Here is a 57329-nt window from a genome sequence, read left to right as displayed (position 1 = left end):
GGTGCAGTGCTGTAGGGCTTGCTCACGAAGATTACGCAACATTAGCTGAATTCCCTCCCAATGCTGTTTATAGGTTTAGCCGATTCGACGCCTTGGATCGTAGCCCAGCCTACTGGAGTTTCCTGATTCGATTGGCGTATCTGGCTAAAACCAGGACTAAGGATGTCCACAGCGGTTACCGCAACTTTGGCACAAGCCAGTGCCCACGCTTAGGCAGATTAACCTGTTAATAGCACTCTGGGTGAGGTATTTATCCTCACCCTATCAATTAACATAATTTTCACATTTCTCGGTAAAAAATTCGATAATGTATCTTGATACCCTGCTACAACATGCTACATGTAGCAGCCGTAGCAGTCTCCAAAGATCAGTACATAGATTTTTGGGCTAATAGCTACGGGTATGTCACAGCGCAGAACTGATATCCCAGAAGGTGCTGGATAGGTTCAAAAATGTAGAAGGAATATTATAGCGTGGGTGCCCACGCTGTAATTAAAGATTATGGTTTCTGAGGGGGAGGTGCTACCGGACGGGTCTGTGACGGGGGTTGGTAGCCATGTTTCTCTGGTTCTGGAAGGCTTGACTGCTGCTGCATAGTTATCGGTGAGTTAAAAAAACCTGCACTACCGTGATTTTGTGGTTGATAACCATTGATGGCGAGGTGTTCACCAGAAATTCTAGGTTGGTAGCCTTCCATCATCGGTTGATAGCCATCGGTGTTTAGCAGCTCATTATTTGTCTTTTTACTATCAGTCAATTTATGTCACCTTTTGCTGAGTTTAACTTAAATAGAGTAAAACTCTATCGTGAGAATATCTGTGGTCAGAACTAATACTCCTAAGGTCCGTTCTTTACGTCGTGCGAATCCCCCATCCTCATTAACGTGCCAACTTTCACTCAGAAAAATTTGCTCTGGCTCCGGACTACTTGAGGCGAATGAATTCCCTGAGTACAGCCCCCCAATTCTTTTTCCATCTTTAAGGGTGATAATCACCCAGCAGGCAGGTGCATTTCTAAAAAAATAATCCCATGGCCTACCCACTGGATGCGGTAATCTTTTTCTAAAAAACTGTGACAGCCTTAATTTATGTAGCGTTACTGGCAATAGTAAAGGGGATATTAAAAAAACCAAAAGGTACAGTGAATAGTATAGAAAAGGAGAGTAATTAAACAAGTCATTTTTCTCTGAAAAATAGACTGGTAAAAACCAAATCGAGTAATTGATGCAGCTATAAGCTACAGCATCGATAATTATTTTAGATGAGTCTTTTTTAACAGATGGATGAAGCGTCTCATAAACTTTAATACTAATAAATCCGGGAACAACAAAAAGAATAAAAATAAATAACTTATTAAAATCCCAGATATCCATACTCACCCCTATCATTTTTTAAGCATTATACACTTGCTAGTTTAAAGATGATCAAATTTTCTCCTCGCCCATACCAAGATCTTATCATCAACCACAAAATCGACATTCTGAGCCGTAACAACTGGTCAGGTATGGGTAAAGCAGACCGCCTGAAGGACCGTGGGGTCTGCTGTGAGCGAGGTATAGTCATTTGTGCCCTGAGGATTACACTTTTAAGTAATTTATGGTACCGCCCAGCCTTGCACATACCGCCGCGTGCTTCCAATGATGTTGTAGGAGGCCGTTTGGAAAACCGAAAATATTCTACGCTAAAACTGCTTTTTAAGCAGACCTGACAGGCAGCTTTGAGCGAGGTATAGTCATTCGTACCCTGAGAATTACACTTTGAAGTGATTCAGGGTATGCGCTTACTGGTTACGAATATTGAGCGAGAATCATGTGATGATCGCCGCTTTTCTTTCGAGCCAGTAGGTGCTCCACGTTCGCTAACGAATACTCAGGGCATGCAGATAAACTGCTGGCTATATTTCTTTCGAAGAGCGTGGAATGCATACCAATCCCCGATAAAAAGGAGTTGGTGATGACTGTGACTAATCAATTTGCTGCGCACGTTGGTCTGGACTGGGCTGATAAAAAACACGATGTCTGTGTTCAGTTTAAAAACGGTGAACGCGTATTCGATGTGATTGAACATACAGCAGAAGCGCTTGATGCCTGGCTTACTGAGTTACACCAGAAAGTAAAAGGTAGAATCGCAATAGCTCTCGAACTGAAGAAGGGCCCCGTGGTATATGCTCTTCAAAAATACCCCTTTATCACCGTTTTCCCCGTCCACGCATTGTCCCTGGCTCGTTATCGGCAAGCCTTCTCGCCCAGCGGCGCTAAAGATGATCCGCAGGATGCCGAGCTGGCATTAGAGTTAATGCTGCGTTACCCCCAGAAGATAAAAGCTATTGAACCCGACAATGCGGATATTCGCTTACTTCAGCAACTGGTTGAGCAACGTCGTCAGTTGGTTGAAGATAAACGACGCTTTGTGAACCGGATAATCAACACGCTTAAACAGTATTATCCTCAGCCACTGGAGTGGTTCTCACATCGGGGTAGCTTACTGTTGTGTGAGCTGATTATCCGGTGGCCCAGTCTGCAACAACTGAAACGAGCCAGACGCGACACGATCCGCAACTTTCTGAATGCCAAAGGTGGTCGCGCTATGGCCCTTACCGAGCAACGTGTTGCGAGTATTGATAATGCGATCCCATTGACTACAGACCCGAGTGTTATAGAGGCTAATGCTTTGATGGCAGCAGCACTGGCGACACAAATTAAAGTCGTGAGTGAAATCATCAAAACCTATGACGAACGAATCGAAACGCTGTTTGACACATTGCCAGATGCGGGGCTGTTCAAATCACTTCCGGGCATGGGACCGTGCATGGGCCCACGGATGCTTGCTGCACTTGGTGATAACCGTGACCGGTTTAACAGCGCTGAAGAAATTCAAAACTACGCAGGTATAGCACCGGTGACCGAACGAAGCGGCCAAAAATCCTGGGTTCACTGGCGATGGCAATGTGCCAAGTTCGTCAGGCAGACCTTTGTTGAATGGGCTGCCAAGACGGTTAATTCATCATACTGGGCCAAACTGTATTATCAGGGCCTCAGAGAAAAGGGCAAATCTCATCAGTCTGCGATCCGGGCACTGGCGTTCAAATGGATAAGGATCATTTACCGCTGCTGGAAGGCCAGAACCTGTTATGACGAAGCGAAATATTTGCTGGCTCTCGAAGCGAGACACTCGCCCTTACTGAAGCCATAAAAAGCTTGTCGAATGTCTCAGGGCGTGAAGCGGACATTCCAAATAGAATTCTGTGTGAGTTTGGCCAAAGCTGTTTAGCTATGCTGGACAGTTATTATCGCCGCTTATAGCTAGTCAGCAGGGGCTTATGTAAAATGCCCCTTTGTTTGACTGTAAAACGAATAATGCCTATCGGTTTCTCATGATGCTGATTGCAGCATCAAGGGATACGATCGACTCCACGATGATCCTTATTGTGGCGCGGTCAAACTCGTGGTCCCGCTGTGAATCATGCACGCCGCTGTTCAGATATCCCCATTCAATGCTCGCACCGCTGACGCCCAGCAACCTCTCTAAAGCTGCAACTGCATCCGGTGCACCGGGATATTGGGCTGCAATGCGATTAACGGCCGATTTTAATTTAGAGCATTTGTTATTCAGCTCCCATGGGGATCGCGGCCCGCTAAGTTTTATTTCAATGCGTCCGTCCCCACGCCTGCCCATCCAGGACCAGAGACTGTCAGTCAGGCTTTCAAGTGCAGGACGGGACTGGCGGAGCGCTTCACGTTTTTCATCCCCATCCAGCGCCTGCTGTGCCAACAGGACGTAGTTCTTCGTCGGCGGATGGCTGTCTACCCGCAGTTCGTGTTCCCCTGTGTGAGGCAGGAATTTGTAGCGCTTGATGGCACCAGCTCGTGCTGCCCCCAGCTCCTGTTGAATGCGGATTAAAAATTCTTCGGCATGTGAGGTCAGGATTATCTGCTTGTCATCCAGCAGTCCATCCTCAAAAAAAGTGCGCCAGATACCGTCCCGGTGTTCATCGTCAATCGCGTTAACCACATCATCAAAGATGACGACCGGGCAGCCCTGTATGATATTCTTGGCCAAGAGTATGGCGAGCCCCAGGCATTTGATGTGTCCTTCACTGAAAATAATCAGCGCATCGTAACGAGTGCCTGGTTGCCCCCTGAATTCGACTTCAATCTTGCCGTTTTCAGCAACCGGCAGGTGGAGGGCGTACAGCAGATCGCCGGGTGCATCGCTTCGGTTAAATGCGTTATACAGATTTCGGGCCTGTTCACCCAATCCCTGCAGCAATATGCCTGGCAGTGCAGCCATGTATTGCTGAAGTTCTGGCAGGAAGCCATCGTATGCCAACTTTATACGCTGATTTAACTGTACAATGGGTCCTTCAGCCTCAATGGCTGCAAGCAGTTCCCGGTTATTTTCATTGAACTGGCTTATGGTAGTCTGTGCTGCGGCCAGTTCAACGTAGGCAGCCCTTCGCCGCGTTCGGAGCCTTTCAATTTCATATCGAAACTGAGTCAGGCGGTCGCGTTCCTGAGTCAGCGCAGTGCGTTGATTCAGGATAGCGCTGGACTGGATATCGGCCTGCTCAATCACTGAGGCAATGCTCAGAAGCGCTCTCCATGCCTGACGATCTTCGGCAACCCAGCTCTCAAGCCAAGAGCCAACTGATGTTTGAGGCAAGGCAGGAAGCGAAGCAGCCTGGAGCGCTTCCGGACATGCAGTCATCGCGGCTGTGACGGTGCGTCGCATCTCTTCCCACAGTTGACGGACAGACTCGGTGAGCTCAGCTCTTAATGATTGCTCTCGTCTCTGTAATTCAGCCAACTGTGCCAAAGCTTCCAGCCCGGCGTTCGCGCGCGCAAACGGATCCTCCGTTACTGCATCGAGAGAGGTACCGCAGGCAGGGCAGGTGCTCGCATCAACGGCAAAGGCCTGTACAGCCTCGTAGAGTTTTGCAAAGGAAATCTCGGTTGCCCGTTTAGCAAGCTCTCCTGAAGCCTCTTGCCAGCTCTCCTGCAACCGATATTCCTCATCGATCAGAGATTCCAGTCGGGATTGTGTAATCCCATGCACTGGTGGCGGCACTGCATCAAGTTGAGCCTGAACGTATGGCTGACGTCCTTGCTGAAGAGGTGTGCCTTCCAGCCATTCAACGCATGCCTGATAGGTCGCACCGGGAGACATACGCTGGGCTAGCGCATTTTCCTGCAATTCAATATCAGATATTTTCTGCGGGTATTCCGCCATCGCCTGTTCTGACGAGGCGACCTGTTTTCTACGTTCAACCAGTTGTGCGGCCATTGGGCCGGAAAGCATCAGATCTTGATCGAGAGACGGATTAAATCCGCGTACAAACTCACTAAACAGATCGACACCAAACAACGTTGCGATGAGCTGTCGTTGGTCGCTTGGTGTTCTCGCAGCAATGCGGGCAAAGTCGTCCAGCCTGTTCTTCTCGATGAAACAAAATCGGTATTCTGATTCATCAGGCCGGACGGGCTGTGTAGCCTCACCTGCAATAAGCACTGGCGCATCGTGCCGACCAATACGTGCATTGTTGCAATACAGCTTTTGATCAACTCGCTTTAACTGTGCTTCGCTGATAGTACCCAGCATCGCTACTTCGAGAGCTTCAAAAAAGCTGCTTTTACCGGTGCCGTTGGCGCCGTATATCAGTGTGATATCGTGGGTTAGGTCAAAGACCTCCTGACGCATGAAACCACGAAATGGTCCCACCTCAAGCCGGTGTAAGCGACCAAGTCGGGTTGCTGTTTCAGAAGTATCAGCATTGCCTTCGTAATTAACGGGCATGTCTACCATTTCACTGACGGCTAAAGGGGCTAGGCGTACTGAACGTCCCCTGCGAGCCGCGCCAACCTCGGAGAGATATTGCAGATTAATGGATATCAGGTGCGCAAGCCGTCGGACGTCGTCGGGTACGTCTTGTTGAGTGAGGTATGCGAGAAATCGGTGATACTCCGAAACAATGCTTGCCATGTAATCTCCTTTACACAGTCAGACGCTGCAGCCGCGTCCCTGCTGTGATCATTGTCGTTTTGCTACCTAGCACATGGGGTTGTAAAGCTTTTCGTCATGTAATGCTGAAGTTTCTCAGCAACAGAGACAGATTCTGATTCGCCCACTAAAAATATCGGCAGTGTTTTCCAATTCCGTATGGCTCTGACCTGCTCCCCGTTGATTAGTACATCATGATGTTAGCCGTGCCCGCTTCTGGCACAGAACGGCCTATCAGCATTCTAAAAATATTCAGATATATATCATTCCCCTGAACATACCTCATTAAAGGCTGAACCTCACGGTCTTGTCTTTTTTGTTTTCATTTCAGAGGAGCGGTAATGAAACAATTTGACGTTTCACAGTCACTGCAGCAATCGCTTTCCGGCCTGCCGCAATGGGCATCAGAGCGTATTCTGCAGCAGATAAACCAGCTGATTCACTATGAGCCGGTGATAGGCATTATGGGCAAAACAGGGGCGGGAAAGTCTTCGTTGTGCAATGCCCTGTTTGACAGTGAGATTTCAACTGTCAGCGATGTGGCTGCCTGCACTCGCGAACCACTGATCTTTCGACTGCAGGTGGGGGAACGCGTGATGAGCATCGTGGATCTGCCTGGTATCGGGGAAAGTCAGACCCGTGATGCAGAGTATGCCGCATTGTACCGGCAACAGCTTCCCCGGCTGGACCTAGTGCTGTGGTTGATTAAGGCCGATGACCGGGCGCTGGCGGTGGATGAGCATTTTTACCGTAAGGTAATTGGTGAGGCATATCGGCATAAGGTGCTGTTTGTTATCAGCCAGTCAGATAAGGCCGAACCCACCAGCGGTGGTGAAAAGCTGTCTACAGAGCAGAAACAAAATATCAGTCGCAAAATCTGCCTGCTGCATGAGCTGTTCCAGCCGATAAACCCTGTCTGTGCAGTGTCAGTCCGTCTGCAGTGGGGACTACGGGTGATGGCAGAGCGTATGATTCGTTGTTTACCACGTAAGGCCAGCAGTCCGGTGGCGATACAGCTTAGTGCTCCACTTCGTACCGATGCCGTTAATAAAAAAGCCCGTGACGATTTTGGTGAAACGGTCGGCTCGGTACTGGATACAGTAAGTTCCATGCCCCTGATACCAGCCCCGGTTCGGACAATAATCCAGGCTGTACGCGATACCGTGGTATCGGCCGCCCGCGCCGTCTGGGATTTTTTCTTCTGAATTATTAGTAGTTTAACCAGTTATTTCCTGAGCCCTGTTGCGATTATGCGACAGGGCTTTTTTGTTTTCATTCTTCCATCATGAGGAGTCTGCTTATGACCCGTCTGGCTTCGCGCTTTGGCGCAGCAAATCTTATTCGTCGTGACCGTCCGCTAACCCGCGAAGAGCTTTTTCGTGTGGTGCCCAGCGTATTCAGCGAGGAGAAGCATGAGTCACGCAGCGCACGGTATACCTGGATACCAACCATTACCGTTCTTGAGAACCTGCAGCGCGAAGGCTTTCAGCCGTTCTTTGCCTGCCAGACCCGGGTGCGTGACCCAGGGCGTCGCGAGCATACAAAGCATATGTTACGCCTGCGCCGGGAGGGACAAATTACTGGCAAGCAAGTCCCGGAAATCATTCTGCTCAATTCTCATGACGGCACCAGCTCGTATCAGATGTTACCGGGATTATTCCGTGCGGTATGCCAGAACGGGCTCGTCTGCGGCGAGTCGTTTGGTGAGGTGCGGGTACCGCACAAAGGGGATGTGGTGAGTCAGGTGATTGAGGGGGCTTATGAAGTGCTGGGGATTTTTGACCGTGTGGAAGAGAAGCGGGATGCCATGCAGTCTCTGATGCTGTCGCCACCGGCACAACAGGCTCTGGCTCAGGCTGCACTGACGTACCGTTTCGGTGAGGACCACCAGCCGGTGACAGCACCTCAGGTGCTTTCCCCACGCCGCTGGCAGGATGAGAGTAATGACCTGTGGACCACCTACCAGCGTATTCAGGAGAACCTGATAAAAGGCGGGCTTAGCGGACGTAGTGTAAAAGGCGTGCGAACGCATACCCGTGCCGTGCGCGGCATTGACGGAGATGTGAAGCTTAACCGGGCACTGTGGGTGATGGCGGAAGCCATGCTCAGTGGTTTACGGCCTGCGTGAGTTCACATTTTACCTCTGGCATGGTTATTAAAATGTGAATAAATGACACACCCTGTCATTTCGGGTGCACAGAACTTGCCGGTTAAATCATCAGAAATCCGCGCAGGTCTGATAATCACGGGCTTCATGCGCTTCCCAAATTAATTCCCGTCGTGGACATATCCTGTCAACCCTCTCCTTTAGAATCTTATTTCTTTCAGTCAGTTAACCATGCGGAGGAGCCTCCATGCCACTGACAGAGCGCCGCTACGACAGGCTGGCGGTCAGGCTGTCGCTGATTATCAGCCGTCTTGTGGCGGGTGAAACGTTAGAGATGCAAAAACTGGCGACCGAGTTTGATGTGTCGGTCCGTACCCTGTACCGGGATTTTCGCGAACGACTGATGTACCTGGACCTCGAATGTCATCAGGGATGCTATCGCCTGCGGACCGGTGCAGGTCCGCAGGGTGAACTGGATGTGCTGACTTTTGCATACCGGGCCGGGCTGGCCGATATCTTTCCGGGGCTGGACCGGCGTCTGGCGGGCGCACTGCTGGCATCGGATGGAACCCCTTGCCTGGTGTGGCAGTCACCACAGCCGATAACGACCACCAGCCCGCTGGTATTTTATCGACTGGTCAGCGCCATCACCGGCAGCCAGCGTGTATTGCTGCTCGCGGACGGTGAACGTTGTGACGGACTGGCCCCGTACCGTCTGATATTTCTCGACGGCTGCTGGTACCTCACCGGTGAACTTAACGGGCATATAACCGTGCATCCTCTGGCGACCATCCATGCAGTGACAATCCTGAACACCACTTTTACCCCTCGAAAACGACTCAGCCTGTTAACCACTCAGGCAGGCTTTATCCGGGCACTTCCTCACTTCAGCTGTATCCGTGAAGTTTTGTCACAGGCTGCCGATAACGGGGGATCGGGATGAGCTTTGGTTTAATGACCTCTGTTAACAAGGAAAAACAATGACATGGCATTACGAGATAAATGGCGTACGTCACGACAATGTGACCGAAGACGACATCACCGGCCTGATTGTTCACGGTGAACTGACTGCCGCCACTCTGGTTTGGCGACAGGGAATGACGGAGTGGCAACCGGTCTCCGCCACCCCACTAGCTTCGGTGCTACTTCAGAGCGCCATACGCGAGCATACGCCCACAGCCCCTGACGCATCAGGGGCTTTATAAGGAGTCTTATAATGAAAAGAAAATCTTTCTCTGCAAATGTGAAATGGAGTTGGTTGGCATTGTCTGTGGCACTGATGGCCCCGACTGTAGTCCAGGCAACCGCCAAAACGGCGGTAGAAGCCAAGAACTGTCAGTCAGAAAACAATACCTGCCCATATCCTTTCGACCTGTACAAAACCGACCCAGCGTACAAAAAGTCGTTTGATGAGACCATGAATCAGAATGGTTTACCGGCGATGCTCGACGAGATGAATGGTCCAGCGGGTCCGATGGAACCAGTAAAAATTGACGGTAAAGTCTACCTGAAAGGTTTTATGTGTGAAGACGGTAACTGTGGTAACCACAATCTGACATTCTTGTACCAGCCTGACCTCCATAACTTCGTGGGCTTCTACAGCAACGGTAAAGATGGGCAATGGGTTAACACCCCAAGTGATGGTGAGCTGAAAGTATTACGTGCATTAGTCAATGGGACTGCGGAACCAACACACACGCCAACCGCCACTACCACGTCCAATGATGCACCACCAGCGAATACCATCTGGGAATTTACCGGGGGTAACGGTGACACTCTGTGGAACATGTGCGGCGGTAAACATAACAGTTGTGTGATTGTTGGTAATACCAAACACGTGGCCGCCGTGTTAAATCACAAATCTGCAAGTGGGTGTTCATTAGGTGATTTTTACATCATTGACAGGGATGACCGTTCCTGGCAACAGCGAGATACTGGAACCTGTAGTCCAAATGCCTGGGTGCGCAAAGGCTCCATTAAAGGTGGTCAATATCTGTCTGTTGACATCGGCGTCGGTGATGAAACTGTTATCCAGTACCCTATCGGTTACTGGTCAGACATGAAAGAGTTTTCCGGCCCGAACCGACCATCCTGGGAAAAAGCAAAACAAGCTGCTAAGCAGTAGTGTTATCGTTACGACACGAAACATACCCTATTTTTCCTTCCTCTCTTTCAGTCCCCTGTCGCTTTTGCGACAGGGGATTTTGCTTTTAAGGTACACCGAATGTCTGAACCTAAATGGTTACCACCGGGACCTTTCATCCGACAGCAGGCCGAAGCGATTACCCGCCGATATCACAACATCGCCATTGAAGACGACCAGGACAGTCACTTCCGTCTGGTGGTTCGCGACCCCGAAGGCCGGATGGTCTGGCGGGCGTGGAACTTTGAACCGGATGCCGGTACGGCCCTCAACCGGTATATCGGGCAGGATGGCATTTGCAGAGCATTATCCACCGACTGACTGCAGTCATTTTTCAGACCCTGATTACCCCACCTCATACGCCAGCCATCGCCGCTGGCGTTTTTTATTGACGGAGAAACCCTATGACAACACAGACACAGCACGAGTTTGTTCCCGCTAACGAACCGCAGTTCACCCTCAGTGCCACGCTGGTACCCGACGAACAGCGTATCAACTTCTGGCCACAGCACTTCAGCTCCATTCCGCAGTGGATAACGCTGGAGCCACGAATTTTTGTCTGGATGGACCGCTTCTGTGACAAGTACAGCGGCGGTATCTGGTCGTTTTACACACTCAGCAATGGCGGGGCGTTTATGGCACCCGATGCTGAGGATGACGATAAATGGCATCTGTTCAACAGCATGAATGGCAATGGTGCTGAAATGAGCGCGGAAGCCGCAGGCATTGCTGTCTGCCTGATCGAATACAGCCATCACGCCTGTCGCACCGAATGCGATGCCATGACGGAGCACTATTATCGCCTGCGGGACTATGCCCTCCAACATCCTGAAGCCCACGCCATTCTGCGTATCATCGACTGACCGGAGGAACAACAAATGAAACAGCTTTCCTTTTTACCCGGCGAGATAACGCCACAGGACCGGCGTCTCATCCAGCGTGCTCTCAGGGTTCTAGACAGGCATTTGCATGAGCCCGGGGTGGCCTTCACCTCCACACATGCTGTCCGTGAATGGCTGCGACTGCATATGGCCGCACTTGAGCGGGAAGAGTTCCGGGTGTTGTATCTGGACAACCAGAATCAGCTTATTGCCCATGAGACGCTCTTTAGCGGCACGATTAACCGCACCGAGGTGCATCCCCGGGAGGTGGTCAAGCGCGCCCTGTATTTCAACGCGGCGGCGGTAATACTGGCGCATAACCATCCTTCCGGCGAGACGACGCCCAGCCAGGCTGACAAAGCCCTCACGCAGCGGCTGATTCAGGTACTTCAGATGGTGGATATCCGTGTCCCCGACCATCTGATTGTCGGTGGCAGGCAAATCTATTCGTTCGCAGAACACGGTCTGCTGTGAGGTATTAAATGAAAATTATCAGTAAACGCCGGGCAATGACGATATACCGCCAGCATCCTGAGTCCCGAATCTTTCGCTACTGCACCGGCAAATACCAGTGGCATGGCAGCGTCTGCCATTACACCGGCAGGGAAATTCCGGATATTCCCGGTGTGCTGGCGGTATACGCCGAACGCCGCCAGGACCGCAACGGACCGTATGCCTGCCTGATGAGTATCACCCTGAACTGACAATAAAAGAGGTTATAAATGAGCAACACCACATGGGGCCTGCAGCGGGATATCACGCCGCGCCTGGGAGCACGTCTGGTGCAGGAGGGGAATCGGCTGCATTATCTGGCTGACCGGGCCAGTATCACCGGTAAGTTTAGTGACGACGAATGTCTTAAGCTGGATGTAGTATTTCCACATTTTATCAGCCAGATAGAGTCGATGCTGACCACTGGTGAAATGGATCCTCGTCATGCCCACTGCGTCATCCTTTACCACAACGGTTTTACCTGCGAAGCCGACACACTTGGTAGTTGCGGCTATGCATACATCGCTGTTTATCCCACTCAACGCTAACTAATTCACGAGAGCAAGCATGAAAACTCTACCTGCTACAATTTCGCGGGCGGCGAAGCCCTGTCTGTCGCCCGTAGCTGTCTGGCAAATGCTACTGACACGCCTGCTGGAACAGCACTATGGCCTGACACTGAACGACACGCCGTTCAGTGATAAAACAGTTATTAAGGAACATATTGATGCCGGAATTACCCTGGCCGATGCAGTCAACTTCTTGGTAGATAAGTACGAACTGGTTCGTATCGATCGCAGAGGGTTCTACTGTCGGGAACAATCACCCTATCTTCGAGCGGTAGATATCCTGCGAGCACGACAGGCAACTGGCTTGTTACGACGAAGCCAAAGTGACCTAGGAGGCTGAATTCTACGAGCAGCATTCCCAATCTTCATCACCAATCTTTCTTCTTTATTTACTCCTTGCATAATGCGTCCGCTACTTACAGTGGACGCAATACATCATACGGACAGAACATCATGTAAACAGATAGTAGTTTTTTTCGTGCTCAGCTGAGGCATTTTACTCAACCAGCATTAGACAATGCTTATCTGATCCAGATGATGCCCATAGTACTAATGAATTTTAGTCCTCTGATAAATCGAGGATTCCAAAACAAAGTAGTAGATTGCCTTGTCATACAGTAATCAAGTAACTAAGCTGACCGGTTCAATGGCGACGATACTGCTTGTTTTGTACAATTTGTTGCGTAATGGTCTCTGATCAGATAAATATACAACTGTTTTTATATACAGGTTTAATGGCATGTTACAATATACATCTGTAGAGATTTGTGCAGGGGCAGGAGGTCAAGCTCTAGGGTTACATAACGCTGGCTTCGCTCACCGCGCACTCGTCGAGATTGATCCAGCAGCCTGCGAAACTCTTCGCCTCAACAATAACCTCCATTCTTTAGGTTGGGGAGATATCATAGAGGGTTGCGTTAAGCATTTTGCTGAACACACTGCATATAATTTTTCTGATGTTGACTTGGTTGCAGGGGGAGTGCCCTGCCCACCATTCTCAAAAGCAGGGAAGCAACTTGGCAAAGATGATGAACGTGATTTGTTTCCGACAGCGCTCAAAATTGTGAACACTATTAAGCCAAAAGCAGTAATGATTGAAAATGTTTCAGGTTTGTTAGACCCAAAGTTTAAACAATATCGGCAAGAACTAGATCATGCTTTCTCTGCAATGGGTTATAAGACCTTTTGGAAACTTCATAATGCTTCTGATTACGGAGTTCCTCAGCTTCGCCCACGTGTTCTTTTAGTCGCATTGCGTGGTGAATATGCAGCTCATTTTCATTGGCCGAGTGAAACGTTGATACCGCCGACTGTGGGTGATGCCCTCTTTGACTTAATGTCAATGGGAGGTTGGGAAGGAGCTGAAGCCTGGAGAAAGGCAGCAGATAATATAGCTCCTACACTTGTTGGCGGTTCCCATAAGCATGGGGGGCCAGATCTTGGCCCGACAAGAGCCAAAAGATCCTGGCAAGCGCTTGGAGTCAATGGACATTCCATAGCGGATAATGGCCCTGAAAAGGGGTTTATCGGGTATGTTGGAAGAGACGGAAAGATTCGGGCTGGTTTTGAAAATATGCCTCGTTTGACTGTAAGAATGGCTGCACGAATCCAAGGTTTCCCCGACTGGTGGAAATTCTCTGGTAAAAAAACAGCTGCTTATCGTCAAGTCGGTAACGCTTTCCCCCCCCCTGTTGCCGAGGCAACAGGAAGGCAAATCCGTAAAGCACTCGAAGCTGTTGACATCATGAAAAAACAACAGTTGGCGTTACCACTCGAGTCAAATGATATTCAGAGCTTGCGTATTGCGTAGGCAACGATTTCGTCTAATGAAATCCCATTTGCATCGGCTAGCTGCTGAGCTTTTCTTAAAGCAGCTTCTGGCAGATGGAGCATTGTAGTAATCCCGAACTTTTCAGGGAATGCCCATGAGCATGTGTAACAATCATCAGTACACCCCTCACATGCTCTTCTCTTACCTACGTTGCAATTGTGGCAAAGAGCTTGCCAATTGGTTAACTCATTTCCACCACCACGTGACAAAGGTATTTTGTGATCCGCTTGTAGCCCCCTGACCCCACCTGCAACAGTTTTACCACATGTTGCACATGTATTGCTGTGGTTAGAAAATAAACCGGATCGTTGTGATTCTGTCAGGTATTCCCTTTCCATTGGTGGGGCAATCATACTTGATTTCAGCCGCCAAGCATGCCCCGAGAACTCCGCAATGTACGAGCTTTCGAGATCACAGCCTAGTTCATCTCGCAATTCTCTTGTTCGTCTATCGAAGTACTTTTGCCCTGTCAGTTCCAGTAGTTCTATTGATGAGACCCAAGGTTTAGGAAAATCAATATCATCCGAGCCCCATAATCTCTTCAGGATAGTCAACTTGACTTCACTCAATCGCTTTTTTTTAGGTAACGCTGACAAATAATTTTCGAATAATTCCATGCTATCTCTCGAAAGAAACCTTAATCTCGCAAGGGATTACACCACATATGGAAGTAGACAGGAAAGGGCTATCTTAAAATCAGCCATATAGAGCGACAATCAACAAAACGACATGTATTGGGATCAGTTTGGGAAACGGAAAATTTTGTATGTTTAGCTCGTTATTTAACCACTCCAGCCCATAAGGGATTGATTTAGTGCCAGTGGCTATCGGTTTTAAATTATCGTCTTAGCAGCATCGCGTTTAGGTTATCCGGTTAGGGAAAATCCACTCCAAATGCCATATAGCGGGAGAGTACACCCTATTGCGATAACACCACCCGTTCAAAAACGGGCATACCGTACAATAATTCTCGATCTCTAAACCGCCCCTAGGTAAGTCAGGCCTCACGTCGTGAAAGCATCGTTGCAGTAAGGTAGAATTACAGCCTAATCAGAAAGATGAAGGTGAGGAAGGATGAACATCTGCAAATGCTTCAAATGCGATACCTGCGGTACATTGATCGATTGCAGGATTGGCATGTCCAACAGAGAAGTACAACCATTTCAGTTTGCTTGCCCGGTATGTGAGGAATGTATTTCTTTCATTATTGGCCATCCGGATGGAACGTTAAAAGGGGCAGAGGACATTGTTGATTTTGATGGGCCATTTAAAGGGGAAAACCCATTTGTCGATTTGCATCTAGATTTCCCTGCCTACTTTGGCAAGTACGAAATGGGGAAAACGACATTCATACGGGTTGTCAGTGAACTTGGTGAAGACGCATATTATCATCTTGCTCAACGCCTTGAGGTATTGAATCGCCTTCTTCCGATGCAAAGAGACTTGCAGCGCATTATTACCCAGTACAAACGTGGCGACATCGATAAGTTAGATGGGATCTGCAACAAGATACCCGGGGTTACATTGCGTTCTCATAAAAAACAAGACGTATTGGCCGCGTTGTACTCAGCTACTTCAATCATGTCATCCCCTTTTACTATTCATGAGCAAAACGAAGAGCTTTCTAATGAACTACCTGGTCTTTATCAATGGCTTCACGCGCATCATCATGACAAAACTGTCGCTTATATTGATGAGATTCTGGCAAATAATTTCCTCCAAAATCTGCATCAAGACTGCCTTAGTCTTTACCCTAAAATCATCGAGTTAGATCTGCCATTTCGCGCGACGTTCTTTTATGACTACGTTAAAGAGGGGGAGTACAACCCGGTTGCTGCAAGGATTTCAACAGCAGATTTTGATACCTGTAACAACTTTTATAAAGACTTAGCAGAAGTGTTTTCTAGGCAGTTGATCTTATTGGCGGGGCTTAACAATCTTCTGCATCGCGGTGATCACAATGAATTTGAACCCTCTTTGAAAGTGACGAGAAGGAATGAGCCGCGCCGGGAGGCTGTTTCATTGAATGCTTTTGCCGATGCCGACCTGGGAACCAAACTCCAGTTTATTGATAAATGCTTCTACAAGATTGATGAAACGGCAATTGATAATCGACTAAGAAACGGGATAGCCCATTACAAATATGAGTACAAGGAGTCTACTCAGGTCATCACGTATTACCCTTTCAAAGAAGGGATGAACAGAGAGAAAGCACAAGAAATTACGTTCATTGAATTCATTCGTAAGTCACTGCTTTTGTTTAGAGAAGTTCACAACTTGAATCATCTGATCAAGACAACGCTTTACTACTGTGTGTTGGTATTGAAAAAGGATTTCTGATGTAGGATTGGTTAAATAACACCCTAAATATGCTAGATTTTCCGTTTCCAAACCGCCTCCTGTATAGGCCTGTTAAGATGCTATTCTTGCTGCCTAAGCAAGAATAGCAGCTTAATATTTCGTGCACATCACTAAAAATGTCCGACATCAATATCTGGAACATCGTTTCATCAAGATGAAAAAATCAACAAGACTGAACCAATCAGATATACGGATGTTCTATTGTTGATGTACGTTTACGAAAATTACTTACACATGCGGTTACACGAAAAAATTCATGATGCAGACAAAGAGGGGTGTTAATCGTAACTGATTGATTTAATGGTGCCGATAATAGGAGTCGAACCTACGACCTTCGCATTACGAATGCGCTGCTCTACCAACTGAGCTATATCGGCCCTGCAAGACGTGTTCACGAACGTGAATCACGGGACAAAAGGTTAAAACTAACCGGGCGATGCGTCAATAGTCAGGTTAATCAACCGCCTATTTTTGCACCGCCCGCTATCAATTACGCACGAATGGTATCATCGCCGAAGCCGATCCACTTGTAGGTGGTCAGTGCTTCAAGGCCCATTGGGCCGCGCGCGTGCAGTTTTTGCGTGCTCACTGCTACTTCCGCGCCCAGGCCGAACTGGCCGCCGTCGGTAAAGCGGGTGGAGGCGTTGACGTACACCGCTGAGGAGTCCACTTCGTTGATGAAACGGTTGGCGTTGCTCAGGGTGCGGGTCAGGATCGCATCGGAGTGCTGGGTACCGTGTTGGCGGATGTGTGCAATAGCGGTATCAATATCCGGCACCAGCACCACATTAAGATCCAGCGACAGATACTCGTTATCAAGCTCTTCAGCCTTTAACGGCAACAGCTTCGCCGGGCCTTTCAGCTCACGCATCACGGTGTCGTCGCCGTGCAGCGTAATGCCGCTATCGGCCATTTGCTGGCTCAGCGCTGGCAGGAACTTATCGGCAATGGACTGATTCACCAGCAGCGTTTCGACGCTATTACAGGCGCTCGGACGCTGGGCTTTCGCATTGACGATAACCTTCAACGCCGCGTCAATCTCTGCGGAGTCATCGATATAGATATGGCAAACGCCGATACCGCCGGTAATCACCGGAATCGTCGACTGCTCACGACACAGCTTATGCAGGCCAGCGCCGCCGCGAGGGATCAGCATATCGATATACTTATCCATACGCAGCATCTCGCTCACCAGCGCACGATCCGGGTTGTCGATGGCCTGAACGGCGGCTTCTGGCAGGCCGCACTCTTTCAGGGCGCGTTGAATCACGCCGACGGTGGCGGCGTTGGTGCGATAAGTCTCTTTCCCACCACGCAGAATGGCGGCGTTGCCGGTTTTCAGGCACAGCGCGGCGACGTCAACGGTGACGTTCGGACGAGCTTCGTAAATCACACCGATTACGCCCAGCGGGACGCGGCGACGTTCGATGCGCAGGCCGCTATCGAGCAGCCCACCGTCAATCACCTGCCCTACCGGATCGGCCAGCATGCATACCTGGCGGACGTCGTTCGCAATCGACGTCAGGCGGGCTGGCGTCAGCGCCAGACGATCGAGCATCGCTTCGCTCAGGCCGTTTTCGCGTGCCTGGGCTAAATCTTCAGCGTTAGCCACAAGAATCTCTTCGCTTTGAGATTCCAGATGATCGGCAATGGTTTCCAGAACCCGGTTTTTCTCGCGGCAGGATAACTGCGCCAGTTTATAGGAGGCCTGCCTGGCGGCAATGCCCATTTGTTCCAGCATGTTTAACTCCTTAGCGGGTGATCATGTCGTCGCGATGCACAGCAACCGGGCCGTACTCGTAGCCAAGAATGGCGTCAATTTCCTGCGAGTGGTGCCCGGCGATAAGGCGCAGCGCATCGCTGTTGTAACGGCTTACACCGTGGGCGATGTCGCGGCCTGCAAGGCTACGGATGCGGATCACTTCACCACGAGAGAAGTTGCCTGTCACGTTTTTAATGCCTTTTGGAAGTAATGAACTCCCGCGTTCCAGAATCGCCGAGGTGGCGCCTTCATCCACAATCAGTTCACCCGCTGGCGGTGCGCCAAAGATCCAGCGTTTGCGGTTTTCCAGCGGAGTATCCTGCGCATGGAAACGGGTGCCAACGGAGGCATTCGCCATCACGTCACCAATCACGCCCGGCAGGCTACCGGCAGCAATAATGGTGTCGATACCGGCGCGGCAGGCAACGTCAGCGGCCTGCAGCTTGGTGCCCATGCCGCCTGTGCCCAGACCAGACACGCTGTCACCGGCGACGGCACGCAGCTCGTCATCAATGCCATAGACATCTTTAATCAGCTCGGCGTCCGGGTTGCTGCGCGGGTCGGCGGTAAACAGCCCTTGCTGATCGGTGAGCAGCAGCAGCTTATCGGCACCGGCCAGAATCGCCGCCAGCGCGGAGAGGTTGTCGTTATCGCCAACCTTAATCTCTGCGGTCGCCACCGCATCGTTTTCGTTAATTACCGGAACAATGTTGTTATCAAGCAGCGCACGCATGGTGTCACGGGCGTTGAGGAAGCGCTCACGGTCTTCCATATCGGCGCGGGTCAGCAGCATCTGACCGACGTGGATACCATAGATGGAGAACAGCTGTTCCCAGAGCTGAATTAAGCGGCTCTGGCCAACGGCAGCCAACAGTTGCTTGGAAGCAATAGTCGCGGGCAGTTCAGGGTAACCCAGATGCTCACGCCCGGCGGCAATTGCTCCTGACGTTACGATGACAATTCGATGCCCAGCTGCGTGGAGCTGAGCGCACTGGCGAACCAGTTCGACAATATGCGCGCGATTCAGGCGGCGCGATCCGCCCGTTAAAACACTGGTGCCCAGTTTGACCACCAGCGTCTGACTATCACTCATGATTCTCTGCCGTTAAAAATAAGAAATATCAATACCAGACCAACGTTGTAGCAGGTGTCAGGCCGCTTGCCAACAGGCAGCGCAGAAAGCGAGGGGTTTTGTTGCGCGGGATCAGGCAGCCTAGTGGAGAATATTGACATTTTTATGACAGAAAAACTTAAACATACTTTTTTATATTTAATCTGACATTGTCATAAATTTTTAACACGGGAAGGATAAAAACGTTCCTGTTTTTTCACAGTGGTCTTTCACAGCAAATTTTAAAGCTAAAAAATCGGGATTGAGAAATGCAAAAAACAACTCTGGCATTAACGATGATGGGTATTATTGCTTCTTCTTCAGCTATGGCAGCAGAAGTTTATAACAAGGATAGTAATAAACTGGATGTTTACGGCAAAGTAAGAGCAATGCACTACATGAGCGATGATTCCAGCTCCGATGGCGATAAAACATACGTTCGTTTCGGCATTAAAGGCGAAACCAAAATTAACGACCAGCTGACCGGTTATGGTCGCTGGGAATCTGAGTTTGCCGGCAATAAAGAAGAAAGCAGCACCACCTCTTCACAGAAAACTCGTCTGGCATTTGCTGGTCTGAAATTAAAAGACTTCGGTTCTTTTGACTACGGTCGTAACCTGGGCGCGCTGTACGACGTTGAAGCCTGGACCGATATGTTCCCGGAATTCGGCGGTGACTCTACCGGCAAAACCGATAACTTTATGACCAAGCGCTCCAGCGGCCTGGCGACCTATCGCAACACCGACTTCTTTGGCATGGTCGATGGTCTTGATGTAACCCTGCAATATCAGGGTAAAAATGACCGCGCCTACGATACCGCTAACGGCGACGGCTTCGGTACCTCTGTTGCCTATGACTTCGGCGGCAGCGATTTCGCTATCAGCGCAGCGTACACCAACTCTGACCGTACCAACGTTCAGCAGCTAAAATCTCTGGCTAACGGCGGTAAAAACGCAGAGTCATGGGGCACTGGCCTGAAATACGATGCCAACAACATTTACCTGGCGATGGTTTATACCGAAACCCGCAATATGACCCCAATTAAAGGGAAGGCAGATATCGATCAGGGCTTCGCCAATAAAGCACAGAACTTCGAAGCGGTAGCACAATACCAGTTCGATTTCGGTCTGCGTCCATCCCTGGGCTACGTGCAGATGAAAGGTAAAGACCTGGGCAATGGTATCGGCGATCAGGACCTGATGAAATATGTTGACGTAGGCGCGACCTACTATTTCAACAAAAACATGTCCACCTTTGTTGATTATAAAATCAACCTGGTTGATGAAACTGCGGTCACTAAACGCCTGGCGATTATGACGGATAACGTCGTAGCCGTTGGTATGACCTACCAGTTCTAAGGTTGAAAATAATAACGCCAGACAACTGGCGTTATTTGCTTCTTAATATAAAAGGCCAGCAAAGTTTGCTGGCCTTTTATATTTGACGTTGCAGGATGGCGGCTTTGCTTTATCCGGCCTACAGAATGAACCGTAGGCCTGATAAGCGTAGCGCCATCAAGCATGCACTACGCGGTACGCTTCACCGCTTCATTGGCAAACCCATCGGCGGGTTCCAGTGCCAGATCCAGCGTCGCCAGCAGATCTTTTGCCCGCTCATGGAAGCCGCGCAGCGTTTGCTGCAGACGTTCAACGACCTCAGGGTCCTTGATCGCGACGGCCTGCCAGTGCCCCTCTTTATCGAACAAGCCGAACTGGTAGCTGTAGGTGAAGCGGCGTTCTTCTGCTTCCATCTCCATCCACCAGCCCCAGAACTCACGCTTCTCCGGCGCAGGTTTTACGTTTACACATACCGCCAGACAGTCGAAAAAAAAGCGGTTATCTTCGCACTGTTCTTCGCGGATATAGGGGCCAAGCGCAGTGAATTTCTTGATCAATCTACTCTTTGGGTGTCCACTCGGTAACGTCATTGCGATCTCCTTTAGTGATGCAACTGTTTTACCAAATCAATAGAATTTAGCAATATATTAACAAAATCTATTATTGATCCACCCGGCAATTTCTTTCAGAGCACGATCGAAATTACGGTACACCGGGTTAAACGGGATCGGCATCAGTTTGCCCTGCGCAGATGACGAAACAATTAACCGCGACTCCTCTTCCGGGCTGAACGGATCGTTATCCCAGTAGCCCGACAGCATCGGCGTTGGGCAGCGTCGGCCCAGCAGACCTTGAGTCTTCAACGAGTAGCGATTCAGTTCGACGCGCAGTGCTTCATCGGAGGCATCGTGCATACCCAGGCGCGAAGCCAGCACGTCGAGATACATCTCCGGCACACGCCCCTGATGCAGCGGGTCGTTGAGCAGGCCGTGTACCACCGGGCCAAGACAGGCAACGGCTTTCAGTCGCGGCGCTTCCAGATAGGCCAGACGCACGGCAATGTTCGCGCCGAAGCGGAAGCCAAACGCCGCCACGCGGGTATGGTCAACCCACGGAATATCCGGCAGCGCACGCAGCGCGTGCTGGTGCAGCATACTGGAGTCCTGAGTCAGCTTCCATTTAGAGGAGAAGCCAATCGACGGCATGTCCAGCGTCAGCATCGCAATGCCGAGCGGCGCGAAGTAGTGCTCATAAAGGCTGTAGTAATCGGTTTGCAGGCCATCCAGCCCGCCGCACATCAACACCGTTGGGAACGGGCCATTGCCTTTCGGCATATGCAGGAAGCCGGTGACCGGCGAACCGCCGGGAATGGCAAACTCGAGTTCACGAATTTCACCCGGCAGGCGCTGAGCCGCTTCTTCATAGGCACGGTTTGCCAGCGCCTGCGCCTGTTCGGCGAGATCGTCACCTTTCAGGTGCGGGTACGCGGCAATGCTATAAAGGTTTGAGGCGTGCAGCCAGTGGCGGCCGCTGAGGGCTTCGTCTTGCTCCTGGGTCGCTTTCTGCTGCCAGAGCATGGCCTGAGAAGACCATTCATAAATCCAGTTACCGCCGCGATAGCCCACCACGGTGTCATACAGTTCATCGTCGGTACGTTCGGCCTTGCTCATCACAATGCGCGCCTGCACATCGAGAATTTCCTGCGGGGTAACACCGCGCCAGATCCACATCAGGCGGTTAATCATGCGGTACCAGTGCGGTACGTTATTGCCGCTGAGCGCCGATTGCATATGGGAGGTACTACCATTGTTGAACCGGCGTACCAGCGTTGACGTTTCAGGGTGTTTAAAGCGCGGCTTGAATAGCGTTTCGCTGAGATTAGCTTCTGGCATCACAAAACCTCCATAGATACTTTCCTGGATGTATTGTAACGCGTAGGACGTTAAATAAAACAACGCCCGGCATAACCGGGCGTTGGAAGCGCATTAATTGACAGAATTAACGGCCTGAGATAGGCGGTACGAACACCACACCCATATCCCAAGGCTGTTCAATCCAGGTATCCTGCGGGATATCAATAACATAATCGTCAACCAGCGGACGACCAGCTGGTTTAGCGAAGATGGTGACGAAATGAGCTTTTGGGTACATTTCGCGAATCGCTACCGCGGTACCGCCGGTGTCTACCAGGTCGTCAATAACGATAAAGCCTTCGCCATCGCCTTCAGCGCGTTTCAGAACGGTCAGTTCGCGCTGGTTGTCGTGGTCATAGCTGGAGATGCATACGGTGTCGACGTGACGAATGCCCAGTTCACGTGCCAGCAGTGCGCCCGGTACCAGACCGCCGCGGCTAACGGCGATAATGCCTTTCCACTGTTCAGAAGGCATCAGGCGTGCGGCCAGTTTGCGTGCGTGAATCTGCAACATGTCCCAGGTGACGACGTATTTTTCGCTCATGTGAAGTTGTCCCAGCCTATGTTATACGGCTTAAAAAATGTTCAAGGGGGAAATGGGTTGCGCGAGATTATAGAGATCTGACGCACTAAAAACCAGTGTTAAGCGGAATCCGGCACGCTTTTTACGTGGTTTGTTCTACCGGAAGAGGCAGAAAGTGGTATTCTCAACCCCATCGCGCAAGCCAGTCTTGTGGTATGTGTATGTGCTAACCCTTTACCTGCAAGCGACTTTTGCAGAACGCCGTAAGGAGACTCACCGTGTCTGAACTGTCTCAATTATCCCCGCAGCCGCTGTGGGATATTTTTGCCAAAATCTGTTCTATTCCGCACCCTTCTCATCATGAAGAGCAGCTCGCCGCGCATATCGTTGGCTGGGCGAAAGAAAAAGGTCTTCACGCAGAGCGCGACCAGGTTGGCAACATTCTGATTCGCAAAGCCGCGACCCCGGGTATGGAAAACCGTAAACCGGTTGTACTGCAGGCCCACCTCGATATGGTGCCGCAGAAAAACAATGATACCGTTCATGACTTCGCCAAAGACCCTATTCAGCCGTACATCGACGGTGAGTGGGTAAAAGCACGTGGCACCACGCTGGGTGCCGATAACGGTATCGGTATGGCTTCCGCGCTGGCGGTACTGTCCGACGAGTCCGTTGAGCACGGTCCGCTGGAAGTACTGCTGACCATGACCGAAGAGACTGGCATGGACGGCGCGTTCGGTCTGCAACCAAACTGGCTGCAGGGCGACATTCTGATCAACACCGACTCTGAAGAAGAGGGTGAAATCTACATGGGTTGTGCCGGTGGTATCGACTTCACCAGCAACCTGCCGCTGACTCGCGAAGCGATTCCTGCGGGCTTCCAGGGCTTCAAGCTGACGCTGAAAGGCCTGAAAGGCGGCCACTCCGGCGGTGATATTCACCTCGGTCTCGGCAACGCCAACAAACTGCTGGCCCGTTTCCTGGTCGCTCATGCGAGCGAGCTGGATCTGCGTCTGGTCGACTTCACCGGCGGCACCCTGCGTAACGCGATTCCACGTGAAGCCTCTGCTGCGCTGGCAATCCCAGCGGATAAAGCTGATGCGCTGAAAGGCCTGGTTGATACCTACCTGCACATTCTGCAAAACGAACTGTCGGCGAAAGAGAAAAACCTGACGCTGGTTCTGGAAACCCAGACCGTTGACGGTAAAGCGCTGACCGCCGCTTCTCGCGATGCGTTCATTCAACTGCTGAACGCGACTCCGAACGGCGTGATTCGTAACTCCGACGTGGCGAAAGGCGTGGTTGAAACCTCTCTGAACGTGGGCGTGGTGTCCATGACTGAAGATACCGCTACCATTCACTGCCTGATTCGTTCCCTGCTCGACAGCGGTAAAGATTACGTGGTGAGCATGCTGGAATCTCTGGGCGCGCTGGCCGGTGCTAAAACCCAGCCGAAAGGCGGCTATCCAGGCTGGCAGCCGGACGCTAACTCTCCGGTGATGCACCTGGTGCGTGAAACCTATCAGCGTCTGTTCAACAAGGTTCCGAACATTCAGATCATCCACGCTGGTCTGGAATGTGGTCTGTTCAAGAAACCTTATCCAGACATGGATATGGTCTCCATTGGGCCAACCATCACCGGGCCACACTCTCCGGATGAGCAGGTTCATATCGAAAGCGTTGGCCAGTACTGGCAGCTGCTGACGGAACTGCTGAAAGCGATTCCGGCGAAGTAAGTTTTGAGCCGTTCCCGGCGGCGCTTCGCCTGGCCGGGCTACGAATAATGTAGCCCGGCCGAGTGCAACGACGCCGGGAATATCACCACCCTACCTGACCTTCTCCATCCGATAGTTCACAAACGTCTCACCGCGCGCTTCCACCGCTTGTTCTGCTACCACCACAAATCCCAGCCGTTCAAAACACGCTCTGGCCGTGATACTTGCTTCTACCGTTAACGTTCCCGTCGGGAGCCTGGCGAACAACGCTTTCAGCAATGCGCTGGCGATCCCCTGTCGTGAATACGATGGGTCAACAAACAGCAGGTCAATATAAAACTCAACGGCGGTAACAAAACCCACCGGCACGTCATCAACCGTCGCCACCTGAACCAGAGAGTCGGCCATTTTTTGCCGCCAGCGGGCTTCATCTACCTGCGCCCAGGCGTTTACCTGGGCGGGCGAGTAGTGCTGGCTGGCGGTTTCTCTTACCGCACGCTGAAAAATCTGGCACAGCGTGGAAAAATCACCGTCACGGTACTCACGAATAAGCATGGTTAAATCCCTAAAAGAAGCTGCCTTTCCAGCTGCGGGTCGAGCAGCGTAACGTGCAGGCCAACCAGGCGCACCCCGCGCCCGGCGCGGCGTTCCTGCCAGGACTGATAGGCCGTGGCGAGCAGATCGTCTTTGGTCAGCTTCGGCCAGACGTGCTCCTGGGTGGTTTGCTGGAAATCATTAAATTTGAGTTTTATTCCCTGCCGGGCAATACGCAGGTCCGGCCGAACTTTCGCCAGTCGCCGTTCCAGTTCGGGATAAAGACGTTCGACAATCGCTTCGCAGTCGGCCCATTCATGAATGTCCTCTTCCAGCGTTCGCTCCACGCCGATCGACTTTCTCTGGCGATCGTTATGGATCTCACGTTCGTCGATCCCATGACTACGTTCCCAGAGGATCCGCCCGAATTTACCAAAACGCTTGAGCAGCATGGCAAGGTCACTGTTTTGTACATCTTCGCAGGTACGCAACCCCATGCTTTCAAGCTTAGCGGCCGACACCTTACCCACCCCGGGGATTTTGCCGAGCGGCAGGGTTTTGAGAAAACTGGGAACCTCGTCCGGCGTCAACACAAACTGGCCGTTAGGCTTGTTGAGGTCAGAGGCGATTTTGGCGAGAAACTTCACCGGCGCCACCCCCGCCGATGCGGTCAGAGAGAGTTCGTTAAAGATAGTCTGGCGGATCTCCTGAGCCATCAGCGTAGCCGAGCCGTGGCAGTGGAGGCTCGCGCTAACGTCCAGATAGGCTTCATCCAGCGAGAGCGGTTCGATAAGCGAAGTATAGCGGGAGAATATCTCCCGGATATGATTGGACGCTTCACGATAGGCTTCAAAGCGCCCTGGAAGCAGCGTGAGATGTGGGCAGAGTTTTAGCGCCATCCCGGTCGGCATGGCGCTGCGCACACCAAATTTGCGCGCCGGATAGTTCGCCGTGCTTATCACTCCGCGCTGCACCCGACTGCCGCCGATGGCGATAGGGATATCGCGCAGCGCTGGGTTATCGCGCATTTCCACCGCCGCGAAGAAGCAGTCCATATCAATATGGATTATTTTGCGCATCGTTAGCCCTCACTTACCACTGGATAAGTATACAGCATAACATTGGCAAATGAGAAGAATACAAATCGCCCGGCAGCGCCGGGCGAAAAGAGGAACTACAGGATACGGTTTTGCTGGCGCTGCGCTTCCTTCGCCATGCGTTTTTTGCGCGCATCGCAGGGTTCAGGGCAGTTACACACTTTCTCCATCCCCAGCGAAGAAATTCCGCCGCAGCTGCCCTGCAGGCTTTTCCGCTTCACGATATAGCCCAGCGACATGCCAAAAATCACCAGCACAAAAATGCCGAAGGTCGCCAGAAAGACCGTTAACATCATCAGCCTCCAAAATCATCGAGCATGATGTTTTCATCCTCAACGCCAAGATCTTTAAGCATTTTGATAACCGCTGCGTTCATCATCGGCGGCCCGCACATATAGAACTCGCAGTCTTCCGGTGCCGGGTGGTCGCGCAGGTAGTTTTCATACAGGACGTTATGAATAAAGCCAGTATAGCCCGTCCAGTTGTCTTCCGGCAGCGCATCGGAAAGCGCGATATGGAAGGTGAAGTTCGGATTCTCCTGCGCCAGCTTTTCAAATTCTTCCTGGTAGAACATCTCTCGTAGCGAACGTGCGCCGTACCAGAAGCTGATTTTACGCTGGCTGTGCAGACGCTTAAGCTGGTCAAAGATGTGGGAACGCATCGGTGCCATCCCGGCGCCACCGCCGATAAACACCATTTCCGCTTCGGTCTCTTTAGCAAAGAATTCGCCAAACGGCCCGGAGATCGTCACCTTATCGCCCGCTTTGAGCGACCAGATATAGGAAGACATAATCCCCGGCGGTGCGTCAGGCGCGGACGGTGGCGGCGTGGCGATACGCACGTTGAGCATAATCATGCCCTTCTCGTCCGGGTAGTTCGCCATTGAGTAAGCGCGCAGAGTCGGCTCTTTGACGTCGGAGACGTAGCGGAACAGATTAAACTTATCCCAGTCGCCGCGGTATTCATCCGGCACGTCAAAGTCGGCGTAGGCCACTTTATGCGGCGGGCACTCAATCTGAATATAGCCCCCAGCGCGGAACGGCACGCTTTCTCCTGCCGGAATGGCAAGCTTCAGCTCTTTAATAAACGTGGCTTTGTTATCGTTAGAGATAACCTCGCATTCCCACTTCTTCACGCCGAACACTTCGTCCGGCAGTTCGATTTTCATATCCTGACGCACGGCAACCTGACAGGCCAGACGGCAGCCCTCTTTGGCTTCGCGCTTGGTGATATGCGAAAGCTCGGTCGGCAGAATATCGCCGCCGCCCTCTTTCACCTTCACCCGGCACTGGCCACAGGAACCACCGCCACCGCAGGCAGATGAGATAAAGATGCCGTTGCTGGAGAGCGTATTCAGCAGCTTGTCACCGGCCGGCGTTTTGATCTGTTTGTCCGCTTCATTATTGATTTCAATAACCACGTCACCGGCATTCACCAGTTTCGATTTGGCGAACAGAATCAGCACCGACAGCACCAGCACAATCAGCGTAAACATCACTACGCCAAGTAATATTTCCATGATTAACGGCCCTTATAGCTGCACACCGGAGAACGACATAAAACCTAATGCCATCAATCCGGTGGTGATAAAGGTGATCCCTAAGCCGCGCAGTCCCGCGGGCACGTTTGAATACTTCATTTTCTCGCGAATACCGGCCATGGCGACAATCGCTAACATCCAGCCAATACCAGAACCAAAGCCGTAAACGATGGACTCGCCGAAGTTATAGTCGCGCTGCACCATGAACGATACGCCACCGAAGATGGCACAGTTCACCGCGATAAGCGGCAGGAAGATACCGAGCGCGGTATACAACGACGGGAAGTATTTATCGAGGATCATCTCGAGGATCTGCACCAGCGCCGCAATCACCCCGATAAAGGTGATGAAGTTCAGGAAGCTGAGATCCACGCCGTCCACCAGCGCGCCGTCGCGCAGCACCAGGTTATAGACCAGGTTGTTAATTGGCACGGCAAGGCCGAGCACAACCGTCACCGCCACACCCAGGCCGAAGGCGGTGGAGACTTTCTTCGACACCGCGAGGAAAGTACACATCCCCAGGAAGAAGGCCAGCGCCATGTTTTCAACAAACACCGCGCGGACAAACAGACTAATGTAATGAGCCATAATCGGTTACTCCTTTTCCTGCTGTTCCGGCTTCCAACTACGCAGCGCCCAGATCAGCAAACCGATAATGAAAAACGCGCTCGGCGCGAGCAGGAACAGACCGTTAGGCTGGTACCAGCCGCCGTTCTGCACCGTTTCCAGCACCGTGATACCAAACAGCTTGCCGCTGCCGATAAGCTCACGCAGGAAGCCGACGATCAGCAGAATAGCGCCGTAGCCCAGACCGTTGCCGATACCGTCCATAAAGCTCGCCAATGGCGGAGACTTCATGGCGTAAGCTTCAGCACGCCCCATCACGATACAGTTCGTGATGATAAGGCCGACGAACACCGAGAGCTGTTTGGAGGTCTCGAACGCAAACGCGCGCAGTAGCTGATCGACGACGATAACCAGCGAGGCGATAATCGCCATCTGTACGATAATACGCACGCTATTCGGAATGTGATGGCGGATCATCGAGATAAACATGCTTGAGAACGCCGTGACCAACGTCACCGCGATGGTCATCACAAAGGCCGTCTCCAGCTTGGTGGTGACCGCCAGCGCCGAACAGACGCCAAGCACCTGCAGCGCAATTGGGTTATTGGCGATAAGCGGGCCAACGAGTACCCGCTTCATCTCTTTCATATCACCCTGCTCAGCCATGGTTCAGCCCTCCTTCACGCACCTGTTTCAGGAACGGGCCAAAGCCCATTTCACCCATCCAGAAATCAAAGCTGTGCTGCACCCCGTTAGCAGTAAGCGTTGCGCCGGACAGGCCGTCAACGGCATAGAGGTCACCCTGCGGTGCTGCGCCTTTCACCACGCGCAGCGCCGGTTTGCCGCTATCGTCCACCACCCGTTTACCCACAAACTGCGCACGCCAGTTCGGATTTTCAATTTCACCGCCGAGGCCTGGGGTTTCCCCCTGGTCGTAGTAGGTAATGCCGCGGATGGTACGCCCGTCAGTATCCAGCGCGACAAAGGCGTACATCATCGACCACAGGCCGTTGCCGTACACCGGCAGGACTATCTCCTGCAACTTCTGCTGCTCATCTTTAATCAGGTAGATTTCCACGACGTTGCTGCGACGGCGAATTCCCGCCGGGTCTTCGCCAGAGGCCAGCGCGACGCTTTGCGCGGGGTCTTTCAGCGCCTGGCTTTGGTTAAACTTCGCCGGGTCTTTGTCGAGAATTTCGCCGCTTTTTAAATCCACCAGACGCGGTACAACGCGGGCCGCGTAAATCTCAGCGACCTCATCGGCGGACATTTTGTCGTGCATCAGCCCGGCAACCGCCAGGATATTGCGCTGCTTATCCAGCGCGCGCTGCTCCTGCTGAAGAGGCTTAAGCCCAACGGCGGAGCCCGCCACCACGATGGAGCAGACCAGGCAAAGCACCAGCACCACCAGCAGCGTTTTGCCGATGCTATCGTTACTTTTGTTTTCAGCCACGCGACTTCCTCCGCTTAATATTGGCCTGCACCACCAGGTAATCAAACAGCGGCGCAAAGAGGTTGGCGAACAGGATCGCCAGCATCATCCCTTCCGGATAGGCTGGGTTAACCACGCGGATTAACACACACATCACGCCAATCAGCGCGCCGTAGCACCATTTGCCTTTATCGGTAAACGAGGCGGAAACCGGGTCGGTTGCCATAAACATCATGCCGAAGGCAAAACCGCCCAGCACCAGATGCCAGTACCACGGCATGGCGAACATTGGGTTGGTGTCGGAGCCAATCAGGTTAAACAGCGTGGCGCAGGCCATCATGCCGAGCATCACCCCGGCGACGATGCGCCAGGAGGCGACGCGACCAAAGATAATCAGTGCTCCGCCGAGCAGAATCATCAGCGTTGAGACTTCGCCAATAGAACCCGGGATATTGCCGATGAAGGCATCCATCCAGCTCACCGGCTGACCGGTAACGACGTTAACCAGCGACTCACCGCCGTGGCTCGCCCACTGGGAGAGCGGCGTGGCGCCGGAGAAACCGTCGGCCGCCGTCCAGACTAAATCACCGGAGATTTGCGCCGGATAGGCAAAGAACAGGAAGGCGCGGCCGGCCAGCGCCGGGTTAAGGAAGTTGCGCCCGGTACCGCCGAATATCTCTTTGGCGATGACGACACCAAACGAGATCCCCAGCGCCGCCTGCCACAGCGGCATGGTTGGCGGAACAATCAACGCGAACAGAATCGAGGTGACGAAGAAGCCTTCATTGACCTCGTGCTTACGCACGATGGCAAACAACACCTCCCAGAAGCCGCCCACCAGAAAGACGACGGCGTAGATAGGTACGAAGAACACCGCGCCGAGCATCATCATGCTGAGCCAGCCTGCGTCCGGGGCGAAGCTCACGCCCAGTGCCTGCGCCACGCTGTAGTGCCAGTTGCTGGCGATCACCTGCTGGAGTTGTTCCGCACCGTAGAGCTTGTGCAGCGCCGGAATGGTCTGCAGACCGACGTTGTACATCCCCCAGAACATCGCCGGGAATACCGCGAACCAGACGAGGATCATCATACGTTTCAGGTCGATAGCATCACGAACGTGCGCCGCGCCCTTCGTCACATGACCGGGCGTGTAGAGCAGCGTTGCCGTTGCTTCATACAGCGGGTAGTACTTTTCCAGCTTGCCGCCCTGCGTGAAGTGCGGCTCAACTTTTTCTAATAGCTGTTTTAAGCCCATCACTTAGCCTTCCTGCTCAATTTGCGTTAATACGCGGCGTAATACCGGCCCGTATTCGTATTTTCCTGGGCAAACGTAGGTGCACAGCGCCAGGTCTTCTTCATCAAGCTCCAGACAGCCGAGCGCCTGTGCGCTGTCGGTATCGCCCGCCAGCAGGTCACGCAGCAGGACGGTTGGCAGGATATCCAGCGGCATGACCCGCTCGTAGCTGCCGATCGGGACCATTGCGCGTTCGCCGCCGTGCGTATCGGTGGAGAGGTTGAACAGCTTTTTCTTGAGGAAGTGGCCCAGCGTGGTGCGGGTGATAGAGAACTTATCCCGCCCCGGCGCAACCCAGCCCAGCAGCTCTTTGTCACGCCCTTCTTTCAGTACGCTGACCTGCAGGTGGAAACGCCCCAGGAAGGCGTGCGGCCCAACGGCCTGCGTGCCGTTCAGCACGGAGCCGGAGAGAACGCGGTTTTCGCCGTCGTGGAGTTCCCCAGCCAGCATGGCGTCAAGATCCGCGCCGATACAGGTGCGCAGCAGACGCGGCTGTTTCACCTGCGGGCCGCCGAGCGCAATAATGCGTTCAGTCCAAAGCACACCGTCGAGGAACAGCTTGCCGTAAGCGATAACATCCTGGTAATTCAGGTGCCACACCTGCTTGCTCAGGCCCACTGGCTCAAGGAAGTGAATGTGAGTACCCACTAGCCCCGCTGGATGCGGGCCGGAGAACTGGTTAAAGGTCACTTGCCCCTGTGGATGCCCGCCCAGCTTGCCGCCGCTGCCCTGGCAGACGTGAACTTTGCCGTCGGTCAGGCGCGTCAGGACGGTCAGCCCGGCGTTAAAGGCATCGCGCTGGGCGAGAATAATCGGCTGCGGGTCGGCTGCCAGCGGATTGGTGTCCATGGCGGTAACAAAAATAGCCGCGGGCTCGGTGCCCGGCGCAGGCGTCTTGCTAAAAGGACGGGTGCGCATCGCGGTCCACAGGCCGGATTCAATCAGCTGTGCGGCAACCGCTTCACGCGGCAGCGTCGCCAGCTCATCGAGCGCGTAGGCGTTAAACGTCACGGCATCATCGCCGTCGATATCAATTACCACCGATTGCAGCACCCGACGCTCACCGCGATGGATGGCGCTGACGATACCGCTGGCCGGGGCGGTAAAACGCACGCCGGGGATCTTTTTATCTTCGAAAAGCAGTTGCCCTTTGGCGACTCTGTCGCCCTCCTGGACCGCCATCGACGGGCGAAGCCCAATATATTCTTCACCTTTCACCGCAACACGCGTGACCGTCACATCATCAATGCGTTGCCCGTCGGGCAGGCCAGCTATAGGCAGATCGAGGCCTTTGGTTATTTTAATCATACTGTTCGCAGGTATCCGTTAACGACGACGTCAGATCGAGGCTGAAGCCAGCGTTTTGGTTAACGAAACAAAAGAAAGGAGTAAAACCCGAAACCCAATGACCATCCGTGATTGGGCATATGTGAGATTGAAGCATCCTTTCTTACGCTGTTCTGAGAGTTAAATACATTCACCATTCAAATGAGATCCTAACCATTCAATTCCATCTCAAATGATTCAGTAACGAAAGTTTACCATTTTCTCTTTCACTGATGCAGCAGTTCCGCTTTTGAAGCCGCTAAATTGCGAGCCGATACGCAAAGTGAGCGCGATTCAGACAAAGATAGCTAGTGAATCATCGGCTTATCCTACACTCTTTGTAGCTGATGTCGTCAGGCAGAGAAACAGCACAACGCACCGGGTTCAGGCGGGATTGCATTACGAAATGGTAAACGCCCGCCGCCCCTCTTGCGAAAAAATGCGGTGGTGCTAAGGTGAGCGCACAAAAAACAGATTTGTCTGCTTTTTTCTCCTGATTGCCTTCCTGGCATGTTGTTATCTTTTATCAAGGAACAAGTAGTATGCGCAAAATCGCATTTTTTATTGCGATGCTTTTGATGCCGTGCGTTTCGTTTGCTGGGTTATTAAGCAGCAATACGCCAACGACGCCTGTCAGCAAAGAATATAAGCAGCAAATGATGGGCTCCCCGGTCTATATCCAGATTTTCAAAGAGGAGCGCACGCTCGATCTCTTCGTCAAGATGGGTGAAACCTACCAACTCCTCGATAGCTATAAGATCTGCAACTACTCAGGCGGCCTGGGGCCGAAGCAGCGTCAGGGCGATTTCAAAAGTCCGGAAGGCTTTTACTCGGTGCAGCGTAGCCAGCTGAAGCCGGATAGCCGTTTCTACAAAGCGATTAATATTGGTTTCCCGAACGCCTATGACCGCGCTCACGGTTATGAAGGGAAATATCTGATGATTCACGGTGCCTGTGTCTCAATTGGCTGCTACGCCATGACCGATTCCGGTATTGATGAGATCTTCCAGTTCGTGACCGCCGCGTTAGTCTTCGGTCAGTCGAGCGTTGAAGTCAGCATCTATCCGTTCCGCATGACAGATGCCAACATGCAGCGCCACAAATATTCGTACTTCATCGACTTCTGGCAGCAGCTTAAGCCGGGCTATGACTACTTCCAGCAGACGCATAAGCCGCCGATGGTGTCCGTGGTTGATGGGCGTTATGTCGTGAGCAAGCCGCTGAGCCACGAAGTGGTCCAGCCGCAGCTGGCGTCAAACTATACGCTCCCCGAGACAAAATAAGCGCCATTCACCTGGCATCACCTTGTGCCAGGTTTCATTCCCCGTCAGCGGTTGGGTTGCTATCACGGTAACCACATCGTTGGCGGTGGTCTCCTGCTGAAAATCGATTTCCACGTCCCTATCCAGAAGCTTCGCCACGCCAAACGGCGCACGGCGGGTGATCCAGTACAGGTTGGTTGAGCAGAACGCCATCACGTAGCGACCGTCCGACAGCAGCATATTAAACACACCTTTTTCGCGCAGCTCATCTGCCAGCGAAGCAATGTATTTAAAGACCGCCTGCATGTTGCCCGGCGTGCGCGGATAGCGCTCGGTGAGCTTATGCAGCAGCCAGCAGAAGGCTTTTTCGCTGTCGGTTTCACCGACCGGACGGAACTGCCCCGTCTCCAGCGATTTATAGCCGGTGAGCTGCCCGTTGTGGGCGTAGGTCCAGTTGCGTCCCCAGAGTTCGCGGGTAAACGGGTGGGTATTTTCCAGCGCCACCATTCCGCGATTCGCCTGGCGAATATGCGCAATGACGGAGCAGGACTTAATAGGATAGTCCTGCACCAGTTTGGCGATGGGAGATTGGTAGCTGGGCTGCGGATCTTTGAACGTGCGACAGCCTTTGCCTTCGTAGAAGGTAATTCCCCAGCCGTCTTTATGCGGCCCGGTGCCCCCACCGCGCTGGACTAGCCCGGTAAAACTAAAGCAAATATCGGTTGGCACATTGGCGCTCATCCCGAGCAGTTCGCACATATCACACCCCCACAGCTATCGGGGCCGGAGCCCCGAAAATCTTAAGCTTTAACCATCTCTTTTTCGATCAGCATGATCAGGATGTGAATCACTTTAATGTGAATTTCCTGAACACGGTCGGCGTAGCCAAAGTGCGGTACGCGGATTTCGATGTCCGCAGAGCCAGCCATTTTGCCGCCGTCTTTGCCGGTCAGCGTGATCACTTTCATCCCCTGCGCACGCGCCGCTTCAATAGCTTTAATCACGTTTGCAGAGTTGCCAGAAGTGGAGATCCCCAGCAGCACATCGCCCGCACGACCGACGGATTCAACGTAGCGAGAGAACACATATTCATAACCGAAATCATTACTCACGCAGGAAAGGTGGCTGACGTCGGAAATCGCAATCGCCGGGTAGCCCGGACGGTTTTCACGGTAGCGGCCGGTTAACTCTTCCGCGAAGTGCATCGCATCGCAATGAGAACCACCGTTACCGCAGGAGAGCACTTTGCCACCGGCTTTGAAGCTGTCTGCCAGCAGGACTGCTGCGCGCTGAATGGCGTGGATGTTGGCTTCATCTTTAAGGAAGTTTGCCAGCGTATCGGCCGCTTCATTCAGTTCGTTACGAATAAGATCCTGGTACATGAGGATAATCCTTCAGCATTAATAAAATTGTCATCGCTAGTGTACCGGATAGCGCCAGTGCAGAGAAGCAAGCACGAATCTATTCACCCGATGTTTGGATTTTTAGTGCGCTAAAAAGCAGCAACAATGTGAGCGAGGTTGTAATTATTTTGTAAACACATTGCTAAATAAAAACGCTTCAACTACAACCATAACATCACAAGTGGTCAGACCTCCTACAAGACAGGGGCATTTCTCTATGATGATTTTGAGTATTGTTTTAACCATTGCCGTACTCGGTGCACTCTTCTATCACCGTATTAGTTTGACGCTCGGCAGCGTGATTCTGCTGGCCTGGACCGCCGCTCTCGGCGCGATTGGCCTGTGGAACCTGTGGCTGCTGGTGCCACTGGCCATCATTCTGGTGCCGTTCAACTTTACGCCGATGCGTAAAGCGCTGATCTCAACGCCGGTGTTCCGCATGTTCAGCAAAGTGATGCCGCCGATGTCGCGCACTGAGAAAGAAGCGATTGATGCCGGTACCACCTGGTGGGAAGGAGACCTTTTCCGCGGCAACCCGGACTGGAAAAAGCTGCACAACTACCCGCGTCCACAGCTGACCGCCGAAGAGCAGGCGTTTATTGATGGCCCGGTTGAAGAAGCGTGCCGCATGGCTAACGACTTTGCTATCACCCACGAGATGGCTGACCTGCCGCCAGAGCTGTGGGCCTACCTGAAAGAGCACCGCTTCTTCGCGATGATCATTAAGAAAGAGTACGGCGGTCTGGAGTTCTCTGCTTATGCCCAGGCTCGCGTACTGCAAAAGCTCTCCGGCGTTTCCGGCATTCTGGCGATTACCGTCGGCGTACCGAACTCCTTAGGGCCGGGCGAACTGCTGCAGCACTACGGTACTGAAGAGCAGAAAGATCATTACCTGCCGCGCCTGGCGCGTGGTCAGGAGATCCCATGCTTCGCGCTGACCAGCCCAGAAGCTGGCTCCGATGCCGGTGCGATTCCGGATACCGGCGTCGTCTGCATGGGCGAATGGCAGGGCGAACAGGTTCTGGGTATGCGTTTAACCTGGAACAAGCGTTACATCACCCTCGCACCGATTGCGACCGTACTGGGCCTGGCCTTCAAGCTGTCTGACCCTGACAAACTGCTGGGCGGTGCGGAAGATTTAGGCATCACCTGTGCGCTGATCCCAACCAACACCCCGGGCGTTGAGATTGGTCGTCGTCACTTCCCGCTGAACGTTCCGTTCCAGAACGGCCCGACGCGCGGTCAGGATATCTTCGTGCCAATCGACTACATCATTGGCGGGCCGAAAATGGCCGGTCAGGGCTGGCGTATGCTGGTTGAATGTCTGTCCGTTGGTCGCGGCATTACCCTGCCATCTAACTCGACTGGCGGTGTGAAATCCGTGGCGCTGGCGACCGGTGCCTATGCGCACATTCGCCGTCAGTTCAAAGTGTCCATTGGTAAAATGGAAGGGATTGAAGAGCCATTGGCGCGTATTGCAGGCAACGCCTACGTGATGGACGCAGCGGCAACATTAATTACCTACGGCATTATGCTCGGCGAGAAACCGGCGGTACTGTCAGCTATCGTGAAGTACCACTGTACTCACCGCGGTCAGCAGTCCATCGTTGATGCCATGGATATCGCTGGCGGGAAAGGCATTATGCTTGGTGAAGGTAACTTCCTGGCACGTGCTTACCAGGGTGCGCCAATCGCTATCACCGTTGAAGGCGCGAACATTCTGACCCGTAGCATGATGATCTTCGGTCAGGGCGCTATTCGTTGCCATCCTTACGTACTGGAAGAGATGGCGGCGGCGCAGAACAAAGATGCCAACGCGTTCGATAAGCTGCTGTTTAAACACATCGGCCATGTCGGTAGCAACAAAGTGCGCAGCTTCTGGTTGGGTATCACCCGTGGCTTAACCAGCCCGACCCCAACCCGCGATGCTACCAAACGCTACTATCAGCATCTGAACCGTTTGAGCGCCAACCTGGCCCTGCTGTCGGATGTGTCGATGGCGGTACTGGGCGGTAGCCTGAAACGTCGTGAACGCATCTCCGCCCGTCTGGGTGATGTGCTGAGCCAGCTGTACCTCGCCTCTTCCGTCCTGAAGCGCTATGACGATGAAGGGCGTAATGAAGCAGATTTACCGCTGGTGCACTGGGGCGTTCAGGATGCGCTGCATCAGGCAGAACAGGCGATTGACGACCTGCTGAAGAACTTCCCAAACCGCTTTGTCGCAGGGGCAATGCGCGTGGTTATCTTCCCGACCGGCCGTCATTACAACGCGCCGTCCGATAAGCTGGACCACAGCGTCGCAAAAATTCTGCAGACGCCGAGCGCCACCCGTTCCCGTATCGGCCGCGGTCAGTATCTGACCCCGAGCGAACACAACCCGGTTGGCCTGCTGGAAGAAGCGCTGGTTGATGTTATGGCAGCCGACCCTATCCACCAGCGTATTTGCAAAGAAATTGGCAAGAACCTGCCGTTTACCCGCCTGGATGAACTGGCACGTAACGCGCTGGCTAAAGGTTTGATTGACCAGGAAGAAGCGGCCATTCTGACCAAAGCAGAAGTTAGCCGACTGCGTAGCATCAACGTTGACGACTTTGCTCCGGACGAGCTGGCGACGAAGCCGGTAAAGCTGCCGGACAACGTGCGCAAGGTTGAAGCCGCGTAACGTTCGCATCACTGAGCTTAAAGCCGGATACCTTCCACGTATCCGGCTTTTTTATTAGCGCTGTTTCCCCACCCCATCAAGCGCCTCGGTAACGGGGCTCAGCAAATAGCTCAGCAGCGTCCGCTTCCCGGTGGTGATTTCCGCCGTTACCTGCATTCCCGGTTCCAGCATGATCGTCTTGCCATCCACGGGCAGGGAATTTTTATCCAGATCGATAATCGCCTTATAAATTAACCCGAGATCTTTATCTTCCGTCGCATCTGCCGATATTCGATTAACACGCCCGGACACCCAGCCATAACGAGTAAAATCAAACGTATCTATTTTGACCGTCACCGACTGGCCGCGGTGCAGAAAACCGACATCGCTGTTGCTGACGGCCACCTCGGCGCGCAGCGTTTCATTGTCGGGCACGATACGCAGTAGCTCCTGCGGTGCATCCACCGCCGCACCGGCGTCGCGGAACATCAGCGCATCAACAACGCCAGCCACCGGCGCTCGCAGCGTATACTGAGCTATTTGCGCTTCGAGGTCCTGTTGCTGTTTTTCCAGTACTCGGTTTTCATGCTGCTTATCAGAAAGATCCTGCTCCGCCTGCTGCACTTTCGCCACCACGCTGGCGCGATATTCGGTTTCCGCCTGTTGATAGCTAACATCCATCTCAACCAGTTTGGCGGTAGCGCTCTCCAGATCGTAGCGTGCCTGGGTAAACTGCTTTTGCATCTCCAGCATGCTATCCCGGCTGGTAAGCTGTTTTTGATGCAGCGTAACCAGCGCGTTGTACTGCTCCCGATAGATAGGTAAAAGCCGTTCAGACTGAGATTTCTGCGTTTGGTAGCTTTTTTTCTGCGCTTTGAGCACTGCCATTCTGTCTCGCAGCACGGCCTTCTCCTGGCGATCGTTTTCAATCTCAACGGCAAGGCGAGCGGAAAGCTGCTGCGCTAACAGCATATCCTCTTGAAACAGTGTCTTCGGGAGCGTTGTTGCGGCGTTATGCTCCTGAAGGTGTTCACGCAGCAGCGTTAAGCGGGCAATGTGAAAGCGGTTAATCTTCTGGCGCAAAGTCACTTCACCCATTCGGGCATCCAGCGCGTGGCTATTTAAGCGAATGAGGACCTGCCCTTTCTCCACGTGCATACCATCATGCACAAGGACGCTTTCAATTTCGGCCAAAACGGCGCTGCTCACGGGGCGGGATAATTCGCTGACCACCACCTTTCCCCTGGTGACGGCGACAATATCGATATTGCTGCAGGCGGCCCATACAATGGCGACCACCAGCAGCGCCATAATGACCCACAAAATAATACGGCCAACGGGCGACGGCGGCGTCTCCTGAATTTCCAGAATCGCAGGCAGGAATTCACGATACTTTTGCGTATTCATACCGCAGCCTCCTGCAGCTCATGCAGCCGGGCATAGAGTCCTTTCGATGATAGCAAATGCTGATGGGTGCCCTGCTCGGCTATTTTCCCTTTTTCCATCACGATAATGCGGTCGGCCGGGCGTAAGGCGGAGAGACGGTGGGCAATAATAAAGACCGTTCTGCTGTGGCATATTTCCGCCATATTGCGTTGAATAATATGTTCAGATTCGTAATCAAGCGCGCTGGTTGCCTCATCAAAAATCAGGATCCGCGGATTGGACATCAGCGCCCTGGCAATGCCGAGGCGTTGTTTTTGCCCCCCGGACAAACGGCTACCGGCTTCGCCCACCGGGGTGTCGTAGCCTAGCGGGAATTCACTGATAAAATCATGCGCCCCAGCCAGCATCGCCGCCTTCATCACCTCTTCAAGCGGCGCTTCTGGCATGGCCAGCGCGATATTGTCGCGAATCGAGCCGCTAAAGAGCTGCGTTTCCTGGAGAACCACGCCAATCTGCCGACGAAGCCAGTGCGGATCGGCCTGAGCAATATCAATCCCATCAATAAAAAGCTGGCCCGCCCCCGGCGTGCATAGCCGTTGAATTAAGCGCGTCAACGTACTCTTTCCCGACCCCGAACGCCCGGCAATGCCAATAATTTCTCCGGGCCGAACGGATAACGTCACGCTATCAATCACCGGGGCATCGCCTGGCTGCCAGGCGAAAGAGACGTTGGCTAATTTCACCGCCCCTTTAATCTCCGCCAGAGAGGTACTATTTTCCTGATGCTCGGTGGGAACATTGAGGATATCTCCCAGCCTTTTGACGGAAATGGAGACCTGTTGAAAATCCTGCCACAGCTGCTGACCTGCCCCCACGATTAGATACAACACTCAGTTAGTAACGTCGGAATCTTCATTCTCAGAATGACCCTTTCTCCAGCCCGCTGCAAATTCAGACGGTGTCTGATAATTCAGCGGAGAATACTGATGATCTGTTCGTCGGAAAAACGCTTCTTCATGGGGATGTCCTCATGTGGCTTATGAAGACATTACTAACATCGGGGTGTACTAATCAACGGGGAGCAGGTCACATCCAGCCGTTTACGCAGAACCGGGGTGATAAAGGCGGAGAGGAGGATGTAAGGGATCAGCGAGGTAATAACGATAAGCGTTAACGGCAAGCTGTAAAACGCCATGACCGAAAAAAAACCAGCGTAAACAAAAGGTCCAGACATAGCGTCATGGCGCTACCGGTCAGAAATTCACGAACCGTTTTCAATTCGTGGACGCGGGCCACGATAACGCCGGTCTGGCGCTGTAAAAACCAGTTCAGAGGTAGCGCCAGTAGGTGGCGATAGAGTAGCGAGCTGAGCGTGGCGTCAATACGCTGCGAGGTATGGGCCAATTGGTAAGAACGCAGCCCATCAAGAATGACATCAAATAGCGAAACAAAGAGCATACCAAGCGCTAAGACATCCAGGGTGGTTAAACTTTGGTGGGTCAATACTTTATCGACCACCACCTGGAAAAACAGCGGGGTCACTAATGCAAGCAACTGAATAAAAAAAGAGGCCAGCAGAACTTCGCCTATCAGTTTTTTATAGCGCCAGAAAGCGTCCGCAAACCAACGTAAATTAAACTCTGAACTCAGTCGTTCCAGCGAAAAACGGCGGGCAAACAGAAATCCTGAATATCGGACGTTTGGCTCAGGGATAAATGATTCGGAGGAAGCGCCATCTCGTTGAATAAGCCACTCGTCTCCTCGCACAGCCAGTAGTATCACATGGCCGATATCGGGCAGTTCAACCAGGGCGGGTAAGACGATTTTCCCTTTTACCTGAAACCGTCGGAAATGGCGGCATTTTAGCCCCGTCTGGCGAACGGCCCGCACAAACTGGACGGAAATTTCATGAAGTTCATCGGTGGCAAACTGCTCCTGCAGGGCAGGAATATTAACCGCGATACCATAATAGCGAGCAATTGTTGCAAAACCACGCCATACATCCTGATGGGTAACAGCCATAACAATAATTCACATCCCAGTGAGAAAACTATTGCCCACACATGCGGGCAATTCCGATTATGCACACATTAGCGAACGCACCGTCGTGCGAGAGGTACTCAGCACCGGCGTTGCATCACCAACGCTATCTTCACTGCCCTCATCTCCCCCAGAGAAGGTCGCCATCAGTTCACGCATTTGCTGAATTGATACTGGCGCCTCAGCGGGTGCCGCTAACGGAAGCTGGATACCATCTTCAAGGTGGTTAAGAATATCCTCTGGCTGCCAATCGGTGCCGTCGGCAAAGGTGATATGTTCGACACGGAATCTTGATGAGGAGAAATAACTTTTGATCGTGACGCGATCGTCGCTTCCGGAAAATCCGATCAGCAAATCGTTTCCACTCCGCTGGATGATGACGCTGTCTGCTTGTATTGCTGCGCCAAAAAGCAAAGTATCGCTACTACCACCATTGCTGTTGCCTTCGGTAATAGTGTCTTGCCCGTCGCCGGCATTGAATAGATAGGTATCATTGCCGGTCCCTCCGATGAGGGTATCGTTACCGCAACCACCAGCCAGAACATCATTCCAGCTCCCCCCATCCAGCGTATCGTTACCCGCACCACCGTACAATTCATCATCCTCACTGCTGCCGGTCAGCGTATCATTACCCTCATCGCCGAATAGTCTGTCGCAGCCTTCCCGCCCCTGAAGAATATCGTTACCGCCCAGCCCGTGGATTTCGGTTCCTTCACTGAAAGCGACCAGAGTCTGCGTCTCGTCATTCCCCGCTGTCAGCATCGCCTTTATCGTGGCGACATCCCAGGTGGTGCCGTCCGCAAAGATGATATTTTCTACCTGACGATAGATAGTTGAGGCATAACCCGCGATCGTTACCCGATCATCACTTCCGACGAAACCGATCACCAAATCGTTCCCATCGCGTCTGATGAGGGCATTTTCAGCCAGCAGTCCTTCACCAAAACGCAGAGTATCGCTGAAGATATCACTTTCTATAATGGTGTCCTGCCCGTCTCCGGCATTGAACAGGTAGGTGTCACTGCCGGATACATCTTTCAGCGTATCGTTCCCCGCACCGCCTTGCAGCACATCATGCCCGGTACCACCATCCAGTACATCATTTCCCATTCCACCATACAGTTCGTCATTCCCACTGCTGCCGGTCAGCGTATCATTACCCTCATCGCCGAATAGCCTGTCGTGGCCTTCCCGCCCCTGAAGAATATCGTTACCGCCCAGCCCGTGGATTTCGGTTCCATCACTGAAAGCGACCAGCGTCTGTTCCTCGTCTGTACCTGCAAACAGCATTGCTTTTATCGTGGCAACATCCCAGATGGTGCCATCAGCAAAGATAATGTTCTCCACACGGTAATGGTCTGATGAGGCATAATTCTTGAGGGTTACCCGATCGCCTATCCCTACAAAACTAATGACTAGATCGCCTCCATTGCGTATAACAAGGGCATTTTCAGCCAGCAGTCCTTCACCAAAACGTAGAGTATCGCTGTCGGTATCATCCTCTTTAATGGTGTCCTGCCCATCTCCGACATTGAATAGATAAGTGTCACTTCCAGATCCGCCATCCAGCGTATCGTTACCCGCCCCCCCCATAAATAATCATTCGTTTTATTGCCTTTCAGAGCATCAACGCCGTCCCCTCCGAAAAATATTCTGTCCCCTGCCATTCCCAGACGTTCTCGCTCATCGGCAAAGGCAGGCATATATGCCAACTGGTCATAAAAGACATTACTGACCAACAAATAGCGTCGAAAATCTGTTTGTTTTAATGTATTCAGATGGGCTTCAAAAGCCTCAAAATTTAAGGTAAAACCGTTGGATTCAGTATTAATTTGCAAACCAATATGAGAAAAATCTTCACGGTAGACTGTCTGTGCCAGCAAACTAGCCTGAATATAATCTGCAAACTTAGCGTATTCTTTATTCAGGAGAGCGCCTGCATTTCGTAGAGGATCAACAGTACCATTCGTAATGTTCTGATAATTATCTCCCGTCGCCACCTCCAGTACCGCCAGGTAGCGTGCATCAATATAGTCACCGCGACTATCGGATGCGATATCATTCACATCTGCCCAGGTAAAGATAATATCCTGTAATAATGAATCAACATCAGGACTTAGAGGATCGGCACTAAATCGCTCGATTAAGGCACGTAATTCAGCATTTTCACTCATTGCAACATGTAGATCTGCCATGTTGCCAAAACCGCGAATATAAGGCAGTTGGCGAATATTACGAGGAATATCTACATCAGAGATATATCGGGTATTCCCCATATTAGCAGCGAACCAGACATCAGCAGATTGATTAATGGTACCATCCTGCATGATAACCGTGCCCGTTTGTTTATGTGCATTACCCTGTTGGTCAACGAGATTTGAGTTTTTGTACCCTGTATTAATGGCGGCTATCCCCGCCTCTTCAAGAGAAAGTAACTCACCTTCATCCACTGAAGCATTACCATTACGATCCTGCCAGACCTGGAGTTGCTGCCAGGCCTCGTCATCTTGATTAATTATACCGTCCTGATTACTGTCCAGTTCCTGTAACGCCGCGTAGCCATTTTTCGCCAGCGAACCATCATTTAGTCGCGTATTGCTACCAAACAATTCTTGACCAGTATCTATTTCGCCATTGTTATTGCGGTCCAGTACTAAAAGGCCATCATCAGCGCCTACCCACCCCGTGTTTTCCGCAAACTGATTGCCATCGTGATCGAAGAAAATACCATCTTGTAAACTACGGGTTTCGATACCATCGCCATCAAGGTCGAGAATGATAGGACTGGTGGTTTTTTCAGGGGTGGCCATATCTGGGCCTAATAAACCATCATCGATAATTCCCAATGGCATATTCATTGGTAACGGACTACATTCGCCATCATCTAATGAGGCGGGAGCCCAATAGCCCCATAAACCATCATCCTGAGGTAAGTTAAGCCCCGCGGCACAAAGGGATAAATCAACAGCAGAATTAGAGTTGTAGTCTAGAGGTTTATATAATTTACTATCATTCAACTCTTCCATAGCAGCTTTAATACTATTCCAAAAATCAGAAAGATCATCTCCCTCAATAATAGTCTCATAGTGATTAGTACGTTTTTCGTCATAATCATCATGGTTCTCATCATACACTTCACTACTAGTTATTAGATTACCATAGCCATCTTCATTATCGTGCTTCGGCCCACCTCTTGCGGCAAAACGCTCACCTTTTGAGTTCACGTACACAATATATTTATGGTAATAATTCAGTCCTATTTTTTTATAACCAACCTCAATTCTTTCAAAACTTTCCAGCATAACAGTTACACTCCATATTAATAAATTCAATACCCCCAATACACCCGGGAATAAACCATTGATACCTCACCATTATTAATTTTTATAAAAACTTCAATTTTTCTATCACCAATGCCTCCAAAAAATAATGAACTCCTTTTGTATTTATAATAATAATGTATATTAAATGGATCGTTTGCATGTTCCATAATAAACTCACAACTTAATCTTAAGTTTATAGCCTTAGCATCCATACCCTTGGAAAACAAGCCCTTCCATATAGAATCAGGAACAGAGCGACTTTTCCCTTTAGTGCCAGAGTACGTTGCTGGATCAATTTTGTTAGCATAAATCCACTTGTATATTTCGGATGAATATTTAGCTTTCAACCCATCACTAGTTAGAAATGAACCAATGCAGCGTGGTTTATTCAGAATAATGTTAAAGTTTGTAATGACAGCATCATAGTTACGGCCGTAAACAATCAAATGAATAACAACAAAATATATAGCAAGAACTAAAATCGTGAAAACAAAAACAACCCTTATTTTTTTAAACATACCACCACCAATTAATCACCATGCATAAACGTCATTTCCCGCTCATCAAAAAATACCACATGACATTATTACTCAGTCTCACTAGCTATATTAAATAGCAATCATATAATATTAAAGACCATCAAAACCAGAATGAAACTCTGTAGGCATCAAGTAGATTACCTTTCTTTTTAAATTAAACGCAGAAAAGTTAACATCAAACCATCGCTCCGTAATCAATATTCATAAAAACTCCCGATCTAATTAGATCGTATTGATAACTTAATTTCATATTCTAAAGTATGCTGCTCCATATGGCATATAAATATACTTCAATTTAATTTTTCAAACTCAATAATTTCACACATTCATTCAAAGAATGGTATAAGTTAATCAACTGAAATCCCATCACTCAATATAATTTTCTTCTTGGCATAAATGAATACCTAACCAAAATTAGGGTTTGCCATAACCATAACAAAAGATTGTAATGGTAACTTACGCCAGTTATCATAACCATGAATTAAGATATCACTATAAGAAAAAATCCCTCTGGGAGATTTAGCATCTAATGTAGAGTGTCCATACCATTTACATTCCTCGTTTGAATATGCGAAATATATTTCAGATGAAACACCAGAGATATTCATGCCAGCAATAAAAACCAAAGAAACCATCAGCACAAGACATAAAAGTATATATTTTATAAAAGACATATTCATCAGATGCAAACCATTCATAGCAAACCTCTGCTTCATCGAAATTATTATTATCCACCCTACCCCAAATTCATTGAATCAATATAAAAACTCACACTTGATAAAATAATAGGCACTGTAAAAGTACAGTGTCACACCATCAGTAAATATGCAACAACAATAAATATATACATATTACGAATTACAGAATAAAAAACATATCCACTAGCAATAAAATAAAAATATATTAACCCAACGTAAATATAATTTTTATTATTCATACCTGACATCCCCCTCCTTCAGCCCCACCAGCCGTGCTACAGTGTAAAAACACAGTTCAACGAGGAGCATGGTCGTGCCTGCGTTAAAAATCACTTTGCTACAACAGCCACTTGTGTGGATGGACGGCCCCGCAAACCTTCGCCACTTTACCCGGCAGATGGAAGGTATTACCGGGCGTGACGTGATAGTCCTGCCGGAAATGTTTACCACTGGCTTTGCCATGGAAGCCGCTGAACAGTCGTTGTCAGAAGACGAGGTCGTGTCCTGGATGCAGGAGCAGGCAGCGCGCACCAATGCGCTGGTTGCCGGCAGCGCGGCGCTGCAGACGGGCGTTGGGGCGGTAAACCGTTTTCTGCTCGTCGAGCCGGAAGGCCGTGTGCATCGCTACGATAAACGCCATCTGTTCCGCATGGCGAATGAACATCAGCACTATATTGCTGGCGATAAGCGCGTGGTGTTGACGTGGCGTGGCTGGCGTATTCTGCCGCTGGTATGCTACGACCTGCGTTTCCCGGTGTGGTCGCGTAACCGTAACGACTACGATCTGGCGCTGTATGTCGCCAACTGGCCTGCGCCACGCTCTTTGCACTGGCAGGCGCTGTTGACGGCGCGGGCGATAGAGAATCAGGCTTATGTGGTGGGATGCAACCGCGTCGGCACCGATGGCAACGGCCATCACTACCGTGGTGACAGCCGGATTATCACCCCGCAGGGTGAGATTCTAGCCACCGCCGAACCGCATCAGGCTACACGCATCGACGGTGAACTTTCACTCACTGCGCTGCAGGAATATCGCGAGAAGTTTCCGGCATGGCAGGATGCCGATCCTTTTGCACTAGGGTGATAACCTTAGATAAACATCCGCACCGCGCAGTAAATCAATAATGCCGCCAGCACCCAGTTAAGCTGGCGGCCATAACGTTGAAAAACCCGCTGAAAAAGATGCCCCGCCAACGCCCAGCAGACATTACCAAAGACCCCGATCGCCGCCAGTAAAATACTCACTCCTACAACCCAGTGCCACTCTCGCGTATAGGGCAGAACAAAGGTCGATAGCGCCGTAATGCCGTAAAGCATAATTTTTACATTCACAAACTGCAGGCCGCAACCGGCCCAGAAGCTGACCGGCGGCTGGCTGGCATCACTACCGCCAGGGGCGCTCATGGCGATGCGCCAGGCAAGCCAGACGATATACGCGGCACCGATAATGCTCAGCCAGTGCGTCATCGCCGGGTCGAGCCTGACCAGCGAAAAGGTCACCCCCGCGCACAGCAGCATAATGGCTAAAAAGCCCGCCCCCATTCCTGCCAGCACGCGTGAACTCTGGCGGAATCCGTGAGTAGTGACGGCATTAAGCGCCAGAATATTGTTCGGTCCGGGGGTCAGCGCGGTGATCAGGGTATAGGTAAAAAAGGCACTTATCAGGGTTGAAGTCACTTGTTATCTCCTTAGTTTTGCCTGACAGTACCCGAAGCCAATTATTTAAAAAAATGAATATTTTCTAATTAAGAATTCGAATTTGTCGATATATGAGGTCACGATGGATTTACGCCGCTTTATTACGCTGAAAACCGTGGTGGAGGAAGGTTCATTTCTCCGCGCGTCGCAAAAACTCTGCTGTACCCAGTCGACCGTTACCTTTCATATTCAGCAGCTTGAACAAGAGCTGTCGATGCAGCTATTTGAGAAAATTGGTCGTCGGATGTGCCTGACCACTGCCGGGAAAAACATCCTGCCGCACGTTTATGAGCTGACCAACGTTATCTCCTCTATTCGCCAGGCGGCCCATCAGGACACCGAGCCGACGGGTGAACTGCGCGTGGCGACGGGCGAAACGCTGCTGGCCTATAAAATGCCGCAGGTGCTGCAGCGCTTTAAGCAGCGGGCGCCGCAGGTGAAACTGTCGCTGCAATCGCTGAACTGCTACGTCATTCGTGATGCGCTGCTGGACGATAAGGTTGACCTCGGGGTCTTTTATCAGGTTGGGAACGATCGGGCCTTAACGATGCGCCATTTTGGCGAGCAACCGCTGGTACTGGTGGCATCCCCCGAATTTCATGGCTACGACTTCACTCGTCAGGATCAGCACATTCCGGTGAGCTTTGTGATTAACGAGCCTCAATGTATTTTTCGGCAGATCTTTGAAAGTACGCTGCGCCAGCGGGCGATCACCATGGGAAATACCATTGAGCTGTGGAGTATTGAGAGCATTAAACAGTGCGTGGCGGGGAATCTTGGCGTGTCGTTTCTACCGCGTTTCACCGTCGAGCGCGAACTGGCAAGCGGTGAACTTCAGGAACTTCCGTTTAGCCCAACACCGATGAAGATAGACGCCCTTTGCGCGCATCATGCCGGAAAAGCCGTTAGCCCTGCTATGCAGGTGTTTATGGAGTGTATGGTGGAAATGCTGGGGAAGAAATAAAAGTGAGGGGCTGGAAATGACGAAAGCCCGAATCATTGCTGATTCGGGCTTTCTGAAAGTGGCGGAACGGACGGGACTCGAACCCGCGACCCCCTGCGTGACAGGCAGGTATTCTAACCGACTGAACTACCGCTCCGCTGTGTTCCCTTGGGAACGAGGCGAATATTACGGATTCCCCAGCAAACCGTCAACGCTTTTTCTCTGGTTTTGAATCGTTTGCTGCAAAAATCGCCCACGCGCTTATTTTCCCAGCAAAAACAGCCGTTTTACGACCGCCAGAGGCAGCTTCCACCTTTTTTCTGCACCAGGTCGAGGCGCGATTCATGATTTGCCAGCTCTTCATCAGTGGCATAAACCACGCGTAACTTACTTGCCGCACGTACAATACGCTGAATACCGGCATCTCCCGCCTGCTGCTGCGCTTCGCCTTCCATCGCAAATTTAATCGAGGTCTGCCCGCCGGTCATGGTCAGATAGACGTCTGCCAGAATCTGGGCATCGAGCAGTGCGCCGTGCAGCGTACGCTTGGTGTTGTCTATTTCATAACGTGAGCAGAGCGCATCGAGGCTGTTACGCTTGCCGGGGAACATCTTCCTCGCCAGCGCCAGGCTATCGGTCACTTTGCAGAAGGTATTGGTTTTTGGAATACCGCGGTTGAGCTTACTAAACTCATAGTCCATAAAGCCGATATCGAACGAGGCGTTATGGATGACCAGTTCCGCGCCGCGGATGTAGTCCATAAACTCATCGGCCACGTCGGCAAAGGTTGGTTTATCCAGCAAAAACTCATCGGCGATACCGTGAACGCCGAAGGCTTCAGGATCCACCAGCCGATCGGGTTTGAGGTAAACGTGGAAGTTGTTGCCGGTTAAACGACGGTTTATCACCTCGACGGCACCGATCTCGATGATCTTGTGGCCTTCATAGTGGGCACCGATCTGGTTCATACCGGTGGTTTCGGTATCCAGAACGATCTGTCGTGTAATTGCAGTGCTCATATCAGTCATTTATGTCAGACTTGCCGTTTAACTTTGATTGCAGATACAGGAAGTCTACCAGAGATGCTTAAACAGGTAGAAATTTTCACCGATGGCTCTTGCCTCGGTAACCCAGGTCCAGGTGGTTATGGCGCCATTCTACGCTACCAGCAGCGGGAGAAAACCTTCAGCGAAGGCTACCGTCTGACCACCAATAACCGCATGGAAATGATGGCGGCCATCGTGGCGCTTGAAGCGCTGAAAGAGCCATGCACCGTGGTGCTGAGCACCGACAGCCAGTATGTTCGCCAGGGCATCACCCAGTGGATCCACAACTGGAAAAAACGCGGCTGGAAAACGGCGGATAAAAAGCCGGTGAAAAACGTCGATCTCTGGAAGCGGCTGGACACGGCCCTCGGCAAACATGAAATTCGCTGGGAGTGGGTTAAAGGCCACGCCGGCCACCCAGAAAACGAACGCTGCGACGAGTTGGCGCGCACGGCAGCCAACTCACCCACGCACGATGATGTTGGATATCAGCCGGAGGCTTAAGCGTCCGGTTTACGATACTGCCACGTCGCGCCTACGGCCTGCTGAATGCGGTTTTTGGCTTTATTCTGCCGCATCGGGTTAAGCGTAAGCGGAATCGTCCGCTTGCGCGCTACGATCACCTGCAGGCACCCCAACGCAGGTAAATGCGTGCTAAGCAACGCCCCGCCCTGCTTTGCCCAGGGAAGTACCTGGAACCGGCTTTGATGCATCACTTCAAAATTCAGTAGCGCAAGCCAATCCAGTTGACGCATCAGGGTAAACATCCGGCTGTTGTAGGGCGTCGATTTTCGCAGCACCGGAACCAGTTTACGCAGCCCCATCAGGCTCACTGGGTTAAAACTGGTAATAATCAACCAGCCATCATCGATGAGCACGCGGTCAGCTTCACGCAACAGGCGATGGGGATCGCTGCACCAGGGCAGCGTGTGCGACAGCAGGCAGGCATCCACAGATTTCTCCGCAAACGGCAAATGCAGAGGGTCAGCTTTCACCTGCATCGGGTTGCCTTCCAGCGAAACATTGACCTGATGAGAGATCGCGCAGGCTTCGGTGTTGATCTCTGCGCTGAGGTTTCCCACCTTAAGCAGGTGAAAACCGTACAGCTTGCCCAACCAGGGTTTCAGTTGACGATCGATAGCCTCGCGATAATATTCACCCCAGGGCATTTGCGCCCACGAGACAGGCGCTGAGACTGTTTGAGGTATCCTTGCCGGTTTCATCACAACCTTCCCTACGCGTTTAAGAGGTAACAAATGAATCTTAACAGTATTCCGGCCTTTCAGGACAACTACATCTGGGTTCTTAATGATGAAACGGGCCGTTGTTTGATCGTCGATCCGGGCGATGCCGTGCCGGTACTTGAAGCGATCAAAACGAATAACTGGCATCCCGAGGCGATCCTGTTAACGCATCATCATAACGATCATGTCGGCGGCGTCGGCGATCTCGTTAAGTCTTATCCGAATATTACTGTTTATGGCCCTGAAGAGACTCACAACAAAGGGGCAACAAAAATAGTGGCCGACGGCGACTGTATTCACATCCTCAACCAGGATTTTCACGTTTTCGCCACGCCGGGCCACACTTTAGGACATGTCTGTTTCTATAGCGCCCCGTGGCTTTTTTCCGGTGATACCCTGTTTTCCGGGGGCTGCGGGCGTCTTTTTGAAGGCACGCCAACCCAGATGTATCGGTCGTTGCAGAGAATTAACATGCTGCCCGAAGAGACGCTGATTTGTTGCGCCCATGAGTACACGCTCTCCAATATGACCTTCGCGCTGAGCGTTTTACCGCATGATTTGTTCATTAACGAATACTATCGAGAAGTGAAGGAGTTACGTGCGAAAAAACAAATTACACTCCCCACAACTCTGAAAAAAGAGCGCCAGATTAATCTCTTTTTAAGAACGGATGATATTGATTTAATTAACGAAATAGAGAAAGAAACAAAGTTGCTACAATCTGAGCAGCGTTTTGCCTGGTTACGGGCAAAGAAAGATAACTTCTGATACTTCCGGGTTGCGTTTTCGAAAGTTCGTCGTTATCATCGGTCGTCTTTTAAGCAACTATTGACACACACATGAAGGCAAAAGCGATATTACTCGCCTCTGTCCTGCTCGTGGGTTGCCAGGCTTCACAGCAGGGTAACGTCCAACAGCACGCACAGAGCCTTTCTGCGGCTAGTCAAGGGGAAGCAGGTAAGTTCGCAAATCAGGCACGTTGGATGGACGATGGGACATTCGACATGCAGAACCAGGATTTGTGGGCTTACATTGGCGACGAGCTAAAGATGGGAATCCCGGATAACGCCCGGGTTCGCGAACAGAAACAGAAGTACTTACGAAATAAGAGCTATCTCCACGATGTAACTTTACGGGCAGAGCCGTATATGTACTGGATAGCCGGGCAAGTTAAGAAACGTAACATGCCAATGGAACTGGTATTACTACCCATAGTGGAGAGCGCTTTTGACCCGCACGCAACGTCTGGTGCCAATGCCGCAGGCATTTGGCAGATCATTCCGAGCACAGGGCGAAATTACGGTCTGAAACAGACCCGCAGTTATGACGCACGTCGTGACGTCGTTGCTTCCACAACGGCAGCACTGGATATGATGCAGCGCCTGAACAAAATGTTCGACGGCGACTGGTTATTAACCGTGGCGGCGTATAACAGCGGCGAAGGCCGTGTAATGAAAGCAATGAAGGTGAACAAGGCCCGTGGTAAACCCACCGACTTCTGGTCACTGCCGTTGCCTCAGGAAACGAAATTATACGTACCGAAGATGCTGGCTTTGAGCGACATCCTCAAAAACAGCAAACGCTATGGTGTTCGTCTGCCTACCGCAGATGAAAGTCGTGCACTGGCACGCGTACGCGTTGATAGTCCGGTAGAGATCTCACAGCTGGCCGATATGGCAGGTATGCCCGTCAGCAAGCTGAAGACCTTTAATGCGGGCGTCAAAGGCTCTACGCTCGGTGCAAGCGGCCCGAAGTACGTGATGGTGCCACAGAAGCATGCGGATCAGCTGCGTGAATCCCTGGCCTCCGGTGAGATTGCCGACCTCCAGCCCACGCTGGTTGCTGACAACACGCCGATGACCAGCCGTAGCTATAAGGTACGCTCAGGCGACACGCTGTCAGGTATTGCTTCACGTTTAGGCGTGAACGCGAAAGATCTACAGCAGTGGAATAACCTGCGTGGCAGCAATCTGAAAGTCGGTCAGAGCTTAACGGTGGGTGCGGGCAGCAGCGCTGCGCGTCTTGCCGATAACAGCAGTATTACGTACCGCGTACGCAAAGGTGATTCGCTCTCGAGCATTGCCAAGCGCCACGGCGTGAACATCAAAGATGTGATGCGCTGGAACCGCGATACTGACAATCTGCAGCCGGGCGATCAGCTAACGTTGTTTGTGAAAAACAACGACCGTCCTGATTCCTGACAGGCAACCATTAAAAAAGGCACCGTTTCCCCCGGTGCCTTTTTTTATTTCCCCTGCCCTATTTTGCCGGGCTAAATTCCACAATGAGCGGATTATGATCGGAAGCTTTAGTGACCAGAACCGAGGCATCCGTCACGCTTAGCCCACGGTAGAATACAAAATCTAACGGACGACCAAACGCGCGACGGCGCTGGTCATCATCAAAACGAACGGGGCGCAGCGACATATCGCGAGCAAACCGGTATAGCGCATTCATACGCGGGCGACTCCAGGCGTTGAAATCTCCTGCCATAATCACCGGGCCACTGTGCTGGGCAATCTGTTCACCGATAGGCATCAACTGCTTGCTATAGACGTCCACGCCGAGGCTAAAGTTAACCGCATGAATGTTGACGACCATCAGCAGGCGCGCGTCAGGAAGTGGGTAAACGGTCACTAACGCCGACTTGGCCAGTCGCAGAATGGGCTCGCGTTCGCGCAATGGGCAGCAGTAAATGGGATGAGCAGCAGACAGCGTCATCACGCCTGAGGGATGATGCGGCAGCGCAAACGCGGGAACCTGATCGGCGGCAAGATAGTTAGTAGTTGCAAACTTTACCAGCTCTGGCGTCGTCTGCGCTTCCTGTAATAGGACCAGATGGGCATCTTTACCGAACTTATTTAGCACCGATAGCCACTCAGCCCGCTGCTGCTTAAAGATGTTCCACACCAGGATGCGAATGTTTTCTTCCGTGCTTAACGGCTTACCCACCGAGAGTGCCTGGCTAATGCTGGTATAAGCGCCGGGAGGAGGCAGAATTCGCTCCGCTGGCTGTCCGGCAATATAGCGCATGGCGTAGGTATTTTTTCGCACTTTCTTTTATAACCTCAATAACGAAAGAACCCGCCTGATTCCAGGAAGGTTCTTCTGTTATAGGGGCTTTTGCCCACGGTTTCAACGCTATTTGTGATAAAGCTGCGTGAACTTCTGTAAGCGCTCGCTTACTCTTAAGCCTTACCCCATCGCGACACGTGCGGGCCTATCCAGGCGACCACTCAGGCCGGTCAGCAGCAATGCCCCCACAACAATCAGCGCACCAATCCACGGCGTTTGCGCCAGACCATAATGCTCTACCGTCTGGCCACCCACCACGGAACCGATGGCAATCCCGACGTTAAAGGCGGCGATATTCAGACCAGAGGCTACGTCTACTGCGGCCGGAGTGTATTGCTCCGCTTTCTGCACGACATAAACCTGTAAACCCGGTACGTTGCCAAAGGCAAAGACTCCCATCACAAGGATAGTGGCAAGCGCCGCGTACTGAATGGATGCCGTGAACTGGAACACCAGCAACAGTGCTGCCAGCGCCGCGAAGATAAACTTCAGTGCCGGTACTGCGCCGTGTTTATCCGCCAATTTACCTCCCCAGATGTTCCCAATCGCTACCGCCACGCCGTAGCCCAGCAGGATCCAACTCACCGCGTTCGGTGTAAAGCCGGCCAGATCCTGCATCATCGGTGCCAGGAAGGTAAAGGCCGTAAAGACGCCGCCATAACCTAATGCCGTAATGGCGTAAATCATCAGTAAACGCGGGTGAGTCAGTACTTTCACCTGATCTGCCAGGCTTGCAGGCGCACGCCCTGGGATATTACGTGGGATCAGTACCGCACTGGCAATCAGGGCAATCACTCCGAGCAGAGAAACGGCAAGGAAGGTTTCCCGCCAGCCAAAGTGCTGGCCGATAAATGTCCCCATAGGTACACCGGTCACCAGTGCAACGGTCAGGCCGCCGAACATAATGGCAATTGCTGATGCCGCCTTTTCTTTAGGCACCAGACTGGTCGCAATCGTCGACCCAATGGAGAAGAAGACGCCGTGAGCCAGACCGGTCAGCAAACGTGCAACAACCAGCGTGGCGTACCCTGGTGCCTGCCAGGCTAGCAGGTTACCGATGGTAAACAGTACCATCAGCGCCAGAAGCAGCTGTTTACGCGGCAGTTTACCCGTCAACGCCGTCAGCACCGGTGCGCCAATAGCAACGCCCAGGGCATAAATAGAAACCAGCATCCCTGCGGAAGGCAGAGAGATGGCGAGTTGTTCAGCAATCGTCGGCACCAGGCCAACAATGACAAATTCAGTTGTGCCAATTGCGAAGGCACTGATCGTTAAGGCTAGAAGCGCCAGCGGCATAATTTACTCCACATCATCAGTATTAAGATGACACGTAGTATGCCGGGGTGTTTAAATAACAAAAATATTCAAAATATCAATAGAATTTTGCTTCAGGTGCAATAATGAGAGCGACATCAGAAGAAATTGCCATTTTCGTGGCGGTAGTGGAAAGCGGCAGCTTCAGCCGTGCCGCTGAACAACTCGGGCAAGCCAACTCGGCGGTAAGCCGGGCAGTGAAGAAACTGGAATCAAAGCTCGGCGTGAGCCTGCTTAACCGCACTACGCGTCAGTTGAGCCTAACCGAAGAGGGAGAGCGTTATTTCCGCCGCATGCAGGTTGTGTTGCAGGAGATGGCAGCGGCCGAGAACGAGCTGCTGGATACGCGTAACACGCCGCGAGGCCTATTGCGCGTGGATGCCGCCACACCGGTGATGCTGCACTTCCTGATGCCGCTGGTGAAGCCCTTCCGTGAACGTTACCCGGAAATGACGCTTTCGCTGGTCTCCTCCGAAACCTTTATCAATTTGATTGAGCGTAAGGTCGATGTCGCGATCCGCGCTGGAACCCTGACGGATTCCAGTCTGCGCGCCCGTCCGCTGTTTAGCAGCTACCGGAAGATTATTGCCTCACCGGAGTATATTGCCCGCTACGGGATGCCAGAGAACGTTGTCGACCTCAAAGAACATCTTTGTTTGGGCTTTACGGAACCATCCTCGCTGAATACCTGGCCTGTTTACTGCTGTGACGGCCAGTTTATGGAGATTAGCGGTGGTATTTCGTCAAACAGCGGTGAGACGCTTAAACAGCTGTGTTTACACGGTAACGGTATTGCCTGTCTGTCGGACTATATGGTGGATAAAGAGATTGCTAGCGGGGAATTTGTTGAGCTGCTGGCCGATAAACGGCTGCCGGTAGAGATGCCGTTTAGCGCGGTGTACTACAGCGACCGTGCGGTGAGTACGCGTATCAGGGCGTTTATTGATTTTCTTAGCGAGTATGTGAAAAGCAATCGGTAATGCGGCAATAGGGAGATCCCGGCGTCGGCGTAAACGCCTCGTCCGGGCTACCAGAGGGTTGCAGCCCGGACGAGTTACATTATCCATTGGGGCTACTTGAGGGTTGTAGCCCAAATGGGTTTATCGCGTAGTTAGTCCCACTCTGGGGCCAGACCTTCCGGGCTTACCAGGCGGTCGTTGCAATCCAGTGCAGCGATCGCTTTTTTGTCGTCAGCATCTAATTTCAGATCCAGCGCCAGCAGGTTGCTCGCCAGGTTTTCACGCTTGGTTGAAGATGGGATTACCGCATAGCCTTCACCCATTGCCCAGGCCAGAATAACCTGCGCTGGCGTCGCATTGTGTTTCTTCGCAATCTCAGCAATCACTTCATCTTTCAGTGCTTTACCGTAGGCCAGCGTCATGTAAGAAGTGATGTGAATACCATGCTCTGTTGCCCAATCCACCACCTTACGGTTCTGCAGATACGGTGACAGTTCAATCTGGTTGGTTGCAATATTTTCGACGCCAACGGCAGCAATAGCGCGTTCCATCAGCGGAATAGTGAAGTTGGAAATACCAATCTGACGCGTCAGGCCCTGCTGTTTTGCTTCCAGCAGCGCAGCCATGAATTCTTCTACCGCCACGGCATCATTTGGTGATGGCCAGTGGATCAGCGTCAGGTCAACGTAATCGGTGCGCAGCTTCTGCAGGCTCTCTTTGAGGCTTTCAACCAGCTTGTCTTTGCTCAGGTTTTCGATCCAGATCTTGGTAGTGATGAACAGTTCATCACGTGCCACACCGCTTTCAGCAATGGCCTGACCGACAGCAGCTTCGTTGTCATAGATCTGTGCGGTGTCGATAGTGCGATAGCCCAGCTCAAGAGCGGTTTTAACGGACGCGATAACAACATCATCTTTCAGGCGGAAAGTGCCGAGGCCAAGTGCAGGGATTGTCATGATTTTCCTCTTTATTTATCAATATTGGTTAACGAAAACCATTATGACGAATGAGAGGATCGGGAAAAAGATCGTGAAACGCAGAGGATTTTTGCTAAAACAGCAATAATTAAACGACAAGCAAAGAAAAAGCCCTGAGCAATTATGCTCAGGGCTCTTAATAAGTGGCGGAACGGACGGGACTCGAACCCGCGACCCCCTGCGTGACAGGCAGGTATTCTAACCGACTGAACTACCGCTCCACCGAATTTCTTTGTCACTACCCGGATTATTC

General features: G+C 51.7%; 55 protein-coding genes, 3 tRNA genes and 3 pseudogenes (1 of these 61 running past the window's edge). 25 read left to right on the top strand and 36 right to left on the bottom strand.

Features of this window, described 5'->3' with window-relative positions; genetic code table 11:
* Window positions 1-230 carry the 3' end of an inovirus Gp2 family protein gene (locus FHC49_RS00300; RefSeq protein WP_181218210.1) on the top strand. 469 nt of this gene lie to the left of the window's left edge, so only the last 230 of its 699 coding nucleotides appear in the window; its start codon lies beyond the left edge, outside the window; its stop codon occupies window positions 228-230.
* A 269-nt stretch (window positions 231-499) separates the two neighbouring features.
* Here FHC49_RS00300 and FHC49_RS00295 read toward each other — a convergent pair whose 3' ends face one another.
* On the bottom strand, window positions 500-757 hold the full coding sequence (locus FHC49_RS00295) for a hypothetical protein (RefSeq protein WP_220438213.1): 258 nt from the start codon (window positions 755-757) through the stop codon (window positions 500-502).
* A gap of 27 nt (window positions 758-784) precedes the next feature.
* A complete protein-coding gene (locus tag FHC49_RS00290) occupies window positions 785-1372 on the bottom strand; it encodes a DUF6338 family protein (protein WP_220438212.1) in 588 nt (195 codons plus the stop codon).
* 580 nt (window positions 1373-1952) lie between these two features.
* Here FHC49_RS00290 and FHC49_RS00285 point away from each other — a divergent pair.
* Window positions 1953-3191, top strand: coding sequence for an IS110-like element ISEsa2 family transposase (locus FHC49_RS00285; protein ID WP_000219087.1), 1239 nt, complete (start codon window positions 1953-1955; stop codon window positions 3189-3191).
* Window positions 3192-3359: 168 nt separating this feature from the next.
* On the opposite strand, the gene FHC49_RS00280 is transcribed toward FHC49_RS00285, so the two are convergent.
* A complete protein-coding gene (locus tag FHC49_RS00280) occupies window positions 3360-5978 on the bottom strand; it encodes an AAA family ATPase (RefSeq protein ID WP_220438211.1) in 2619 nt (872 codons plus the stop codon).
* A gap of 359 nt (window positions 5979-6337) precedes the next feature.
* Between FHC49_RS00280 and FHC49_RS00275 the strand changes: the two genes are divergently transcribed.
* From FHC49_RS00275 to FHC49_RS00220, 12 genes and pseudogenes are all read left to right on the top strand, one after another.
* Window positions 6338-7201, top strand: coding sequence for a GTPase family protein (locus tag FHC49_RS00275; protein ID WP_220438210.1), 864 nt, complete (start codon window positions 6338-6340; stop codon window positions 7199-7201).
* Between the two features lie 95 nt (window positions 7202-7296).
* A complete protein-coding gene (locus FHC49_RS00270; RefSeq protein WP_220438209.1) occupies window positions 7297-8124 on the top strand; it encodes a DUF932 domain-containing protein in 828 nt (275 codons plus the stop codon).
* A gap of 226 nt (window positions 8125-8350) precedes the next feature.
* Entirely contained in the window at window positions 8351-9046 is a 696-nt protein-coding gene (locus FHC49_RS00265) for a hypothetical protein (RefSeq protein WP_054626378.1), read from the top strand.
* Window positions 9047-9083: 37 nt separating this feature from the next.
* Window positions 9084-9257 (top strand): annotated as a pseudogene (locus tag FHC49_RS00260) (DUF4339 domain-containing protein); the annotation flags it as partial.
* 62 nt (window positions 9258-9319) lie between these two features.
* A complete protein-coding gene (locus FHC49_RS00255) occupies window positions 9320-10228 on the top strand; it encodes an Ivy family c-type lysozyme inhibitor (protein WP_064761968.1) in 909 nt (302 codons plus the stop codon).
* Window positions 10229-10327: 99 nt separating this feature from the next.
* Window positions 10328-10567, top strand: a complete 240-nt coding sequence (locus FHC49_RS00250; protein WP_054626379.1) for a DUF905 domain-containing protein — start codon at window positions 10328-10330, stop codon at window positions 10565-10567.
* Between the two features lie 83 nt (window positions 10568-10650).
* Window positions 10651-11109, top strand: coding sequence for an antirestriction protein (locus tag FHC49_RS00245; protein WP_049606139.1), 459 nt, complete (start codon window positions 10651-10653; stop codon window positions 11107-11109).
* A 15-nt stretch (window positions 11110-11124) separates the two neighbouring features.
* Window positions 11125-11601 (top strand): RadC family protein, encoded by a 477-nt coding sequence (locus FHC49_RS00240; RefSeq protein ID WP_054626380.1) that lies wholly within the window; start codon window positions 11125-11127, stop codon window positions 11599-11601.
* An 8-nt stretch (window positions 11602-11609) separates the two neighbouring features.
* Window positions 11610-11831: a DUF987 domain-containing protein gene (locus tag FHC49_RS00235; RefSeq protein ID WP_054626381.1), complete on the top strand. Its 222-nt coding sequence runs from the start codon at window positions 11610-11612 to the stop codon at window positions 11829-11831.
* Window positions 11832-11849: 18 nt separating this feature from the next.
* A complete protein-coding gene (locus FHC49_RS00230) occupies window positions 11850-12167 on the top strand; it encodes a type IV toxin-antitoxin system YeeU family antitoxin (RefSeq protein ID WP_220438208.1) in 318 nt (105 codons plus the stop codon).
* Window positions 12168-12186: 19 nt separating this feature from the next.
* Window positions 12187-12528, top strand: a complete 342-nt coding sequence (locus tag FHC49_RS00225; protein WP_097569206.1) for a TA system toxin CbtA family protein — start codon at window positions 12187-12189, stop codon at window positions 12526-12528.
* Between the two features lie 399 nt (window positions 12529-12927).
* Window positions 12928-13998 carry a DNA cytosine methyltransferase gene (locus FHC49_RS00220; RefSeq protein ID WP_220438207.1) on the top strand — a complete coding sequence of 357 codons (1071 nt, stop codon included), beginning with the start codon at window positions 12928-12930 and terminating at the stop codon, window positions 13996-13998.
* Here the strand turns inward: FHC49_RS00220 and FHC49_RS00215 are convergent.
* Window positions 13977-14636 carry an HNH endonuclease gene (locus tag FHC49_RS00215; protein ID WP_016248354.1) on the bottom strand — a complete coding sequence of 220 codons (660 nt, stop codon included), beginning with the start codon at window positions 14634-14636 and terminating at the stop codon, window positions 13977-13979. The two genes, FHC49_RS00220 and FHC49_RS00215, sit on opposite strands and share 22 nt — an antisense overlap.
* 520 nt (window positions 14637-15156) lie before the next feature.
* Here FHC49_RS00215 and FHC49_RS00210 point away from each other — a divergent pair.
* Window positions 15157-16359, top strand: coding sequence for a hypothetical protein (locus tag FHC49_RS00210; RefSeq protein WP_220438206.1), 1203 nt, complete (start codon window positions 15157-15159; stop codon window positions 16357-16359).
* A 322-nt stretch (window positions 16360-16681) separates the two neighbouring features.
* Here the strand turns inward: FHC49_RS00210 and FHC49_RS00205 are convergent.
* The 3 genes from FHC49_RS00205 to proB form a co-directional block, all read right to left on the bottom strand.
* Window positions 16682-16757, bottom strand: a tRNA-Thr gene (locus tag FHC49_RS00205).
* A 113-nt stretch (window positions 16758-16870) separates the two neighbouring features.
* Window positions 16871-18121 (bottom strand): glutamate-5-semialdehyde dehydrogenase, encoded by a 1251-nt coding sequence (proA, locus tag FHC49_RS00200; RefSeq protein ID WP_220438205.1) that lies wholly within the window; start codon window positions 18119-18121, stop codon window positions 16871-16873.
* Between the two features lie 10 nt (window positions 18122-18131).
* Window positions 18132-19235, bottom strand: a complete 1104-nt coding sequence (gene proB, locus FHC49_RS00195; protein ID WP_220438204.1) for a glutamate 5-kinase — start codon at window positions 19233-19235, stop codon at window positions 18132-18134.
* Window positions 19236-19522: 287 nt separating this feature from the next.
* Here proB and phoE point away from each other — a divergent pair, with 287 nt between their 5' ends.
* A complete protein-coding gene (gene phoE, locus FHC49_RS00190) occupies window positions 19523-20611 on the top strand; it encodes a phosphoporin PhoE (RefSeq protein WP_220438203.1) in 1089 nt (362 codons plus the stop codon).
* Between the two features lie 167 nt (window positions 20612-20778).
* Here the strand turns inward: phoE and crl are convergent, their stop codons facing one another.
* From crl to gpt, 3 genes are all read right to left on the bottom strand, one after another.
* Entirely contained in the window at window positions 20779-21180 is a 402-nt protein-coding gene (gene crl / locus FHC49_RS00185) for a sigma factor-binding protein Crl (protein WP_185669664.1), read from the bottom strand.
* A gap of 57 nt (window positions 21181-21237) precedes the next feature.
* Entirely contained in the window at window positions 21238-22482 is a 1245-nt protein-coding gene (gene frsA, locus FHC49_RS00180) for an esterase FrsA (RefSeq protein ID WP_185669665.1), read from the bottom strand.
* Window positions 22483-22588: 106 nt separating this feature from the next.
* Window positions 22589-23047: a xanthine phosphoribosyltransferase gene (gpt, locus tag FHC49_RS00175; RefSeq protein ID WP_010427903.1), complete on the bottom strand. Its 459-nt coding sequence runs from the start codon at window positions 23045-23047 to the stop codon at window positions 22589-22591.
* 257 nt (window positions 23048-23304) lie between these two features.
* Here gpt and pepD point away from each other — a divergent pair, with 257 nt between their 5' ends.
* Window positions 23305-24762, top strand: a complete 1458-nt coding sequence (gene pepD, locus FHC49_RS00170) for a cytosol nonspecific dipeptidase (RefSeq protein ID WP_220438202.1) — start codon at window positions 23305-23307, stop codon at window positions 24760-24762.
* A gap of 90 nt (window positions 24763-24852) precedes the next feature.
* Here the strand turns inward: pepD and FHC49_RS00165 are convergent, their stop codons facing one another.
* The 9 genes from FHC49_RS00165 to FHC49_RS00125 all read right to left on the bottom strand — a co-directional run bounded on the left by FHC49_RS00165 (window position 24853) and on the right by FHC49_RS00125 (window position 32510).
* Window positions 24853-25296: a GNAT family N-acetyltransferase gene (locus FHC49_RS00165; protein ID WP_220438201.1), complete on the bottom strand. Its 444-nt coding sequence runs from the start codon at window positions 25294-25296 to the stop codon at window positions 24853-24855.
* A gap of 2 nt (window positions 25297-25298) precedes the next feature.
* On the bottom strand, window positions 25299-26354 hold the full coding sequence (dinB, locus tag FHC49_RS00160) for a DNA polymerase IV (RefSeq protein WP_220438200.1): 1056 nt from the start codon (window positions 26352-26354) through the stop codon (window positions 25299-25301).
* Between the two features lie 95 nt (window positions 26355-26449).
* Window positions 26450-26665 carry a (Na+)-NQR maturation NqrM gene (nqrM, locus tag FHC49_RS00155; protein ID WP_220438216.1) on the bottom strand — a complete coding sequence of 72 codons (216 nt, stop codon included), beginning with the start codon at window positions 26663-26665 and terminating at the stop codon, window positions 26450-26452.
* A 2-nt stretch (window positions 26666-26667) separates the two neighbouring features.
* Entirely contained in the window at window positions 26668-27891 is a 1224-nt protein-coding gene (gene nqrF, locus FHC49_RS00150; RefSeq protein WP_220438199.1) for an NADH:ubiquinone reductase (Na(+)-transporting) subunit F, read from the bottom strand.
* Between the two features lie 12 nt (window positions 27892-27903).
* Window positions 27904-28500: an NADH:ubiquinone reductase (Na(+)-transporting) subunit E gene (gene nqrE / locus FHC49_RS00145; RefSeq protein ID WP_185669670.1), complete on the bottom strand. Its 597-nt coding sequence runs from the start codon at window positions 28498-28500 to the stop codon at window positions 27904-27906.
* 6 nt (window positions 28501-28506) lie between these two features.
* Window positions 28507-29145 carry an NADH:ubiquinone reductase (Na(+)-transporting) subunit D gene (locus FHC49_RS00140; RefSeq protein WP_185669671.1) on the bottom strand — a complete coding sequence of 213 codons (639 nt, stop codon included), beginning with the start codon at window positions 29143-29145 and terminating at the stop codon, window positions 28507-28509.
* On the bottom strand, window positions 29138-29932 hold the full coding sequence (locus FHC49_RS00135) for a Na(+)-translocating NADH-quinone reductase subunit C (protein WP_185669672.1): 795 nt from the start codon (window positions 29930-29932) through the stop codon (window positions 29138-29140). Before FHC49_RS00135 ends, FHC49_RS00140 begins: the two co-directional genes overlap by 8 nt.
* Complete coding sequence (locus tag FHC49_RS00130; protein ID WP_185669693.1) at window positions 29925-31163, bottom strand: NADH:ubiquinone reductase (Na(+)-transporting) subunit B; 1239 nt, start codon at window positions 31161-31163, stop codon at window positions 29925-29927. The genes FHC49_RS00135 and FHC49_RS00130 overlap by 8 nt, the downstream gene beginning before the upstream one ends.
* Window positions 31164-31166: 3 nt before the next feature.
* Window positions 31167-32510 carry a Na(+)-translocating NADH-quinone reductase subunit A gene (locus FHC49_RS00125; RefSeq protein ID WP_185669673.1) on the bottom strand — a complete coding sequence of 448 codons (1344 nt, stop codon included), beginning with the start codon at window positions 32508-32510 and terminating at the stop codon, window positions 31167-31169.
* A 560-nt stretch (window positions 32511-33070) separates the two neighbouring features.
* Here FHC49_RS00125 and dpaA point away from each other — a divergent pair.
* Window positions 33071-33811, top strand: a complete 741-nt coding sequence (gene dpaA / locus FHC49_RS00120) for a peptidoglycan meso-diaminopimelic acid protein amidase (protein WP_220438198.1) — start codon at window positions 33071-33073, stop codon at window positions 33809-33811.
* On the opposite strand, the gene FHC49_RS00115 is transcribed toward dpaA, so the two are convergent.
* On the bottom strand, window positions 33782-34549 hold the full coding sequence (locus FHC49_RS00115; protein ID WP_185669675.1) for a class II glutamine amidotransferase: 768 nt from the start codon (window positions 34547-34549) through the stop codon (window positions 33782-33784). The genes dpaA and FHC49_RS00115 overlap by 30 nt on opposite strands.
* A gap of 41 nt (window positions 34550-34590) precedes the next feature.
* Window positions 34591-35172 carry a D-sedoheptulose 7-phosphate isomerase gene (gene lpcA, locus FHC49_RS00110; protein ID WP_035894459.1) on the bottom strand — a complete coding sequence of 194 codons (582 nt, stop codon included), beginning with the start codon at window positions 35170-35172 and terminating at the stop codon, window positions 34591-34593.
* Between the two features lie 238 nt (window positions 35173-35410).
* Between lpcA and fadE the strand changes: the two genes are divergently transcribed.
* Window positions 35411-37855 carry an acyl-CoA dehydrogenase FadE gene (fadE, locus tag FHC49_RS00105; protein ID WP_185669676.1) on the top strand — a complete coding sequence of 815 codons (2445 nt, stop codon included), beginning with the start codon at window positions 35411-35413 and terminating at the stop codon, window positions 37853-37855.
* A 54-nt stretch (window positions 37856-37909) separates the two neighbouring features.
* Here the strand turns inward: fadE and FHC49_RS00100 are convergent, their stop codons facing one another.
* The 7 genes and pseudogenes from FHC49_RS00100 to FHC49_RS00075 all read right to left on the bottom strand — a co-directional run bounded on the left by FHC49_RS00100 (window position 37910) and on the right by FHC49_RS00075 (window position 45802).
* Window positions 37910-39241 carry an HlyD family type I secretion periplasmic adaptor subunit gene (locus FHC49_RS00100; protein ID WP_220438197.1) on the bottom strand — a complete coding sequence of 444 codons (1332 nt, stop codon included), beginning with the start codon at window positions 39239-39241 and terminating at the stop codon, window positions 37910-37912.
* The gene (locus tag FHC49_RS00095) at window positions 39238-40110 is read right to left on the bottom strand and encodes an ATP-binding cassette domain-containing protein (RefSeq protein WP_220438196.1); all 873 of its coding nucleotides are present in this window, start codon (window positions 40108-40110) and stop codon (window positions 39238-39240) included. Before FHC49_RS00095 ends, FHC49_RS00100 begins: the two co-directional genes overlap by 4 nt.
* 280 nt (window positions 40111-40390) lie before the next feature.
* Window positions 40391-41242, bottom strand: a complete 852-nt coding sequence (locus tag FHC49_RS00090; RefSeq protein WP_220438195.1) for an ABC transporter transmembrane domain-containing protein — start codon at window positions 41240-41242, stop codon at window positions 40391-40393.
* A gap of 57 nt (window positions 41243-41299) precedes the next feature.
* Window positions 41300-42607 (bottom strand): calcium-binding protein, encoded by a 1308-nt coding sequence (locus tag FHC49_RS00085; protein WP_370631737.1) that lies wholly within the window; start codon window positions 42605-42607, stop codon window positions 41300-41302.
* 9 nt (window positions 42608-42616) lie between these two features.
* Window positions 42617-42853: pseudogene (locus tag FHC49_RS24535) on the bottom strand (hypothetical protein); the annotation flags it as partial.
* Window positions 42854-44588: 1735 nt separating this feature from the next.
* Window positions 44589-45101 (bottom strand): hypothetical protein, encoded by a 513-nt coding sequence (locus tag FHC49_RS00080; protein WP_220438193.1) that lies wholly within the window; start codon window positions 45099-45101, stop codon window positions 44589-44591.
* Between the two features lie 425 nt (window positions 45102-45526).
* A complete protein-coding gene (locus FHC49_RS00075; RefSeq protein WP_220438192.1) occupies window positions 45527-45802 on the bottom strand; it encodes a hypothetical protein in 276 nt (91 codons plus the stop codon).
* A gap of 331 nt (window positions 45803-46133) precedes the next feature.
* Here FHC49_RS00075 and FHC49_RS00070 point away from each other — a divergent pair, with 331 nt between their 5' ends.
* On the top strand, window positions 46134-46904 hold the full coding sequence (locus tag FHC49_RS00070; RefSeq protein ID WP_220438191.1) for an amidohydrolase: 771 nt from the start codon (window positions 46134-46136) through the stop codon (window positions 46902-46904).
* A gap of 5 nt (window positions 46905-46909) precedes the next feature.
* Here FHC49_RS00070 and eamB read toward each other — a convergent pair whose 3' ends face one another.
* Window positions 46910-47497, bottom strand: a complete 588-nt coding sequence (gene eamB / locus FHC49_RS00065; protein WP_220438190.1) for a cysteine/O-acetylserine transporter — start codon at window positions 47495-47497, stop codon at window positions 46910-46912.
* A gap of 103 nt (window positions 47498-47600) precedes the next feature.
* On the opposite strand from eamB, the gene FHC49_RS00060 reads away from it, so the two are divergent.
* The gene (locus tag FHC49_RS00060) at window positions 47601-48482 is read left to right on the top strand and encodes a LysR family transcriptional regulator (protein WP_220438189.1); all 882 of its coding nucleotides are present in this window, start codon (window positions 47601-47603) and stop codon (window positions 48480-48482) included.
* Window positions 48483-48541: 59 nt separating this feature from the next.
* Here the strand turns inward: FHC49_RS00060 and FHC49_RS00055 are convergent.
* Window positions 48542-48618 (bottom strand) — tRNA-Asp (locus tag FHC49_RS00055).
* A gap of 130 nt (window positions 48619-48748) precedes the next feature.
* On the bottom strand, window positions 48749-49480 hold the full coding sequence (gene dnaQ / locus FHC49_RS00050) for a DNA polymerase III subunit epsilon (protein WP_220438188.1): 732 nt from the start codon (window positions 49478-49480) through the stop codon (window positions 48749-48751).
* Here dnaQ and rnhA point away from each other — a divergent pair.
* Window positions 49434-50011, top strand: a pseudogene (gene rnhA / locus FHC49_RS00045) (ribonuclease HI). The gene dnaQ and the pseudogene rnhA sit on opposite strands and share 47 nt — an antisense overlap.
* On the opposite strand, the gene FHC49_RS00040 reads toward rnhA, so the two are convergent.
* A complete protein-coding gene (locus tag FHC49_RS00040; protein WP_220438187.1) occupies window positions 50008-50730 on the bottom strand; it encodes a class I SAM-dependent methyltransferase in 723 nt (240 codons plus the stop codon). The pseudogene rnhA and the gene FHC49_RS00040 sit on opposite strands and share 4 nt — an antisense overlap.
* A gap of 33 nt (window positions 50731-50763) precedes the next feature.
* Here FHC49_RS00040 and gloB point away from each other — a divergent pair, with 33 nt between their 5' ends.
* Complete coding sequence (gene gloB / locus FHC49_RS00035) at window positions 50764-51519, top strand: hydroxyacylglutathione hydrolase (RefSeq protein ID WP_185669685.1); 756 nt, start codon at window positions 50764-50766, stop codon at window positions 51517-51519.
* Window positions 51520-51590: 71 nt separating this feature from the next.
* Window positions 51591-52952, top strand: coding sequence for a murein transglycosylase D (mltD, locus tag FHC49_RS00030; protein ID WP_185669686.1), 1362 nt, complete (start codon window positions 51591-51593; stop codon window positions 52950-52952).
* Window positions 52953-53010: 58 nt separating this feature from the next.
* Here mltD and FHC49_RS00025 read toward each other — a convergent pair whose 3' ends face one another.
* Both FHC49_RS00025 and FHC49_RS00020 read right to left on the bottom strand, forming a co-directional pair.
* Entirely contained in the window at window positions 53011-53805 is a 795-nt protein-coding gene (locus tag FHC49_RS00025) for an endonuclease/exonuclease/phosphatase family protein (RefSeq protein WP_185669687.1), read from the bottom strand.
* 141 nt (window positions 53806-53946) lie between these two features.
* Complete coding sequence (locus FHC49_RS00020) at window positions 53947-55122, bottom strand: MFS transporter (protein WP_220438186.1); 1176 nt, start codon at window positions 55120-55122, stop codon at window positions 53947-53949.
* Between the two features lie 104 nt (window positions 55123-55226).
* On the opposite strand from FHC49_RS00020, the gene yafC reads away from it, so the two are divergent.
* Window positions 55227-56120, top strand: coding sequence for a DNA-binding transcriptional regulator YafC (gene yafC / locus FHC49_RS00015; RefSeq protein ID WP_185669689.1), 894 nt, complete (start codon window positions 55227-55229; stop codon window positions 56118-56120).
* Window positions 56121-56251: 131 nt separating this feature from the next.
* Here the strand turns inward: yafC and dkgB are convergent, their stop codons facing one another.
* Together dkgB and FHC49_RS00005 are read right to left on the bottom strand one after the other, a co-directional pair.
* Window positions 56252-57055, bottom strand: a complete 804-nt coding sequence (gene dkgB / locus FHC49_RS00010; protein ID WP_220438185.1) for a 2,5-didehydrogluconate reductase DkgB — start codon at window positions 57053-57055, stop codon at window positions 56252-56254.
* A 165-nt stretch (window positions 57056-57220) separates the two neighbouring features.
* Window positions 57221-57297 (bottom strand) — tRNA-Asp (locus FHC49_RS00005).
* Window positions 57298-57329: the final 32 nt, after the last annotated feature.

It is taken from the genome of Kluyvera sp. EC_51 (assembly GCF_019584505.1).
GTDB classification, from domain to species: domain Bacteria; phylum Pseudomonadota; class Gammaproteobacteria; order Enterobacterales; family Enterobacteriaceae; genus Kluyvera; species Kluyvera sichuanensis.
Note: the sequence above shows the minus strand (reverse complement) of the source record. Positions and strands in the feature narration are given on the sequence as shown.

What these genes read in the sequence shown, in the direction of transcription:
- FHC49_RS00290 (WP_220438212.1), bottom strand. Translation starts at nt 1,372, where the DNA reads ATGGATATCTGGGATTTTAATAAGTTATTTATTTTTATTCTTTTTGTT.
- FHC49_RS00285 (WP_000219087.1), top strand. Translation starts at nt 1,953, where the DNA reads ATGACTGTGACTAATCAATTTGCTGCGCACGTTGGTCTGGACTGGGCT.
- FHC49_RS00280 (WP_220438211.1), bottom strand. Translation starts at nt 5,978, where the DNA reads ATGGCAAGCATTGTTTCGGAGTATCACCGATTTCTCGCATACCTCACT.
- FHC49_RS00275 (WP_220438210.1), top strand. Translation starts at nt 6,338, where the DNA reads ATGAAACAATTTGACGTTTCACAGTCACTGCAGCAATCGCTTTCCGGC.
- FHC49_RS00270 (WP_220438209.1), top strand. Translation starts at nt 7,297, where the DNA reads ATGACCCGTCTGGCTTCGCGCTTTGGCGCAGCAAATCTTATTCGTCGT.
- FHC49_RS00265 (WP_054626378.1), top strand. Translation starts at nt 8,351, where the DNA reads ATGCCACTGACAGAGCGCCGCTACGACAGGCTGGCGGTCAGGCTGTCG.
- FHC49_RS00255 (WP_064761968.1), top strand. Translation starts at nt 9,320, where the DNA reads ATGAAAAGAAAATCTTTCTCTGCAAATGTGAAATGGAGTTGGTTGGCA.
- FHC49_RS00250 (WP_054626379.1), top strand. Translation starts at nt 10,328, where the DNA reads ATGTCTGAACCTAAATGGTTACCACCGGGACCTTTCATCCGACAGCAG.
- FHC49_RS00245 (WP_049606139.1), top strand. Translation starts at nt 10,651, where the DNA reads ATGACAACACAGACACAGCACGAGTTTGTTCCCGCTAACGAACCGCAG.
- FHC49_RS00240 (WP_054626380.1), top strand. Translation starts at nt 11,125, where the DNA reads ATGAAACAGCTTTCCTTTTTACCCGGCGAGATAACGCCACAGGACCGG.
- FHC49_RS00235 (WP_054626381.1), top strand. Translation starts at nt 11,610, where the DNA reads ATGAAAATTATCAGTAAACGCCGGGCAATGACGATATACCGCCAGCAT.
- FHC49_RS00230 (WP_220438208.1), top strand. Translation starts at nt 11,850, where the DNA reads ATGAGCAACACCACATGGGGCCTGCAGCGGGATATCACGCCGCGCCTG.
- FHC49_RS00225 (WP_097569206.1), top strand. Translation starts at nt 12,187, where the DNA reads ATGAAAACTCTACCTGCTACAATTTCGCGGGCGGCGAAGCCCTGTCTG.
- FHC49_RS00220 (WP_220438207.1), top strand. Translation starts at nt 12,928, where the DNA reads ATGTTACAATATACATCTGTAGAGATTTGTGCAGGGGCAGGAGGTCAA.
- FHC49_RS00215 (WP_016248354.1), bottom strand. Translation starts at nt 14,636, where the DNA reads ATGGAATTATTCGAAAATTATTTGTCAGCGTTACCTAAAAAAAAGCGA.
- FHC49_RS00210 (WP_220438206.1), top strand. Translation starts at nt 15,157, where the DNA reads ATGTCCAACAGAGAAGTACAACCATTTCAGTTTGCTTGCCCGGTATGT.
- proA (WP_220438205.1), bottom strand. Translation starts at nt 18,121, where the DNA reads ATGCTGGAACAAATGGGCATTGCCGCCAGGCAGGCCTCCTATAAACTG.
- proB (WP_220438204.1), bottom strand. Translation starts at nt 19,235, where the DNA reads ATGAGTGATAGTCAGACGCTGGTGGTCAAACTGGGCACCAGTGTTTTA.
- phoE (WP_220438203.1), top strand. Translation starts at nt 19,523, where the DNA reads ATGCAAAAAACAACTCTGGCATTAACGATGATGGGTATTATTGCTTCT.
- crl (WP_185669664.1), bottom strand. Translation starts at nt 21,180, where the DNA reads ATGACGTTACCGAGTGGACACCCAAAGAGTAGATTGATCAAGAAATTC.
- frsA (WP_185669665.1), bottom strand. Translation starts at nt 22,482, where the DNA reads ATGCCAGAAGCTAATCTCAGCGAAACGCTATTCAAGCCGCGCTTTAAA.
- gpt (WP_010427903.1), bottom strand. Translation starts at nt 23,047, where the DNA reads ATGAGCGAAAAATACGTCGTCACCTGGGACATGTTGCAGATTCACGCA.
- FHC49_RS00165 (WP_220438201.1), bottom strand. Translation starts at nt 25,296, where the DNA reads ATGCTTATTCGTGAGTACCGTGACGGTGATTTTTCCACGCTGTGCCAG.
- dinB (WP_220438200.1), bottom strand. Translation starts at nt 26,354, where the DNA reads ATGCGCAAAATAATCCATATTGATATGGACTGCTTCTTCGCGGCGGTG.
- nqrM (WP_220438216.1), bottom strand. Translation starts at nt 26,665, where the DNA reads ATGTTAACGGTCTTTCTGGCGACCTTCGGCATTTTTGTGCTGGTGATT.
- nqrF (WP_220438199.1), bottom strand. Translation starts at nt 27,891, where the DNA reads ATGGAAATATTACTTGGCGTAGTGATGTTTACGCTGATTGTGCTGGTG.
- nqrE (WP_185669670.1), bottom strand. Translation starts at nt 28,500, where the DNA reads ATGGCTCATTACATTAGTCTGTTTGTCCGCGCGGTGTTTGTTGAAAAC.
- FHC49_RS00140 (WP_185669671.1), bottom strand. Translation starts at nt 29,145, where the DNA reads ATGGCTGAGCAGGGTGATATGAAAGAGATGAAGCGGGTACTCGTTGGC.
- FHC49_RS00130 (WP_185669693.1), bottom strand. Translation starts at nt 31,163, where the DNA reads ATGGGCTTAAAACAGCTATTAGAAAAAGTTGAGCCGCACTTCACGCAG.
- FHC49_RS00125 (WP_185669673.1), bottom strand. Translation starts at nt 32,510, where the DNA reads ATGATTAAAATAACCAAAGGCCTCGATCTGCCTATAGCTGGCCTGCCC.
- dpaA (WP_220438198.1), top strand. Translation starts at nt 33,071, where the DNA reads ATGCGCAAAATCGCATTTTTTATTGCGATGCTTTTGATGCCGTGCGTT.
- FHC49_RS00115 (WP_185669675.1), bottom strand. Translation starts at nt 34,549, where the DNA reads ATGTGCGAACTGCTCGGGATGAGCGCCAATGTGCCAACCGATATTTGC.
- lpcA (WP_035894459.1), bottom strand. Translation starts at nt 35,172, where the DNA reads ATGTACCAGGATCTTATTCGTAACGAACTGAATGAAGCGGCCGATACG.
- fadE (WP_185669676.1), top strand. Translation starts at nt 35,411, where the DNA reads ATGATGATTTTGAGTATTGTTTTAACCATTGCCGTACTCGGTGCACTC.
- FHC49_RS00100 (WP_220438197.1), bottom strand. Translation starts at nt 39,241, where the DNA reads ATGAATACGCAAAAGTATCGTGAATTCCTGCCTGCGATTCTGGAAATT.
- FHC49_RS00090 (WP_220438195.1), bottom strand. Translation starts at nt 41,242, where the DNA reads ATGGCTGTTACCCATCAGGATGTATGGCGTGGTTTTGCAACAATTGCT.
- FHC49_RS00080 (WP_220438193.1), bottom strand. Translation starts at nt 45,101, where the DNA reads ATGTTTAAAAAAATAAGGGTTGTTTTTGTTTTCACGATTTTAGTTCTT.
- FHC49_RS00075 (WP_220438192.1), bottom strand. Translation starts at nt 45,802, where the DNA reads ATGAATATGTCTTTTATAAAATATATACTTTTATGTCTTGTGCTGATG.
- FHC49_RS00060 (WP_220438189.1), top strand. Translation starts at nt 47,601, where the DNA reads ATGGATTTACGCCGCTTTATTACGCTGAAAACCGTGGTGGAGGAAGGT.
- dnaQ (WP_220438188.1), bottom strand. Translation starts at nt 49,480, where the DNA reads ATGAGCACTGCAATTACACGACAGATCGTTCTGGATACCGAAACCACC.
- FHC49_RS00040 (WP_220438187.1), bottom strand. Translation starts at nt 50,730, where the DNA reads ATGAAACCGGCAAGGATACCTCAAACAGTCTCAGCGCCTGTCTCGTGG.
- gloB (WP_185669685.1), top strand. Translation starts at nt 50,764, where the DNA reads ATGAATCTTAACAGTATTCCGGCCTTTCAGGACAACTACATCTGGGTT.
- mltD (WP_185669686.1), top strand. Translation starts at nt 51,591, where the DNA reads ATGAAGGCAAAAGCGATATTACTCGCCTCTGTCCTGCTCGTGGGTTGC.
- FHC49_RS00020 (WP_220438186.1), bottom strand. Translation starts at nt 55,122, where the DNA reads ATGCCGCTGGCGCTTCTAGCCTTAACGATCAGTGCCTTCGCAATTGGC.
- yafC (WP_185669689.1), top strand. Translation starts at nt 55,227, where the DNA reads ATGAGAGCGACATCAGAAGAAATTGCCATTTTCGTGGCGGTAGTGGAA.
- dkgB (WP_220438185.1), bottom strand. Translation starts at nt 57,055, where the DNA reads ATGACAATCCCTGCACTTGGCCTCGGCACTTTCCGCCTGAAAGATGAT.